Here is a 49,038-nt window from a genome sequence, read left to right as displayed (position 1 = left end):
GGGCTGGCCGGGTGGCCGGCCGCGCTGTCGGCCGTCGGCGGGGCGGCCCCGGTGGTCGCCGGCACCGCCGTCGTGGCCGCCCTGGTGGTGGCGGTCGCCCGCGCCTGGCCCGCGACCGGGTCGGCGCGTGGCGCGTGGCGGGCGGTCGACGCGGTGGTCGTCGCGGGCCTCGCGGTGGCGGGCCTGTCGCTCGCGCGCGGCACGGTCACCGCCGGGGCGCTGTCCGCCCGGGCCGACCCGCTGCTGCTCGCGCTGCCCGTGCTCGCGGTCGTGTGCGGCGGCCTGCTCACCGCCCGCGCGTGGCCGGCACTGCTGGCGCTGGCCGGCCGGTGGGCGCGCGGGGCGTCGCTCGCCGTACGGCTCGGCGTGCTGGCCGCCGGGCGCCGCCCGCTGCGGCCCGTGGCGACGGTCGCGTTCCTCACGGCCGCGATCGGGATCGTCGTCTTCGCCGCGGCGTACCACGCGACGTTGCGCCAGGGCGCCGTCGACCAGGCGGCGCACGCCGTGCCGCTCGACGCCCGGGTCACCGTGGGCACCACCCTGGAGCGCCCGCTCACCGTGGCGAGCCCCCAGCAGTACGCGGATGCCGTGCCGGGCGGCAGCGCGCACCCGGTGCTGCGCGCGGCGGCCGGCATCCGGGTCAGCGCCGCCGAGACCACCACGGCAGAAGTGATCGGCGTCGACCCGGCCGCCCTGCCGCTCGTGCGGTCCTGGGACCACGTGGCCGGGCCGATCTCCGCCCGCGACGCCGCCAGCCGCGTCGGGCCGGGCGGCGCCGGGGCCGGCGCGGCGGCCCGCCGCGACCGGGCCGGCCTCGCGCTGCCCGCCGGCGACCTGCTCGCCCTGCCGGTCTCCGGCGACGTCGCGCTGCTCGACGTGACGGCGTGGCTGCGGCTGGCCGACGGCCGGCAGGCCGGCCTGATCCTGACGGCCGAACCGGGCCGGCTCACCGCGCGCCTGCCCACCGAGGCCGCCACCCTCTACGCGCTCGTGCTCACCGAGCCGCCCGACATCGCCACCCGCCGCCAGCACCACATGGGCGAGGGGGACACCGACCTCGACGCCATCACCGGCACGGTCACGGTCGCTCCGCCCACAGTGGACGGCCGGCCGGCGGGCGACTGGACGGGCTTCGGCGCGGCCACCACCGACGCCGGGTTCGTCAAGGTCACCGGCGGCGCGGCGCTCGTCATCGCGTACCAGATCAATGGCCAACGGGTCGTCGTGCGCGCCGGGGCCGCGGACCCGGTGGCCCCTCTGGCAGTCCTCGCCGATCCGCGGACCGCGGCCCAGGCCAACGGCGGTCTGCTGCGCCTCGCCGTCGGCGGCGCGGCGCCGATCGACGCGCGGGTGGTGGGCGTGCTCGACCGGTTCCCGACCGTGGGTGCGCGGTTCGTCGTGGCCGACGTCAACGCCCTGAGCGCGGCGCTCGACGCCCGCGACCCCGGCACGGGCGTGCCGATCGAGGTGTGGGTCCGCGCCCCCGACAGGGCGGCCGGCGCCCTCGACGCCGCCCTGGCCGGCGCGCCCTACGACCGGCTGGCGGTCGAGTCGCGCGCCGCCCGCGAGCGCCAGCTCGCCACCGACCCGCTGGCCACGTCGGCCGGCGACCTGCTCACCATGAGCGCGCTGCTCGCCATGGCGGTCGCCCTGGCCGCGACCGTGCTGCTCGTGGTGACGGAGCGCCGCGACGCCGCCGCCGAGCTCTACGCCTGGGAGAGCGACGGCGTGCCGGTCAGCACGCTGCGCCGGTCGCTGTTCGTCCGGGCCGCGGCGGTGGTGCTGCCCGCGGTGCCGGCCGGCCTGCTCGTGGGCCTGGTGCTCGCCCGCGCCACGACCGCGCTGGTCGCGGTCACCGCGCTCGGCACGGCGCCGGTCCCACCGCTGGCCGGCGCGGTCGATCCACTGTGGATAGCCGGGCTGCTCGGCGCCGGCCTGGTCGCGGCCCTCGCGGCGGCGGCGCTGCTCACCGCCTTCGAGCTGCGCGAGCGGCTGCCCACCGCCCCCGGGGAGGACGAATGGTAACGGCGGCGGTCAGCGCCCACGACGTCTTCTGCCTGTACCCGACGCCGCGCGGGCACGTGGCCGCCCTGCGCGGGCTCACCCTCGACGTGGCCGCGGGGGAGCGGGTCGTCGTGCACGGCCCGAACGGTTCCGGCAAGACGACGCTGCTGCGGGTGCTCACGGGCGAGCGGGCCCCCAGCGCCGGCGCGGTGCGCGTGTGCGGCGTCGAACTCGCCGGCGCGGACGCCCGCGCGCGCCAGCGCCTGCGCGGCCGCCACCTCGGGCTCGTCGACCAGCATCACGGCCGCACGCTGCGCCCCGAACTCACCGTCCGCGACAACGTCGCCCTCCAGCTGCGCATCTGCGGGGTACGCCCGAGCGCGGCGCGCCGCCGCGCGGGCGACCTGCTCGACCGGCTGGGCCTGGGCGCCCTCGCCGACCGGCGCCCCGCCGGGCTGTCCGGCGGCGAGTCCCAGCGCGTCGCCGTCTGCGCGGCCGTCGCCCACGGACCGGCCCTGATCCTCGCCGACGAGCCGACCGGCGAGCTCGACCGCGCCTCCGCCGAGGCCGTGTACGACCTGCTGGCCACGTGCGCGGCGGACACGGATGCCGCACTGATCATCGTGAGCCACGACGCGGACGCCGCCCGGGTGGCCGACCGGGTGGTCCGCACCCGGGACGGGCGGCTGAGCGAGGAATGGGCGCCGTCCGGAGCGGAGTCCCTCGTCGTCGACGACCGGGGCTGGGTCCGGCTCCCGGAGCCGCTGCGTCACCGCGCGGGCGTGGCGACCCGGGTGGTCGCCTCGGCCGCCCCGGACGGCATCGTGCTGGCCCCGGTCGCCGGGCCGGCCGGGTCGCCGTCCTCCGAGCCGGTCGCGGACGCCGGGCCGCAGCCCGCGTCGGGCGACCTCGCGGCCCGGGTCCGCGGGGTCGACGTGCGGCTCGCCGACCGGGTCATCCTCAGTGGACAGGACCTCGACGTGCCGGCCGGCCGGCTGAGCGTCGTGCGCGGACGCTCGGGGTCGGGCAAGTCGACGCTGCTGCGGGTCCTCGCGGGCCTGGTGCGACCCTCGGCCGGCGAGGTCGTGGTCGCCGGTGTCGACCTGGCCGGCCTGGACCGCGCCGGCCTGGCCGCGCTGCGCCGCGCCAGCCTGGCCTTCGTGGGACAGGGCGCGGCGCTCGTGGAGACCCTGTCGGTGGCCGAGAACCTGTCGTTCGCCCGCTCCGTGCGCGGCGCCCCCGGGCCGGCCGACGACGCGGAGGACTGGCTGGCCGACCTCGGCCTGACGGCGCTGCGGGACCGGCCCGTCGGCGTACTGTCCGGCGGCGAGCGCCAGCGGGTGGCCGTGGCCCGGGCGCTGTGCACCCGCCCGGCCATCGCGGTCCTCGACGAGCCGACGTCCCGGCAGGACGAGGCGAACGCCGAGCGCGTGGTGTCCGCCCTGCGCGCGGCGGCCGCTCTCGGCACGGCGGTCGTGGTGGCCACCCACGACCCGCTCCTCGTCCACGCGGCGCACCAGGCGGTCACGCTCCCCTGACCCTTGCCGCCCGCCCTTGGTGGGAGCGGGCGGAGCGTTCGGAGTTTCGCTCCGGACGCGGAACACGTCCACATGCGACCCCGCTGGCGATCGCTCTGAGCTGGATACCGACCCGGCGCGGCTGTCGAAAGTTTTCGGCGGCGGATCGGCCTAATACTCAGCAGACGGTCAGAAAAGACAGGGTTGACGGCGATGTATGCATGGCCGTAGAGTTCCGAGAGCGTTACCGAAATGTTTCGATGAACTTTCGGACGTCGTCCCCGAACCCGCGGCGCCGTGGCCCGACAAGGAGCCTCAGCACGAAGGCGCCGGAGGGCAGTCGCAGTCGAAAGGGCACTGAATGAAGCTCAGACGGTTCACCGTCGTCGCGGTGACTGCCGCGGCGGTGGCCGCCACGCTGAACGTCGTGCCGGCATCGGCCGGGCACAACTCCAAGCCGGCAGACCAGAGCCTTCGGGCGTTGGCCGCGCGGCACAACCTCTACATCGGCACCGCGGTCGACTCCGCCGCGCTGAACGACCCCGCCGACCCGCAGTACCGCAAGCTGGTCACGCAGGAGTTCAACACGGTCACGGCCGAGAATGTCATGAAGTGGGAGAGCCTGGAGCCCACCCGCGGCCAGTACAACTGGGGCCCCGCCGACGAGCTGATCGAGTTCGCGCGCAAGAACAAGCAGCTGGTGCGCGGTCACGTGCTCGTCTGGAACAACCAGCTGCCGGCGTGGCTGACCGAGGGCGTCGCCGACGGCTCGATCAGCAAGACCGAGCTGCGGGAGATCCTGAAGAACCACATCACCACGGTCGTGAAGCACTTCAAGGGCAAGATCTGGCAGTGGGACGTGGTGAACGAGGCGGCCAGCGACCCGTGGGACAGCCCCTCCACCATCCACTACAAGGGTTTCTGGGCGCAGAACCTCGGCGAGGGCTACGTCGCCGACGCGTTCCGGTGGGCCCGCGCGGCCGACCCGAAGGCCCTGCTGTTCTACAACGACTACAACCTTGAGGCCTTCGGTGACCGTGGGCCGTCCGACAAGGTGCAGTTCGTCTACAACATGGTCAAGAGCCTGAAGGCCGCCGGCGTGCCGATCGACGGCGTCGGCAGCCAGGGTCACCTGGGCACGCAGTACGGCAACTACGACGTGTTCCAGGTGTCGGACACGCTCAAGGCGTTCACCGACCTGGGCCTGGCGACCGCGTTCACCGAGGTCGACGTGCGCAGCCACACGGCGAACATCGCCGACTCGAACGAGTTGAACCCCCGACTGCAGGCCTCCGCGTACAACCACGGTGTGCTGCTGCAGGCGTGCCTGTCCAACCCCAAGTGCCTGTCGTTCACGCTGTGGGGCGTCTCGGACCACCACTCGTGGGTGCCCACGTGGTTCGATGACCCGCCGGAGGGCCTCGCCACGGTCTACGACGAGAACTACCAGCCCAAGAAGGCGTACTTCGAGCTCAAGGGCGACCTGCTCTTCTCGGGTCCGCCGTACGTCCTGCCGCGCGTGACGCAGAAGCCGAACAAGGGCAGGTAGTAAGACCCCGTAACGGGTGGGTCGCCGGGCCAGCGCGACCCACCCGTTACGGCTGTCCGGAGCGCAGCGTCAGCAGCGTGATCTCGCTGGGCGCGAAGACGCGGAACGGCGGACCCCAGAACCCGGTGCCCCGGCTCGTGTAGAGCTGCGTGCGCGCGCCGTGCCGCGACAGGCCCTGCAGCACGGGCTGATCGGTGCGCACCAGGAAGTGGAACGGCCAGATCTGCCCGCCGTGGGTGTGCCCGGACAGTTGCAGGTCCACGCCGTGCGACACCGCGCCGGGGATCTGGCGCGGCTGGTGGGCGAGCAGCAGCACCGGCAGGTCCGGGTCGGCCCCGGCGAGCGCGGCCGCGTGGTCGCTGCCGTGCCCCGGCACCCCGGAGCCCGCCGCCGTCCGGTCGTCCACACCCGCGACGACGAGGCGCGAACCGCCGCGCTCGACGACGATGTGCCGGTTGTGCAACTCGGTCCAGCCCAGTTCACGCATGCGGTCGAGCCAGCCCTGCGCCTGGCTGAAGTACTCGTGGTTGCCGGTCACGTAGGCGCGCCCCAGCCGGGCGCGCACCGAACCCAGCGGCTCGGACTGGGCGTGGCGCTCCTGCGGGGTACCGTCGGCGATGTCGCCCGTGTGGCACACCAGGTCGGCGTCCAGCCCGTTGACCACCTCGACCACCCGTGCCGACCAGCGGGCCCGGTCGATCGGCCCGTAGTGGGTGTCCGTGAGCAGCACGACCGTCGTGCCGTCGAGGCCCGCGCCGAGCCGCTCCAGCCACACGTCCACGCGGCGCACCCGCGGTACCCGCATCGCCTCCGCGTACCCCCACCCGAGCAGCACCAGCGCGACCAGGGTGACCACCGCGGCGACGAGGCGCGAGCGCGTGGGGTCGGGCACGCCCGCGACGAGCAGCCCGAGGCCGGCCACGTTGCCGAGGATCGACCACGCGAACAGCACCCAGACGACGCCCAGGAGCGTGTCGCCGGCGACCGCGGCCGCGTCGGACCGGCGGGGCCCGTGCCCGCGCACCATGAGCAGGGGAAGCGCGGCGAGGGCGGCCACGAACGCGATCGTGCCGACGACGACCGCGGTGGTCGGCCACCGCGCCGGGCCGCCGACGAGGGTCCACCACGGCACCCCGAACAACAGCAGGAGTACGGCGATGAGCGTCGCGAGGAACCGCGCCCGCCCGCCGGAGCGCCTGCGGGGCGCGGGCTCCGCGGCGCCCTCCACCACGGCGGCGGGCTCGGCCGCCGCGTCATCCACCGTCGTCACGCGTTCCCCCCAGGGTCGTCGTCCCTGAAGCATGACACGGTCGGGCGCGCCGAAAACACAACGGAAGGGACGCCGACGCGCTCCCTTCCACTTCTAACCTATAGCGCATCGGGGGGCTTGCGGCAAGGCCCGGGTGATGCCGCAAAATCGCTGGTCGCCGACGGTGCCAGATCGGAGCCCTGCCGTGAATCTCGCGACCAGCAACGTGTTCGACCTACCCGACCGCCTGTCAGCCAAGGCCGACCCGGCGTTGATCGCCGACGACGAGCGGCACTTCGCGGCCGTCGCCGAGAGCCTGGAACGCACGGTCGCCGACCTGTCCGACCGCCTCGACGCCGCGCGCAAGGCGGCCGGCGGCATCGGCCAGGCGGCGCTGGACCGCGACCAGGAGATCTACCGGCTGACCGCCCGCCTGCGGGCCCTGCGCCGCTTCGGCCTCGACCTGTGCCTGGGCCGCATGGTCGGCGCGGACGGAGCCGAGCCCGTCTACCTCGGGCGGTTCGGTCTCACGGACGCCACGGGCCGGCGCCTGCTGCTCGACTGGCGCTCGCCGGCCGCCGAGCCGTTCTTCGCCGCGACCCACGCCAACCCGATGGGCCTGACCAGCCGCCGCCGGTACCGGTGGACCCGGGGGCGGATCAGTGACTACTGGGACGAGGTGTTCACGGCCGAGGGGTTGGAGCACAACGCGGCGCTGGACGACCAGTCCGCGTTCATCGCCAGCCTGGGTGGCAGCCGGTCGGGCCGGATGCGCGACGTGCTCAGCACCATCCAGGCCGACCAGGACGCCATCATCCGCGCGGGATCGCGGGGCGCGCTCGTCGTCGACGGCGGCCCCGGTACGGGCAAGACGGTCGTGGCGCTGCACCGCGCCGCGTACCTGCTCTACGCGGACCCGCGCCTGGAACACCGCCGGGGCGGCGTGCTGTTCGTCGGCCCGCACCAGCCCTACCTTGCGTACGTGGCCGACGTCCTGCCCAGCCTCGGCGAGGAGGGCGTGCAGATCTGCACGCTGCGCGACCTGGTCGCCGAGGGGCGCGCCGCGAGGGACGAGGGTGACCCGGAGGTGGCCCGGCTCAAGTCGTCGGCCGCCATGGTGGGGGCGGTCGAGGCGGCCGTCCGGTTCTACGAGGAGCCGCCGACCCGCCCGCTGACGGTGTCGACCCCGTGGGCGGAGGTCCAGCTCACCGCCGCCGACTGGGCGGACGCGTTCGACGCGGTGGAGCCCGGCACCCCGCACAACGAGGCCCGCGACGACATCCTGGCGGCGCTGTCCGCGATCCTGGCCGGCCGGCACGACGACGACGTACCGGCCGATCAGCTGCGCGCGGCGCTGCTGCGCGACCGGGACCTGCACGCGGCCCTCAACCGCGCGTGGCCGCTGCTCGAGGCGACCGACATCGTGGCGGACCTGTGGTCCGTGCCCGCGTACCTGCGCCGGTGCGCCCCGTGGCTCAGCGCGGACGACGTGGCGCGGCTGCGGCGAACGGACGCGCACGCGTGGACGGTGTCCGACCTGCCGCTGCTGGACGCGGCGCGGCTGCGGCTCGGCGACCGTACGGCGTCGACGCGCCGGCGCCGCAACGAGGCGAGCGTCGCGGCTGAGCGGGTGCGCGTGAACCGGGTCGTGGACGACCTGATCGAGGCCGCCGACGACGAGTACGGCACCGGTCTGGTGACGATGCTGCGCGGCGAGGACTTCCACCACGCGCTCGTGGACGAGTCCGGCCTGGCGGGCGCCGACATTGACCGGCTCGCCGGCCCGTTCGCGCACATCATCGTGGACGAGGCCCAGGAGCTGACGGACGCGGAGTGGCAGATGCTGCTGCTGCGCTGCCCGTCGCGCAGCTTCACCATCGTCGGCGACCGCGCACAGGCCCGGCACGGGTTCACGGAGTCGTGGCGGGAGCGGCTGGAGCGGGTGGGTCTCGACCGGATCGACCACGCCCGCCTGACGGTCAACTACCGCACGCCGGCGGAGGTCATGGCCGAGGCGGAGCCGGTCATCCGGGCCGTGCTGCCGGACGCGAACGTGCCGACCTCCATCCGCAGCGGCGGCGTCCCGGTCGTCCACGGCGCCGCCGCGGATCTGGGCCCGATCCTCGCGGCGTGGCTCGCCGGGCATGCCGAAGGGGTCGCCTGCGTCATCGGCGATCCGACCTTCGAGGCGACGCCGCGCGTGCGGTCGCTGACCCCGGAGCTGTCGAAGGGACTCGAGTTCGACCTGGTCGTCCTCGTGAACCCGGAGGCGTTCGGCGACGGCGTCGAGGGCGGGGTCGACCGCTACGTCGCGATGACCCGGGCCACCCAGCAGCTGGTGATCCTCACCGGGAGCCACCGGTGAGCAGGACGAGCAGCGGGTGCAGCGCGGCCTGGATGAGCGCCGCGCACGCCTGCATCTCCTCGGGGCCACCGCCGACCGGGTCGGGCACGTCGTCCTCGTCGGGCGGTACGGGCTGCGCGTGGGCGCGCGCCTCGTGGACGCCGCCGACGATGGCGGCCACCCGCCGGGCCGGCCCGGCGGTGCGCACCTGGTCCGCGTCGACCGCCGCGGCCAGCCGGGCGAACTGGCGCAGCGTGAACGTGCGCCCCAGGACGGCGGGCGCGAGCGTCACGCACGTCGCCCGCTGGGCCCGCGCGGCGGTGAGCACCAGGTCTGCCTCGCACAGCAGGCCGGCGTGCACCGGCTGGCTCGCGAAGCCGTCCGGGTCGGCGCCGAACTCGCGTAGCACGTCCGCGGCGAGCGGATGCATGTCGTGGCGGGGGCGGGCGTGCGTGCCGGCGCTCGCGGCCGTGACGCCGGCGTCCGCGAGGCCGGGCCGGGTGTCGACGGCGAGGCGCAGCAACCGTTCCGCCATGGGGGAGCGGCACAGGTTCGCGTGGCAGACGAACAGCACCCGCATCGCGACCGTCAGGGCCCGATCGCCTCGTCGCGGTCGGCCCCGGCGACCAGCGCCGCGGGCCGCCGCTCACACAGGCGGGCCAGGTGGGCGACGATGTCCATGGGTGAGCCGGCCAGGTCGATCACCCGCACCTCCGCCGGGTCCAGCGGCGGCACCGTCACATGGGAGATGAGCGGGTGCCGGGGGCGGATGTCGCACTCGTCCGGGCCGAACAGCTCCTCGTGCATCTTCTCGCCCGGGCGCAGGCCCGTGAACACGATCTCGACCGGTGACGGCGCGCGGCGCGCGAGCTGACGGGCCACGTCGACGATGCGTACGGGCTTGCCCATCTCCAGGACGAGCGCCTCGCCGTCCCCGCCGATCACGCCGGCGTGGATGACGAGCTGCACCGCCTCCTGCACGGTCATGAAGTAGCGGGTGACGTCGGGATGCGTCACGGTGATGGGCCCGCCGGCGGCGACCTGGGCGCGGAACGCGGTCAGCGCCGAGCCGCGGCTGCCGAGCACGTTGCCGAACCGGACGCTGAGAAAGGTGCCGTCGTACGCGGCGGCGGCGTGGGCGGTCAGCCGCTCGGTGATGCGCTTGGAGTACCCCAGCACGCTGCTCGGCTGCGCCGCCTTGTCGGTGGAGAGGTTGACGAACCGTTCCACGTCGCGGGCGGCCTCGAGCACGGTCAGGGTGCCCCACACGTTGGTCTTGATGGCCTCCGCGGGATGGCGCTCCAGCAGGGTCAGGTGTTTGAGGGCGGCCGCGTGGAAGATGACGTCCGGCCGGCGCCGGCGCACGACGCGCGCGATCTCGTCGGCGTCGCGCAGGTCGGCGAGGATGAGTTCCGGGCTGTCGAGCAGGGCCCGGCCGTGCAGCGAGAACTGCACCGCGTGCAGGCCGGTCTCGTCACGGTCGAGCATCATCAGCTCGGCGGGGTGATGGCGGCTGATCTGGCGGCACAGTTCCGACCCGATGGACCCGCCGGCGCCCGTGACGAGGACCCGCTTGCCATCGAGATAGCCGGCCATGGCGTCGAGCCCGGTGTCGACCTGGCCGCGGCCGAGCAGCTCCCACAGGTGCGCGTCGCCGATCGGCGCGAGCGGCCGGTCGAGCAGGTCGACGGAGTTCAATGCGTACGCGGTGCGGGGGGCAGGGGCCCGGCGGCCGCCGCGCAGGCGATCGAGGAACCGGACGCGCCCGGCCGGAGGCTGTGCCGCTTCGCGCGGTTGCGTCCTGTTCTGATGCAGAAAATGCATGTTCGTAACGATAAGTGATACAGAGGCAAGTATAGTCCGCTTACTGCGTATTGTTGGTCGGAGACTTGGAACCATATGGGCTTGTCGGAATATGTTCGTGCGATTCGCAGACACTGGTGGTTCCTGCTCGTCACGTGCCTCGCCACTGTGATAGGGGCCGCTCTCGTCACGATCCAGACGGCGCCCCGGTACGCCACCACTGTCACCTTCTTCGCCAACACCCCCACCCGGGGCGGCGTCGGCGAGGCGTTCCAGGGCAACCTGCTGTCGCAGCAGCGCGTCAAGTCGTACGCGGACCTGCTGGCCGGCGACCGGCTGGCCAAGATGATCGACCGGCGCTACGAGCTGGGCCTGAGCGTGCCGGAGATCCAGGCGCGCATCCAGGCGCGGCCGGTGCCCAACACGGTGCTGCTGCGCGTCACCGTGACCGATGGCCTGCCCGCCCGGTCGGCACAGCTCGCGAGCGCGGTCGTCACGGAGTTCGTCGCGCTCGTCGAGGCGCTGGAGCGCGTCGGTCAGGCCGACGGGCCGGCCGTGGCGGTGTCGGTGGTGGACGGACCGACGCTGAACCCCGTACCCGTGTCGCCGCGGCCGTTGCGCAACCTCGGGCTCGGTCTGCTGCTCGGTCTGCTCGCCGGCTGCGCCGCGGCCCTGCTGCGGGAAACCCTGGACACGACCGTGAAGTCCGCCGAGGTGCTGACGAAGGTGGCGGGCGTCCCGGTGCTCGGGGTCATCCCGCTCGACGCCAGCGCCCGCAAGGCCCCGCTCATCGTGGCCGGCAAGGCCAACTCCGCGCGGGCCGAGGCGTTCCGCCAGATCCGCACCAACCTCACGTTCGTCGACGTGGACCGCCCCGTGCGGTCCATCGTGGTCACCAGCGCCCACCGCGACGAGGGCAAGTCGACGACCTCGTGCAACCTGGCCATCGCGCTCGCCACGGCGGGCGAGAAGGTGCTGCTCATCGAGGCTGACCTGCGCCGGCCGCGGCTCGGGCACTACCTGGGCCTGGAGGGCGCCCTCGGGCTGAGCAACGCGCTCGCCGGGCAGGTCGACGTCGACCAGGTCATCCAGCCGTGGGGGCACGGCCTGTGGGTGCTGCTGTCCGGCTCGCTGCCGCCCAACCCCAGCGAACTGCTCGGCTCCGACGCGATGCGCGATCTGCTCGACGAGCTCACGGCGCGCTACGACCGGGTGGTCCTGGACACGCCGCCGCTGCTGCCGGTGACCGACGGCGCCGTCGTCGCGGCCCGGGCCGACGGGGTCATCCTCGTGGCCCGCAGCGCGCGCACGACCCAGGAGCAGGTGCGCAAGGCCGCGCAGTCGCTGAATGCCGTGGGCGCCTCCGTCATCGGCTCCGTCCTGTCGATGCAGCGTCCCCGCCCGGGCGAGGTCGGCTACTACCCGTACTACGGTCCCGAGCAGAACCGCACCCGGTCGCACCGTGGCCTGCCGCCCACGGTGGCGCACGCGCCGAAGCGGTCCGGCGAGGAGCATCCCGCGCCCCACGAGGTGGCCGCGTCGTCCGGTCCGGTGGCGCCGTGACCCGTCCGATCCTGCTCTCCGGCGCCGACCTCGGACCTTTGGAGGCCGAGTACGTGCTGGCAGCGCTGCGTTCGGGCTGGGCCGCGCCGGCCGGGCCCGACGTTGAGGCGTTCGAGCGCGACCTCGCCGCCCTCGCCGGCGTCGAGCACGCGCTCGCGGTCTCCTCCGGCACGGCCGCCCTGCACCTGGCCCTGCTGGCACTGGGCGTCGACGCGCGCCACACCGTGCTCGTACCGACGCTCACGTTCGCGGCCACGGCCAACGCGGTGGCCTACACGGGCGCGCAGCCGTACTTCGTGGACTGCGAGCCGGGCACCGGCAACGTCGACGTGGACCTCGTGGCCGAGGCGCTGCGCCAGCTCGCGGCCGAGCGCCGGCCGGTCGGCGCGGTGCTGCCCGTGGACCTGTTCGGGCGGTGCGCCGACTACACCCGGCTGCTGCCGCTCTGCGCGCGGTACGGGGTACCGGTCGTGGCGGACGCCGCCGAGGCCGTCGGGGCCGCGCACCGTGGGCGTCCGGCCGGCGGGCTCGGCGCGGCCGGGGTGTTCTCCTTCAACGGCAACAAGATAATGACGACCACGGGCGGCGGCGCGCTGCTGTCCAATGACGTGCGGCTCATCGCGCGGTGCCGGTACCTGGCGACGCAGGCGCGCCAGCCGGTCGCCCACTACGAGCACACCGACGTGGGCTACAACTACCGCCTCAGCAACCTCCTGGCCGCGCTGGGCCGCGCCCAGGTGCTCCGGCTGCCCGACATGATCGCGCGCCGGCGGGAGCTGCGTGAGCGCTACGTGAAGGTGTTCGCGCCGGTCGACGGCGCGGACGTGCTGGGCGCGGACGGCTCGCCGGACGACGCCGCCGCCAACGCCTGGCTGTCCGTGCTCGTGGTCGATCCCGACCGGGCCGGCTGGCGGGTGAACGACCTCGCGGCGCACCTGGCCGCCCACGGCATCGAGAGCCGTCCGGTGTGGAAGCCGATGCACCTGCAGCCGGTCTTCGCCGGCTCGCGCGGGCTCATCACGGGGGCCGCCGGGCGGCTGTTCCGCGACGGCCTCGTGCTGCCCGGCGGCTCGGCGCTCGACGAGGCCGACACGGCGCGCATCTTCGCCGCCATCGACGACTTCCTGGGGGTGCGGCGATGAGCGGGGACCGGGGCAAGCGGGCCGTGGACGTTGTCGGGGCGGCCGTCGTCCTCGTCGCGATGCTGCCGGTGCTGGCGCTCGTGGCCACCACCGTGGCGCTCACGATGGGGCGGCCCGTGCTGTTCCGGCAGCCGCGCGTCGGGCGGTCGGGGCGCGTGTTCACGATCGTCAAGTTCCGCACGATGCTGCCCGGTGGCGGGGCGGACGCCGACCGGCTCACCCGGGTCGGCGAGTTCCTGCGGCGCACCAGCCTGGACGAGCTGCCGACGTTCTGGAACGTGCTGCGCGGACACATGAGCCTCGTCGGCCCGCGGCCGCTGCTCATCCAGTACGTGGACCGCTACACCCCCCGCCAGGCCCGCCGGCACGAGGTGCGGCCCGGCATCACCGGCCCGGCGCAGGTGGCCGGGCGCAACCTGTTGGCCTGGGAGGAGAAGCTCGACCTGGACGTGCGGTACGTGGAGCACCGCAGCCTCGGGCTCGACCTGCGGATCCTGGCCCGGACGGTGGGAGTGGTGCTGCGCCGGCACGGCGTCAGCGCACCCGGCGAGGCCACCGCGCCCGAGTTCGTCGGATCGGCGGCGCACCGGTGACCGCGAAGCGCCGCGTCACGATCCTGCTCTCCTCGGCCGGCCGTCGGGTGAGCCTGCTGCGCTCGCTGCGCGAGGCGGCCGCGGCCGCCGGGTATGACGCCCGCGTGATCGCGTGCGACGCCGACCCCACCGCGCCGGCCCTGCACGTGGCCGACGCGGCGTTCCTCGCGCCGCCGTGCGCGGGCGCCGACTTCGACGACTTCGCGGTCGACCTCGCCGCGCGCGAGCGGGTGGACCTCGTCGTCCCCACCATCGATCCGGAACTCCCCGTCTGGTCACGGCTGCGCGAACGCCTGGCGGCCGTGGGCACCACGGTCGCTGTCAGCGGTCCGCAGACGGTCGAGATCGCCGCCGACAAGCGCCGCACGCACGAGCACTGCGTACGCAACGGCATCCCGTGCCCCCGCCAGGCCACGCCGTCCGCCGTGCTCGCCGGCCGGGCCCGCTGGCGCCTGCCGCTGATCGTCAAGCCCGCCCGCGGTTCGGGCAGCGACGGCGTCCTGCGGGTGTCGGACTGGTCGCAGTTGCGGCACGTGGCCGGCGTTGGCGGGCTCGTCGTCGAGGAGCTCGTGCCCGGCGTCGAGCACACCGTCGACGTGTACCTGGATCGTCGTGGCGTGGCGCACTGCCCCGTGGTGCGCCGCCGGCTCGCCGTCCGCGCGGGCGAGGTGAGCAAGGCCCAGGTGGTCCGCGATGCGCGCCTGGAGTCGGTGGCCGTGAAGACCGTCGAATCGCTGCCGGACGCCTTCGGGGTGCTCAACGTCCAGGTCTTCGCCGACGGCCCGGACGTGTCCGTCATCGAGATCAACGCGCGCTTCGGCGGCGGGTACCCGTTGACGTGGCGCGCCGGCGGCCGGTACGGCCAGTGGCTGATCCAGGAGGTGCTCGACGGCACGCCGCCGCCGGCCGCCCCGCCCGTCGAGGACGGTCTGCTCATGCTGCGCTGGGACGAGGAGGTGTTCGTTGCCGGCCACGCGTCCTGACCACCCCAGCGGGCTGGTCGTCGTCTTCGACGTGGACGACACGCTCTACCTGGAGCGCGACTACGTCCGCAGCGGCCTGGACAGCCTCGACCGGCTGGTGAGCGCTCACTGGGGCCGGCGCGGCTTCGGTCGTGCCGCGTGGCGGTGCTTTCTCGCGGGCCACCGGGGCGACCTGATCGACCGCGGCCTGGCCGCGCTGGGGATCCGGCCGGGGCCGGGTGAGGTGGCGCGACTGGTGACGGCGTACCGCGAGCACCGGCCGCGCATCGCCCTGGCGCCCGACGCCGCGCGCGCACTGCGGCGGTTGTCCGCCGCCGGGGCGACCCTCGCGGTGGTGACCGACGGGCCGGCCGCCAGCCAGGAGGCCAAGGTGCGGGCGCTGGGCCTGGACCGGGCATGTGCCACGGTCATCGTCACCGACCGGTACGGGCCCGGCTTCGCCAAGCCGCACCATCGCGCGTTCGACGAGGTCATGCATCGGCACGAGGAACGGCGGTGGTGCTACGTGGCCGACAACCCGGCGAAGGACTTCGCGGCCCCCCGGGCGTTGGGCTGGCGGACCGTCCGGGTGCGCCGGCCCGGCGGCCTGCACGCGCACGTGCCCGACCAGGGTGACGTGGACGTGACCGTGGCGGACCTGGCCATGCTGGACGCCGTCCTCGGCGACCCGGTGGGCGGCCGCCGGTGAGGCCGGCGGGCGGGATCAGGGTCGGCCTGCGGCGTGCCGCGCTGGCGGCCTTCGCCCGGGTCAACCCGGGCGACGTGCGCATCCGCCACCACTACACGGGCCAGCCGTTCGTGCTGCACTCCTTCCGGCACAAGGGGTACTGGTTCCACGGGCGCCGCCGCGAGCAGGACGAGATGGCCGCGTTCGCGCGGTTGGTCCGCCCCGGCGCCCGGGTGCTGGAGGTGGGTGGCCACATCGGCTACACCAGCCTGTACCTGGCCTCGCTCGTGGGTGAGCGCGGTGCGGTGCACGTCTTCGAGCCCGGCGCCAACAACCTGCCGTACCTGCTGCGCAACACGTCGGCGTGCGCGCAGGTGCGGGTGCTCGCCGCGGCGGCCGGCCGCCACGACGGAACCGCCTGCCTGTATCTGGAGGACCTGACCGGGCAGAACAACTCGCTCGTGGCCGACTTCGCCGGCCTGGCCGCGAACGCGCGGCTCGCGGTGCGGGCCCGGGTGACCACGCAGGAGGTCACGCTCACCTCACTCGACTCGTACTGCGCACACGCGGGATTCGCCCCCGACTTCATCAAGATTGACGTCGAGGGATGGGAGTTCGACGTGCTGTGCGGGGCCCGTACGGTGCTTCGTGAGCACCGGCCGGCGCTCATGGTGGAAGTGCAGGACCACCGGGCCGAGATCGCCGCGCTGCTCGCGTCCGAGGGCTACCGGCTCCTCACGGCGCGGGGCGAACCCCTCGCCGCGCTGCCGGACGGGACGGTCAATGTCTTCTGCCTGCCGTGGTGACCGCTGAGCCACCGGCGACGGTGGTCAGGGCGCTGGGTTCACCTCGAAGATGCGCACGGGCCCGTCGGTGTGGCGCAGCACGGCGTAGCGGCTGAGGTCGGCCGAGACCGGGCCCGCGCCGCTGTGCGCGAACAGCCAGCTCACGTGGTGGCGCGCCCGCAGCAGGTCGATGTCGGCCGCGGTGGGCGCGGTGAACACGCGGTCGTTGAGTTCGAGCAGGTCCGGGTCCGGTGCGGGCTGGTGCGTGTACCGCAACCCGCCGCGACCGTTGTTGGCGAACGCCGCGTCGGAGTAGCCCCAGCCCTCCAGGAGCACCCGGCGTCCGGACAGGCCGGACACCCACGACGCCCGGGCCGGGCAGCCCGCCACGGTGGGTGCCGGCACGCAGTGCACGTTCGTCGCCAGCACGTCGCCGGCGTCGGCGTGCGCGCCGAGCCACAGGGCGGCCCGCGCCTCGGCCACGGACAGCGTGCTCAACTCGAGTCCGATGGCGTTCCTGATCGGCACCTGGTGAAGCAGCCGGGCGGGCAGCGCGCCGGCGAACCCCGCGCCGAGCGTGGCGGCCACCGCCAACGGCAGTCCCACGCGACGGACCAGCGACGGCCGCTGCCGCCGCACGACCAGCAGCAGGCCGATCGCGGTGGCGCCCGCGGTGACCAGGGGGAGCGCCAACTCGGCCGCCCAGGCGCCGGGCGTCGGGGCCGGCTGGCGCACCGGGACCGCGATGGCGACCGTCCAGCAGACGACGAAGGCGGCCAGGCCACCAGCGACGAGCACGGTCCAGCGCACGCCCTCCGCGCGCGCGTCCGCCAGCAGCCACACGGCCAGGACGACGGCGAGCGGCGCGACCGACCGGAAGAAGTACGCCGGAACCGCCATGTCCGGATGGTTGAGCAACCACATGCCGCCAAGGCCGGCGACGACCGCTCCGGCCAGCAGCCACGCCGCCGGGTCGCGGCGGATCCGCTCCCGCCGCAGCGCCAGCAGACCGATCAACCGGGGCGCCTGCAGCAGCAGCCACCAGCAGACCATCCCGATGGCGAACACCCAGGCCGCCGCACCCCCGGCGGCGATCCGGGCCAGCACGCTCACCCCGGCCGCGTACGCGGACGACGAGTAGGCGAGGGCATCCCGGAACGCGACCATGTCCCGCAACGGCTCGAACAGCGAGATGGTGATCAGCGAGAACTGTGCGCTGACTCCGGCGAACAGGCTCCGGCCGAGCATCGCGGCGCCGCCGAGGGTGACGATGCCCGCGACGCAGGCCCACGGCGGACGCCGACGCAGGACGGTCGCGGCGAGCGCGGCGCACGCGAGACCGGCGATGAGCACCGGCAGGCCGTTGGGTTTGATCCCGGCGCACATGACGCCGAACGCGGCCAGCACCAGCCATCCGGTGCCGAGCCGGCGACCACGCGCGAGGTCGACGCAGACCGCTGTGGTCGCCAGCAGGAACGGCAGCAGGTACGTCAGCGACGGGTTGCCGAACGAGAGCAGGTAGCGCGGCAGTACGGGCACCGCGCCGGACAGCGGGATCCACTGCGCGATGAGCGTGCCCGCCGCCGCGAGCGGGCCGGCCCACCACATCCCCGACAGCTGCCGGGCGAGGGCGGCGAGGATGAGCACGCCGGCGGCCAGCACCGGCCCGGCCCACAGGTGCAGCAGGACGGCGGCCGGCTCGATGCCGGTGACGAGGGAGGCGCTCGCCATGTGCGCGAACGTCAGGTAGTGGTACTCCAAGGGCGTACCGGCCAGCTGTGGCGTCTCGAACGGCATGGCCCGCCGCAGCTCATGCACGATGGACAGGAAATAGAAGAGATCATTGTCGTACGACGCGCCGGCCGGCGGCAGCGGCCGGACCGCCATCTCCCTGACGGTCGCCAGGATGGCGCCGGCCATGACGGTGGCGACCGCCCAGGACCAGCGCAGCGGCAGCGGCGCCGGTGCGGCGATCCGCCAGTGCCGGCGCAGGCGCGGGATCAGGGCGAAGGCGGCGACCACGGGAACCGGCCAGACCCACAACCAGTGCTGCGCGCCCGTGTACGTGCCGACGGCCCACGCGCCGGCCTCGAGCGTCAGCCCGGTCACCGCCCCGAAGCCGATGTCCTCGGCGAGGCTTCCCGTCGTGCCGCGCAGCGCCCGGTAGACCAGGACCCCGGGCAGGACCAGTCCGGCCGCCCAGTAGGCGGCGAACGCGGCCACCTGCGGGGCGGGGGTCCCCGTCGCCACGAGCGCCGCGGCGAGCAGCCCCGCCGGGCACAGCCACGGCAGCGCCCGCCACGCCAGTCGCCTGCCGGCCCCGGGCGGCTCCTCGGATCCGGTGCCATGCGACCGCGCGCGGGGGGCCGCGCCCGCGACCTCTGAAGAAGCTGTCGTCACCGCGTCACCGCTTCCTTGATGATCACTTGGGATAACGGCGCGTGATCGAGGTGGTTATGGCGCAAACGTTGATATAACGGATGCGCACAGATGAGGAGCTTACGTGGCGTCACGGCATGGTCCGGGTGGCCGGCTGGGCGGGGCGGTCTGCCCCTTGCTCGTCGTCGCCGCGTTCGGGCCGTACCTGCCGTTGCCCGGGGTACGCACGGAGCAGGTCGTCGTGTACCTGGCCTTCCTGGTCACCCTGTTGTCCGGGCACTGGACACGCGTGCCGGTCGGCGGTACGGCGGTGGTGCTCGGGCTGCTGACCACGATCCTGCTCATCGCGGTGATGGGCACCTTCGGTCCCGTGCCGCTCATGACGTCGTGGCCCGCCGGCAGCGTCACCGCCGGTCTCGACAATCTCCTGTTGCCGATCGCCGTGGTGCTGACGGTGGGCGCGACGGTCCACCTGGGTGTCGACCGCCGCCGGACGCTGACGGTCGTCTGCCGCCTGCTGGTCGCCGGCATGTGCGCCAACGCGATCCTGGCGTACGCCTCCACGCTGACGGACCTGTCGCCGGTGCTCGCCCGCTGGTGGAACAACGGGCCCGTCGACGACCTCATGACGGACACCGTGGCGGGTCGCGCGAGCGGCCTCGGCCGCTTCAGCGGCATCTTCAACCAGCCGGCCGAGGCCGGCATCGCGTACGCGCTGGCGCTGTTCGCGGCTCTCTATCTGGCCCGCGAGGCGGCCGCGCTGTACGGGGTCGCGGCCGTCGTCATCGCGGTGGGCGGTGTGCTCAGCGTCAGCAAGGTCTTCCTCCTGATAGGCCTGCCGATCGCGCTGTGGCAGGCGATCCGGCACACGAGCGGGCGCCGGCTCGCGCCGATCGTGGCGGCCATGGCCGTCGTGGTCATGGCCTATCAGGTATCCGGTGCCGACTGGGCCGGCGCCGGCTACCTCACCCGGCTCTTCGGCGCCGGCGACGACGTGCTCGGGTGGTACACCGCCGGACGGATCGGCGACGAGTCGACGCTGTACCCGCTGGTCCTGGCCGTCCTACGGGAGTCGCCCTGGTTCGGGTTCGGCGCCGGTGGGCTCGCCGCCCCGTACGACAACGGTTGGGTGGAGGCACTGTGCGTCGCCGGCCTGGCCGGCGTCGTGATCTACACGGCGGTGCTGGGCGTCCTGGTGGCGCTCTGGCTGCGCAAGCCGACCGACCTCGAGCCGGCGACGGCCCGCTTCGCCGGGGGCGTCGTCCTCGTGCTGACCCTCGGCTCGGTGGGCGTGCCGGCCCTGACCGCCAACCGGGTCGCCACGCTCGCCTGGGTGTTGCTCACGCTGCTGCTGCTCGCCCGGCCCGACGCCGTGCGGGAGCCGAACCCGCCGGTGCGGATCCCCGCGCGGATCGCGACCCGTCACGCGTGCGGGCGGGCCCCCGTCGGCCAGGGGGGATGATGATCCGACCATGGAAACCGCGCGGGAGCGCGGTGCTGTCGCCCACGGCGGGGCGATCCGGTCCGGCGGCCGACGTGACCGCACCGATGCGCCGGGTGCTCATGACCTGCGGGGTGTTCGAGCCCGGACACCGGGGCGGCGGCCTGGTGCCCGCCGTCGCGGGCATCATCGACACGGTCCCGGACGACGTGGAGGTCCACTTCGTCACGCTCGACCGCGACCTCGGCGATTCCCGCCCGTACCCGGGGTTGGCCGGGCGGTGGTCGCGGCGCGGGCGGGCCCGGGTGTTCTACCTGACGGCGGCCAGCCCGTCGCAGTGGTGGCGGCTGCTCGTCGAGCTGCGCCGCCGCCCGTACGACGTGGTCCACGTCAACAGCGTGCTGGCGCCGCTGTCCGTAGCGTTCCTGCTCGCCACCCGACTGCGGCTGATCCGGGGTCGCACGATCCTGATCTCCCCGCACGGCGAGCTGGCACCCGGCGCGCTCGCGCTCAAGGCCACGAAGAAGCGGGTGTACCTGCGCTGCCTGCCGGCCCTGCTGGGCGGCGCTGACGTGACGTGGCACGCGACCACCGTCCACGAGGCCGCGCAGGTTCGGGCGGCCGTCCCCGCAGCCCGCGTCGTCGTGTGCGAGAACCGCGTACGCCTGTCGACGCGTGCCCGGCCGCCGGCCGCCGACCCGTGCGCCGTGGCGCGGCTGGTGTTCGTCAGCCGCATCGCGCCGGTGAAGGACCTCGGCCTCGCGCTGCGTGCGCTGGCGGCGGCGACCGTCCCGGTGGGTCTGGATGTGTACGGTCCGATCGAGGACCCCGCCTACTGGGCGCAGTGCGAGGCGCTCATCGCCCGGCTGCCCCCGCACGTGACCGCCCGCTACGGCGGGGAGGTGCCACCTGGCGGGGCGGTCGACGTCTTCGGCGGGTACGACGCGTTCGTCTTCCCCACCCACGGGGAGAACTTCGGCTACGTCATCGCGGAGAGCCTGGCCGCGTCGTGCCCCGTCGTCTGCTCGGCGGCCACGCCGTGGACGCCCGTGCTGGAGGCCGGCGGCGGGGTGGTCGTGGCCGAGCGGTCACCGCGCGCGTGGGCGGCGGCGCTGAACGCGGTCGCCGCGTCATCGCCGGCCGAGCGGGCGGCCGCGCGGGCTCGGGCGGGCGCCGCGTACGAGGCGTGGCGGGCGGGCCGCGGCGAGGAGTCGCTCTACGCCCGTCGCCCGGCCGGGCGCGTCGCCGTCGGCTCCGGTGGACGAGGGGATCACACGTGAGTGCGCCACGGAGAATCGCGATAGTCACGCATGACTGTGCTGTCCCCGGGGGCGTTGAGTCCATCGCGCTCTGGCTGCGCGACGGCCTGTCCGCCACCGGCGGCTACGTCGCCGACGTGCACTACCTGGCGACGTCCTCGCGGGACGGCCGCAGCCGCCGCGTTGTCGCGCCGTCGTCGTGGCTGCGCCGGTCCCTGACCGAAGGCGGCCATGCCGGACGCGGTGAGTCCCGATGGGGGGCGAACGCGGTCGAGCTTGAACCCATGCGTTACCGGCCGCGTCGTGAGCTGACGAGCGCACTGGCCGGGTACGACGTCATCCAGTTGGTCGTCGGCAGCCCGGTGTGGGGCCTGACGACCGCGGGCGCCGGCGTTCCGGTGGTCATGCAGGTGGCCACCCGGATCGGGTGGGAACGGCCGGTGCAGCTGATCGGGCAACCGGTGCTCCCGCGAACCTGGCGGCGCGCGATGACCGCCCTGGTGGGCAGGTTCGAGGCGTCGGGACTGCTGGCGGTCGACACGGTGCTGGTGGAGAACGAGGCGATGCTCAGCTGGGCCGCCTCGGTCGGCCACCCCTCGGCACGCAAGGCGATGCCGGGCGTGGACACCGTGCGGTTCTCGCCCGGACCGCTCGGGCACCGCCCCGATGGCCATCTCCTGTCGGTGTGCCGCCTCAATGACCCGCGCAAGGGGCTGCGACGGCTGGTCGACGCGTACGCGCAGCTGGCGCGACGCCGACCGTCCGTGCCCCCGCTCGTCATCGCCGGTAGCGGCGCGCCCTCTCCCGACCTGCGCGGCCGTATCAGCGAACTCGGCCTCGACGCCGCCGTTATGATCTTGAGTGATGTCGCCCCGGATGACCTCGTCGAGCTCTACCGGGGTGCCTCGGTGTTCCTGCAGTCCTCGTGGGAGGAGGGCCTCGGCATGTCGGTGATCGAGGCCATGGCGTGCGGGCTGCCCATCGTGGCCACGGAGACCGCCGGCAGCAGGGAGACCGTGGCCCACGGGGAGAACGGCTGGCTGGTTCCCCAGGACCCCGAGTCCGAGGTGCCGGTCGCCCTTGCCGACCGGACGCTGCGGGTCCTGTCGACCGGGTACGACGCGTTCTGCGCGCACAGCCGGGCCCGCTGCCAACGGCTCTTCTCGTCGGAGGCGGCTTTGCGGCATTTCACCGACGCCTACGACGAACTGCTGGCCCCCGACCGGGCTCAGCCGGTCAGGGCGCTCAGGTAGGCCCGGGCGTACGCGGTGGGGTCGTGGCGCGCGGACGCGGTGCGGAAGGCCCGCTCGGTGAGCTCGGCCCGCAGCCCGGCGTCCGCGCTGAGCCAGGTGAGGGCGGCCGCCAGGCCGCGCGCGTCACCGGCGGGGTAGACCACCCCGGTCGTCAGGTGCTCGACCAGTTCCGCCGCGCCACCCCGGTCCGGTACGACCGCGACGACGCCGGCCAACTGGGCCTCGACGACCGTGCGGCCCATGGCCTCCTGGGCATTGGCCACGACCAGGATGTCGAGCCCTTCCATCGCCCGGGCCGGGTCCACCCGGCCCTGTATCTCATGGCGGTCCGGCAACAGCCGGGCGCACAGCTGCTGCACCTCGGCCCGGTACGGCGTGCGGTTGTCCGAGCGGTCGCCCCGGATGACGAGGCGCAGCTGCCGGGGGGCCGCGCTCATGGCCTCGATGACGAGCGGGTGGTTCTTGTCCGGGTCGACGCGGCCCACGATGCCGACGACCCGTCCCGCGTTCGCCCGGCGGGTCCGCTGCCTCGGCGCCCGCACGGGTCGGTAGATCGTCGCGGACTCGACGGCGAGATCGGCGAGGCTCTCGGCGACGTAGTCGCTGACCGAGATCACGGCGTCCATGCGGGGGGCGAACCAGCGCAGGATCCGGGAGGCCCGCGGTGTGGAGATCTTGTCGTGGAGGTCGAGAACCATGCGTTGCCCGCGTCGCTGGGCCAGCTTGACGAGGCTGCCCGGGATCACCAGGTGGAAGTTCTCCAGGACCACCACGTCGTGCGACAGCAGCAGCCGGAGGTTGCGCAGCAGCCAGAGCATGTCCTGTAGCCGGGGGGCCCGCTGGACGCGGCGGTTGTCGCGGGCCAGCACGACGGACGGTCCCACCTCGGCCACCCATCGGGCGGCGAGTGGTTCGCTGCGGCACAGCAGGGTCTGCCGGACGCGCCCGCGGGCCGCGCAGGCGAGCGTGAGGACGCTCTCCTCGGCTCCCCACCAGTCGCGCGACGCGGTGACGAAGATGACGGACGTCGGCCGGGCCGCGGTTGCTCCGCGGGCCGCGTCAGACAACGTCGCGCCGGGCGATGAAGTGGACGTTGGGCAGGCGGCGCAGCGAGTGCTCGTACACGCCGGCCAGCTTGTGGTAACCGCACTCCACGAGCACGGTGGGCTTGCCCAGCAGCGCCGCCGGCATCGCGATGTGCAGCCGGTCGGTGATCACCGCTCGGGCGGTCGCGATCGACCGGGCATAGTGGTCGTACGTGCCGTAGTGCGGGGAGCTGATGTCGAAGCTGTCCGACCGGATGTGGGTCAGCAGGTCCTCGGGGACCTGCCCGGCGACGCGGCTCAGCAACGCGTCGTTCGCGCTCCGTTGACGGTCGCGGGCCCGGTGACGCACCATCGTGCGCCGCAGGCGCTCCGGTAGGCGCCGCAGGGCGGCCTGCACCAGTTGCTGGCGGGCCGACGGGCAGTGGAAGGAACGCAGCCCGGGTTCGGGCATGTCTCCTGCCTCCTGGTCCATCCGCGCCGCGAGCAGCGTGCCGTCGGCGGCGTGCGCGGTCGTCCCGAGCGCGGCGGCGAGGTGGCGGTGGCCACTCATCACGACATCGTGGTCGAGGGCGAGGGACACGCCGACGTCCGCGAGCGCCCGGCCCCACTCGTCGCGCAGGTGGGCGAAGGAGCGCGGCTCGCGCAGAATCAGCAGCGCCGGCGCCGAGCGGCCCGCGAAGACCAGCGCCGGGCTGCGGGTCGTGAACCAGGCCGACGACGGGAACACCACCAGCGGGAGGTCCGGCAGCCGCGAGAGCTTCTCGCGCACGAGCCAGGCCGAGCTGTACCGGTCGAGCAGGGCGCCGGAGGGCGGCAGGATCAGCAGGGACGCCTCGGCCGGCGAGGCCACCCGCCGGATGTCGAAGTCGTCGAGGATCCGCTCGAAGATGCGGCGCATGAGTTCGTCGCCGTGGTTGCCGACCGGCCGGCCCGACAGGTCGATCCAGTCCAGCACGTAGGCGGGGTGCCCCACCCACGCCGACACCAGGCAGCGTAGTCCGTCCAGCGTTGGCACAGCCGCCGCTTCATCAACCACCGGTGTCGGTTGCCCCATCCGTCGCGCCTTCCTCCGGTCGCCGTGCTCGCCTGCCTCTACAACGACGGCCGTCTTGATGCGTTTCGCCTGCTGGGGCGGGTCGTTGGGCCTGACATGAGCGGCCGGGGCACTGTGCTGATATGGAAGAGCGGCCTGCTGCCGTACTCCGAGACGTTCATCCGCCACCAGCTGGACGCGCTACGCCGGTACCGCCCGGTCGTGGTCGGCACGCACCGGGTCGACTCACCGATGGCCCGCGGTACCGATGTGATCGTCTACGGTGACCGGTCGCGCGACCGGCTGGCCCGGCGCCTGTTCGTCATGACCGGACGATCGGCGCGGATCGAGGCCGTGACGCGTGGGGTGCGGCCCGACCTCGTGCACGCCCACTTCGGCAACGAGGGCTGGCTCATCGCCCGCACGGCCGGGCGGTCCGGCTGCCCGCTCGTGGTGAGCCTGCACGGCGCCGACGTGACGGCCGCGCCCACGGCCCCTGGGTCGGCCGGCGCGCGGACGCGCCGGCGGCTGCGCCAGGCCTTCGAGCGCGCCGCCGTGCTCGTCGCGGTGTCCGGTTTCATCCGCGAGCGCGCGATCGAGTGGGGCGCGGACCCGGCGAAGGTCGTGGTCCAGCCGATCGGCATCCCGCTGCCGCAGCCGGTCGCCATCGACGACCCGCAGTGGGACTGCGTGTTCGTCGGCCGGTTCGTGGCCAAGAAGGGGGCGGGCGACCTGGTGGCCGCCCTCGCCCTGATCGACCCCCGGGTCCGGCCGCGGTGCCTGTTCATCGGCGACGGCCCGTTGGAGGCGCAGGTGCGGCAGCGGGCGGCCGACCTCGGCGTGGACGCGACGTTCCTGGGGGCGCAGCCGCCAGCGACCGTCCGCCACCACCTGGCGCGGGCGCGGGTGTTCGTCGCGCCGTCGCGCACCGCGCCCAACGGGGATGCCGAGGGCCTGCCCACCACCGTGCTGGAGGCGTCCGCGCACGCGCTGCCCGTGGTCGCCTACCGGCACAGCGGCATCCCCGAGGCCGTCGAGCATGACCGCACCGGCCTGCTGTGTGCCGAGGGCGACGTCGAGCAGCTCGCGGCACACCTCGCCCGGCTGCTCGACGACGACCAGCTCGCGGGCCGGTTGGGCCGGGCCGGGCGGGAGCGGGTCGAGCGCGACTTCGACATCACCCGGTGCACGGCCGAGCTGGAGCACCTCTACGACAGCGTGCTGGCCCGGTCCACCACGGCCGTGACCAGCGTCCGCTGTGATCGTTGATCACCAGGGGGTTCGGTGGGATTCTGTGCGCTGATAACCGGCGGGACCGGGTCGTTCGGGCGGACCATGGTGAGCCGGTTGCTCGACCTGGGCGCCGTCGAGGTGCGCGTCCTCAGCCGCGACGAGGCCAAGCAGGACGCGATGCGGCGCGAGATCGGCGACGACCGGGTGCGCTACCACGTCGGCGACGTCCGCGACCGCGCCAGCGTCGACCGCGCGATGCGCGGCGTCGACCGCGTCTTCCACGCGGCCGCGCTCAAGCAGGTGCCCTCGTGCGAGTTCTTCCCCATGGAGGCCGTGCGCACCAACGTGCTGGGCAGCGTCAACGTCATCGACTCGGCCGAGGCCGCCGGGGTGCGCTCGGTCGTCATGCTCAGCACCGACAAGGCCGTGGCCCCGGTCAACGCCATGGGCATGACGAAGGCCCTCATGGAGAAGGTCGCCCAGGCCCACGCCCGCGACAACCCGGGCAGCCCCACGACCGTGTCGTGCGTGCGCTACGGCAACGTCATGTGCTCGCGCGGCTCGGTGATCCCGCTGTTCATCGAGCAGATCCGTGCGGGCCAGTCGCCGACCGTCACCGACCCGGCCATGACCCGGTTCCTCATGTCGCTGGGCGAGTCCGTCGCGCTGGTGGAGCACGCCTTCGCGCACGCCCGCCCGGGCGACGTGTTCATCCGCAAGGCGGCGGCCAGCACCGTCGGCGACCTGGCCGCGGCGCTCTGCCAGCTGTTCGGCGCCCCGGACAAGATCGAAATTCTGGGCGTACGCCACGGCGAGAAGCTGCACGAGACCCTCGCCAGCCGCGAGGAGCTGGCCCGCGCGGAGGACTTCGGGGAGTACCTGCGGGTGCCGGTCGACTGCCGCGACCTCAACTACGCGCTCTACGTCTGCGACGGCGACCCCGCCGGGCACCCCGGGTCCGACTTCACCTCCGCGAACGCGCGCCGGCTGCGGGTACCCGAGATCGTGGAGATGCTGCGCGCGCTGCCGCAGGTGCGCGCGGAGCTGTCCGCCCACGAGATGGCGCTGGCGTCGTGAGGCTGGCGGTCACCGGGGCCGGCGGCTTCCTGGGCTGGCACGTGCGCGTGCTGGCCCGGGCGCTGGGCTGGCCCGAACCGGTCGCCGTGCCGCGCGCCGAGCTGGCCGACCCGGCGGCCGTGGCGGCCCGCGTCGACGGCACCGACCGGCTGCTGCACCTGGCCGGTGTGAACCGTTCCGGCGACGGCCGCATCACGCACGACAACGTCGCGCTGGCCCGGGCGGTGGCGCGCGGGCTGCGCCGGTGCGCGGCGCCGCCGAAGACGGTCGTCTACGCCAACTCCGTGCACGCGGGCAACGGGACCCCGTACGGCGACGCGAAGGCCGCGGCCGCCGAGGTGCTGGCCGAGGCGTGCGCCGACGCGGAGCTGGTGGACGTGCGCCTGCCCAACCTGTACGGCGAGCACGGCCGCCCCTTCTACAACTCGGTCGTCGCCACGTTCTGCTACCAGCTGGCCAGCGACGCGCGGCCCCGGGTCGAGCAGGACCGCGAACTGGACCTCGTGCACGTCGGCGACGCCGCCGCGCTGCTGGTCGACGCGCCCCCGGGCGGCGCCTGGGACGCGCGCCTGCCCGCGCTGCGCATCGGGGTCGCCGCGCTGGCCGACAAGCTCGCCGCCATGGCGGCCACGTACGGTACCGGCGAGATCCCGCCGCTGCACGACCGCCACGACGTGCGGCTGTTCAACACGTACCGGTCGCACTGCTTCCCGGGCAGGTACCCGCTCCCGCTCGTGCGCCACACGGACGCGCGTGGCGAGCTGGTCGAGCTGGTGCGCGCGCGCGGCGGGGCCGGGCAGGCGTTCTGCTCCACGAGCCGGCCGGGCGTGACGCGCGGCGACCACTTCCACCTCGCCAAGGTCGAACGGTTCGCCGTGCTGCGCGGCACGGCCGAGATCGCGCTGCGCCGGGTGGGCGGGACCGGTGTCGTCCGCTTCGCGGTGAGCGGGGAGCGGCCCGTCGTGGTGGACATGCCGACCATGTGGGCGCACCGCATCACCAACACCGGCCGCGCGGAGCTGCTGACCGCGTTCTGGGCCAACGAGGTGTACGACCCGGAGCAGCCGGACACGTACCCGGAGCCGGTGGGCGCGTGAGGATCGGGATCGTCTCGCAGTGGTACCCGCCGGAGCCGGCCTTCATCCCGGGCGGCCTGGCCGACGAGCTGGCCGCGCGGGGGCACGAGGTGCGCGTGCTCACCGGGTACCCGAACTACCCGGCCGGGCGCGTCTACCCCGGGTACCGGCAGCGGTGGCGGCACACGGCGACCGCCGGCGGGGTGAGCGTGCGCCGGGTTCCCGCCTACGCCAGCCACGGGCGCTCGGCGGCCGGCCGGGCCGCCGCCTACCTGTCCTTCGCGGCCACGAGCGCACTCGCGGCGCCCCGGTTCCTGCGCGGCGTCGACGCGCTCTACGTCTACCACCCGCCCGCCACCGCGTACGCGGCCGCGCGCCGGCTGGGCGTCCCCACCGTGCTGCACGTGCAGGACATGTGGCCCGAGTCGGTGACCGCCTCGGCGATGACGCCGGACGGCCGGGCGGGCGCCGCGCTGCACCGCGCGCTGGGCGCCGGGATGCGCTCGATCTACCGCGCCGCCGCCCAGGTCGCGGTCATCGCGCCGGCGATGGCCGACCTGGTGGTCGAGCGCGGCGCCGACCCCGCCAAGGTGCGGGTCGTGCTCAACTGGACCGACGAGAGCCTGTTCCGGCCGGTGCCCGCCACGGACGCGGCCCGCGCCGAGCTGGGCCACCGGGGCCGGTGCCTGATCCTGTTCGCCGGCAACATCGGCCCGTTCCAGCGCGTGGAGACGGCCGTGCGGGCGGCGGCCGCGACGCCCGGCGTGGACCTCGTCCTCGTCGGCTCGGGCACGGACGAGGCGCCGGCCCGCGCCCTGGCCGACGCGCTCGGCGCGACGAACGTGCGCTTCCTCGGCCGCCGCGCCGCCACCGAGATGGCCGCCCTGTACGCCGCGGCGGACTTCCAGCTGGTCATCCTGCGCGACCTGCCGGCCCTGCGCGGCACTGTCCCGTCGAAGCTGCAGGCCGCCCTCGCCTGCGGGTCGCCCGTCATCGTCTCGGCGGCGGGCGACTGCGCCACGCTGGTCGCCTCGGCCGGCGCGGGCCTGACCTGCCCGCCCGAGGACTGGGCGGCCCTGGCGGACCGGTTCGCGGTGGTCGCGTGCATGACGCCGCAGGCCCGGGCCGCCATGGGCGCCCGCGCCCGCACCCTCTACGCCGAGCGCATGTCGCTGCGGGTCGGCGCCGACCAGATCGAGGACATGCTGACCAAGGCGGCCGCGTGCCCCGCGTGATGACGGTCGTGGGCACCCGCCCGGAGATCATCCGGCTGTCGCGGGTGCTGGCCCGCCTCGACGCCACGGTCGACCACGTGCTCGTCCACACCGGACAGAACTGGGACCCGGCGCTGTCGGACGTGTTCTTCACGGAGCTGGCCCTGCGCGCGCCCGACCGGCTGTTGCGGGTCGACACGTCGTCGCTGGGCCGGGTGCTCGGCGGGGTGCTCGTGGGCGTGGAGGACGCGATCCGCGAGTCGCGGCCCGACGCCGTGCTCGTGCTCGGCGACACCAACAGCTGCGTCGCGGCGCTGATGGCCCGGCGCATGGGCGTACCGGTGTACCACATGGAGGCCGGCAACCGGTGCTTCGACCTCAACGTGCCGGAGGAGACCAACCGCCGGCTCGTCGACCACGTGTCGGACTTCAACCTCGTCTACACCGAGCACGCCCGGCGCAACCTGCTCGCCGAGGGCCTGCACCCGCGCCGCATCCTGCACACCGGATCGCCGATGCGCGAGGTCCTCGACCACTACCGCGCCGGCATCGAGGCGTCCACCGTCCTGGACCGGCTCGGGCTGGATGCCGGTGGGTACTTCGTGGTGAGCGCCCACCGGGAGGAGAACGTCGATCATCCCGATCGGCTTCGCCGCCTGCTCGACTGCCTGCGTGCCGTCCGCGACCGCTGGGGCCTGCCGCTGCTCGTGTCGACCCACCCGCGCACCCGCAAGCGACTCGAGGCCGGCGCGGGCATCCAGCTCGACGGCGTGGTGTTCCACGAGCCGTTCGGCTTCCTCGACTACGTGCGCCTGCAGACCCGCGCCCGCTGCGTCCTGTCCGACAGCGGCACGGTCAGCGAGGAGGCGGCCATCCTGGGCTTCCCCGCGGTGACGCTGCGCGAGTCCATCGAACGGCCGGAGGCGCTGGACGCCGGCGGCATCATCATGACCGGCCTCGACCCGGCCGGCGTCGTGGAGGCCGTCGAGGTCGTGGTGGCCCAGGTGGCCGCCGACGGCGTACCCTGCCCGGCCGACTACCGGGTGCCGGACACGTCGCGGCGGGTGGTCGACTTCATCCTGTCGACCGTGCGCCGCCACCACGAGTGGGCCGGCATCCGGCACGCGGGGGCCGCCCGATGATCGGGACGCTGCGCCGCGCGGTGGCGCTGCTGGACCGCCGCTCCCGGGCGGGCCTCGCGCTGACCGTGCCGCTGTCGCTCGCGGTGATGCTGCTGGAGCTGGCCGGGTTCGCCGCCCTCGCCGTGACCGTGCAGGTGCTCGTGGCGCCCGGCCTGCTCGCCGGTGACCAGGACAGCGCGCTCGTGGTCGCGGCCCGGTCGGTCGTGGGCCCGGCCTCGCCGGGCCGCTTCGTCGCTGTCGTCGGCGGCGTGGCCATCGGGCTGCTGCTGCTGCGCGGGCTCGCGGCCACGGCGCTGTGCTGGTGGCAGGCCGGCGTGGTCGCCCGGGCGGAGGCGCGACTGGCCACGCGCCTGTTCCGCTCGTTCATGGACGCCGACTTCCGGTTCCACCTGCAGCACCACTCCGCCGACCTGGCGCGCACCCTCAACAACTCCGTCCGCTCGGTCACGACCCGGGTGCTGCAGCCGGGCGTCACGATGGTCACCGAGGCGTCGCTGATCGCCGGCCTGGGCCTGGCGCTGCTGGTCATGGAACCGCTGCCCGCCCTGGCCGCGATCACCGTGCTGAGCGTGTCGATGGGCCTGTACCTGTGGCTCGTGCGCCGCGCGGCGCGCCGCGCGGGCGTCGACGACGAGCGGCACGCGGCGAGCATCCAGCGCATCATCCAGGAGGGCCTCGGCGCGGTGAAGGTGCTCACCGTCCTGGGCCGCCGCGACCGCGTGGCCGGCCGGTTCGCGGACGCCCGCGCCGGGGCCGCCGACACCATCCGCAGCGTGCTGTTCATGGGCAACACCCTGCGGTACTACCTGGAGTCCGCCGTCCTGCTGCTCGCCGCGGCCGTGACCGCCACCGCGATGATGGACGGCTACGCCTCCGGCCTCGCCTCGATCGGCATCCTGCTGGCCGGTTGCATGCGGCTGCTGCCGTCCGTGCAGCGCTTCGCGTACGGGTGGAACACCGTGCGCGTCGGAGCGGGCAGCGTCGACACGCTCACGGCCGCCGTCGCGGCGGCCGGGCCCGCCGGCGGGCCGGCCACGCCGACCACGCCGGGTGAGCCGCTGCCCGCGTTCGGCCAGGCGATCGAGCTGCGCGACGTGACCTTCCGCTACCCGAGCCGGCCCACGGACGCCCTGCGCGCGGTCAGCCTGCGGGTGGGGTTCGGCGAATCGGTCGGCATCGTCGGCCGCTCGGGCTGCGGCAAGACCACGCTCGTCGACGTCCTCATCGGCCTGCTGCGCCCGGACGCCGGCGGCCTGTACGTCGACGGCGTACGCGTCACCGACGCCAACCTCGCGGGCTGGCAGGCCCAGATCGGCTACGTGCCGCAGGAGACCGTCATCGTCGACGACACCGTACGCCACAACGTGGCCCTCGGCCTGGCCGGTGACGAGATCGACGACGATCGCGTGCGGCACGCCCTCGACCAGGCGCAGCTGCTGGACACCGTGCTCGCCCTGCCCGAGGGGCTCGACACCCGCATGGGGGAGCGCGGCGTACGGATGTCGCACGGGCAGCGCCAGCGCGTCGGCATCGCGCGGGCCCTCTACCACCAGCCGCGCGTCCTCGTGCTCGACGAGGCCACCGCGGCGCTGGACGCGGCGACCGAGGCGCAGATCGTGGCCACGCTGGAGCGGCTGCACGGGCAGTTGACCTTCGTCATCATCGCGCACCGACTGTCCACGGTGGAGCGATGCGACACCCTGATCCGGCTCGACCACGGTCGGGTCGCGGCGGTCGGCGGGTTCGACGCGGTCGTCGTGCCCGTACAGGCCGAGGCGACCGCGTGAACGGTTCGAAGCACGCGCGGCGGACCACCGGGGCGCGGCGGTGGTGGCGGCTCGTCCTCGCCGGATGTCTCGCGTTCGCGCTCGCCGTCGGGGTCGCCGGCGTCGGGTGGCTGGCGGTCGACGCGCTCGCGGTCCGCCGCCACCTGCAGGAGAGCGCCCGCCTGCTCGTCGACCTGCGCGAGCGGCTAGATGCGGGCGACCGCGACGGCGGGCGGCAGGCCGTGGCGCGGCTGCGCGCCGAGACGGCGGCCGCCCGGGCCCGCACGGGCGCGCGGCCGTGGCGGGCCGGGACCCATCTGCCCCGGGTGGGGGCCGACCTGGCGGCGCTCGCCACGATCGCCCGCGTGCTCGACGAGCTGTCGCGCCGGGGCCTGCCGGAACTCGCCGACGTGGCGGCCACCCTGGATCCCGCGTCGCTGGCCCCGCGCGGCACGGGGGTCGACCTGAGCCGGCTCAGCCACGCCGAGCCGGCCATCCGGGTGGCCGACGCGGCCGTGCGCCAGGCCCGCGACCAGGTCGCCGCCGTGCCCACGGCGGGGCTCACGGACCAGGTCCGGGACGGGCTGGCCGACCTGCGGGCCGGTCTCGACCAGGCCGCCGCGATGACGGCCACGGGCGTACGGGCGGCGCGCCTGCTGCCCGCGATGCTGGGCGCCGGCGGGCCGCGCACGTTCCTGGTGCTGTTCCAGAACCTGGCCGAGGTGCGCGCGACCGGCGGCATCCCGAGCGCGTTCGCCGTGGTGCGCACCGACCGGGGCGCCGTGTCGTTGGTGCGCACCGGCACGGCGGGTCGCGACCTGGGCGTCTTCAGCTCGCCCGTGTCGCGGCTCAGCGAGGCCGCCCGCCAGCTCTACACCGACCGGCCGGCGATCTTTCCCGCCGATGTGAACGTGAGCCCGGACTTCCCGACGGCCGCCCGACTGTTCCGCGAGATGTACCGGGTGCGCACCGGCGAGACGGTCGACGGCGTGGTCGCCACCGACCCGGTGGCGCTGTCCTACCTGCTGGCCGCGACCGGCCCGGTGGCCGTGCCGGGCGGGCCCGCGCTGACCCGCGCCAACGCCGTCCGGATGCTGTTGTCGGAGGTGTACGCGCGTTTCCGTGGCGCGGCGGCGCAGGACCGGTACTTCGCCGGGGCGACCCGGGCGATGTTCGGCGCGTTGCTGCGGGGGGCGCTGAATCCGGGGCCGGCGATCGCGGCCCTGGCGAAGGCGGCCGGGGAGCGGCGGATCCTGGTGTGGAGCGCCCGGGCCGAGGAGCGGGACCTGCTGGCCGGCACGGTGCTCGCCGGACGGCTGCCGACCGACGACCGGGCGCGGCCCACGGTCGGGGTGTTCCTCAACGACGGCAGCGGCGCGAAGCTGGGCTTCTACCTGACCCAGGCGGCCACGCTGCAGACGGTGACGTGCTGGGCGGACGGGCGGGCGACCCTGCGGCTGCGGCTGCGGCTGCGGTCGACCGCGCCGCGGTCGGGCCTGCCGCGGGCGGTGCTGGGCCTGGGGCTCGCGGGCGACCCGTACACCGTGCGTACCCAGGTGAATGTCTTCAGCCCGGTGGGCGGGTCGGTGGTCGACGCCCGGGAGGGTGGCGCGCAGGTCGCGCTCGGCAGCGGACGCGAGCACGGCCGCGCGGTGGCCTCCTTCATGGTCGACCTCGCCCCCGGCCGGGCGCGCACGCTGGACGTGCGCGTCATGACGGCGCCGGCCGGGGGCTGGTCCGGCCCGGTGCGGCTGGTGACCACGCCGGGCATCACCCCATGGGCGGTGTCGACGGCCGGGGCCACGCCCTGTCCGCCCCAAAAATCCGATTAAGAAATTAGCGACTGTTTTTACCAAATGTGCTCTGACCAGGCATATCATGGTGCTATGCGTAGCTTGCGAGCCACAGTGGCAACTTCTCTCGCGACCCTCGCGGTCGCCCTCGGGCCAACGACGGCCGCCGCCGCGCAGCCGTACCCGGTCATCGGGCCGGAACTCAGCGTCGACAGCGCCACGATCACGGCCGGCACCAGCGTCGTCCTCCAGGGCGTCGGCTACCTGCCCTCCGAAGACGTCCGTATCGGGCTAATGTTCACGCGGGGCGCGGTGTCGGGATCTGCCGCCCGCGTGGGACCGGACGCCAGCGAAGTCGAGGTGGTCACCGCGGACGCGAGCGGCGCCTTCACGACTGACGTCCCGGTCGATCAGGCCGGCACAGCGCTGATCAGCGCCACGGGTGAGACGTCCGACCGGACCACGAGCACGACCGTGCTGGTCCTGCCGGAGGGCACCGTCGTCGAGACCGGCGGCCCCGGCGGCCCCGGCGGCCCCGGTGCCGGGGCTGGCGGCGGAGGCGGCGGACTGCCCGTCACCGGCTCCGATGGTGGCCTACTGGTCCGCCAGGCGCTCCTGGGCGGCGTGACGTTGCTGGCCGGAGTCTTCCTGGTCTGGCTCTCGATGCGCCGCCGACGCCGCGCCACTGCCGGCGACTGAGCCACGCCATCCTGTCACCGGACCCGCGCTCGCGGGTCCGGTGACGCGTGCGCGCGCACCCAGGAATTCGCCGGACGTGGAAACGCACAGCTTGCTTTCAGCCGGTACCGCCTCGAAGGCGCTGGTGAGCGGGGCAAAGTTGGTCGAACGGCCGTCGAAACTGTCGTGCGTGTGACCGGCGACATAGTGTTCGCGACGCGGGAGCCATACGTCGTTGTCAATCGACCAAAGGCTCACTCGTCCACCTAAGGAGCACTATGAAGTACCGGATCCGGACCATCGCCGCGGTCGCGATCCTGGCGACCGCCGGCACGGCCGCGGCGGTCTTCGCCACGTCCTCGGCCTTCGCCGACACGGTGATCTGCGAGCAGTACGGCAGCACGACCGTGGGCAACTACAAGGTCCAGAACAACCGGTGGGGCACCAGCGCCACGCAGTGCATCAACGTGACCAGCAACGGTTTCTCGATCATCCAGCAGGACGGTACGGGCAACCTGTCCGGCGCCCCGGTGTCGTACCCCTCGATCTTCCTCGGCTGCCACTACAACAACTGCAGCCCGGGATTCACCCCCCGGCGCATCAACGAGATCGGTAGCTCCAACACCAGCATCAGCCTGAGCTACCCGGGCGGCGGCACCTGGGACGCGGCGTACGACATCTGGCTCAACGCCGACAGCAACACCAGCGGGGTGCAGGACACCGAGATCATGGTGTGGCTGAACCACCAGGGCAACATCCAGCCGATCGGTTCGCAGACCGGCACGGTCAACATCGCCGGCCGCAACTGGGCCGTGTGGACCGGCAGCAACGGTTCCAACAACGTCGTGTCGTACGTTTCCTCGGGCATCTCCAGCATCAGCTTCAGCGTGCTGGACTTCGTGCGCGACACCTTCACGCGCGGCTCGCACTACGGCAACAACACCTGGTACCTGACCAGCATCCAGGCCGGCTTCGAGCCGTGGATCGGCGGCGTCGGCCTGTCGGTCAACTCGTTCTCGGCCTCCGTCAACGCCGGCACCCCGCCGACGTCGGCGGCCGTCACGACCCGCGCCCCCGTCACCACCCGCGCCCCCGTCACCACCCGGGCGCCCGTCACCACCGGCGGCGGCCAGTCCGGCACCTGCTCGGCGAGCTACCGCACGATCAACTCGTGGAGCGGCGGCTTCCAGGCGGAGGTCACGGTCAGCAACAACGGCTCCGGCACGCTCAACGGCTGGGCCGTCGGCCTCGGCCTGCAGAGCGGTCAGACGATCTCCAGCATCTGGAACGGCGTCAACACCGGCACGAGCGGCAACGTGACCGTGCGCAACGCGCCGTACAACGGAACGCTCGGCGGCGGCGCGTCGACGACGTTCGGTTTCGTCGCCAACGGCAACGGTTCGGCCACCCCGACGGTGAGCTGCTCCAGCCCGTGACGTGACCCGACGACGGCCGGCCCGGGTTCAGTCCGGGCCGGCCGTCCCCGTCGCGCCCCGCGCGCATCGCACGACCAGCACCGGGCACGCCGCGTGGTGCAGGACCGCCTGGCTGACCGAGCCGAGCAACAGCCCCCGGAACCCGCCCCGCCCGCGCGCCCCCACGACCACGAGCTGCGCCTGTTCCGACTCGTCGACGAGCGCCACGGACGCCCGCCCGTGCACGACCGAGGTCTCGACGGCCACGTCCGGGTACCGCTCCCGCCACGGGGCGAGCGCCTGCGCGAGCTCCCCGCCCGCCTCGCCTTCGGCCTCGGCGGACGGACCGCCCCGGCGGGCCGTGGGCCGCCGCCACGCCGACACCGCCCTCAGGGGTACGCCCCGCAGCGTCGCCTCCTCGAACGCGGCACCGAGCGCCAGGTCGGCGTGACCCGCGCCGTCCACCCCCACGACGACCGGCCCGTCCGGGTGGGCCGCGCCGCGCACGACCAGTACCGGGCACGGGGCGTGCGCCGCCAGCCGCACCGCGATCGAGCCGACGAGCAGGCCCGTGAAGCCGCCCAGCCCGCGGTCGCCGAGCACGACCAGGCAGGCGCCCCGCGCGATCTCGACCAGCACCGCGGCCGGCGGGCCGGTGATGACCTGGCCGCTGACCCGCACCCCGGGCTCTGTCGCCCGGGCGCGCGCGAGCGCCTCGGCCACGAACTGCTCCGCCTCGTCGCGCAGCCCGCCCTCGGTGGTGGTCGCGCTGCCCGCGGCGCCGATCCCGCCCGCCGGTATGCCGCCCGTCGGCAGCGGGTCCAGCGCGCTGCCCAGCAGCGGCCATACGTACGCGTGGACGACCCGCAGCGGCCGGCGCCGCCGCATCGCCTGGCGGGCCGCCTCCTCGACCGCGTCGAGGGCGACCGGCGACCCGTCCACGCCCACGATGACGGGGCCGGCCCCGGAGGCCGCACCGGACTCGACCGCCACGCCCGCTCACCTGTCCTTCGTCGGGGTGTCATCCGCCCGAATAAGGTGAGTTTAATGTTCTTCATCAGTATTAGCGCGGCTTGGCGCGTGGTGCGGGCCGCTGGACGCGACACACGGGTCCAACGCCCCTGTTCCCGAGCCGACATTCGTCGAGACTGGAACCGACAGAGGGGAGCGCACATCCGATGACCGACAACCACGACGACGGCGCGGCGGCCCTGGTCCACGCCGCCGCCACGGCCGGCCACGCCCCGTCGATCCACAACACCCAGCCGTGGCGCTGGCACGTCCGCCCCGGCACCCTCGACCTCCACGCCGAGCGCGACCGCCAGCTCGGCGTCACCGACCCGGACGGCCGGCTGCTCACCATCAGCTGCGGCACGGCCCTGCACCACGCGCTCGTCGCGCTCGCCGCCGAGGGCTGGGCCGCCACGGTCGACCGGTTCCCGGACGGCAACCCAGACCACCTGGCCCGCATCACCCTCACCGGGCCCCAACCCGTCACCGCCGAGGCCGTGCGCCACGCCCAGACCATCCAGCTGCGCCACACCGACCGCCGTCCGGTCACGGACACCCCGGTCGAGGCCGCCGCACTGGACGCCATCGCCAAGACCGCCGCCGAGTACGGCGTGAACTGCCACTACCTGCGCCCCGACCAGGTCGTCGAGCTCGCCTCCGTGGCCAGCCGCGCCCAGGCCGCCGAGGGCCTCGACGACGACTGGCGCGCGGAGCTGGCGATCTGGGCCGGCGCGGCGCTCGGCGCCGGAATCCCCGACGTGGGCGCCGCCGGTCGGCCCGCCGGCACCGGAGTGCCCGCCGACGTGGTCCCCGAAACCGCCCCGCAGACCACGGTGCCCGGCCGCGACTTCGGCCAGCCCGGCACCCTGCCCATCGACGCCGGCCACGACCTCGCGGCCAGCTACGCCATCCTGTACGGCCGGGAGGACGGGCCCGACGACTGGCTGCGCGCCGGCGAGGCCCTGTCGGCAGCCTGGCTGACCGCCACCGAACTGGGCGTGTCGGTCGTCCCGATGAGCGCCGCCGTGGAGATCGACGTGACCCGCGCCGAGCTGCGCCGCCTGCTCGCCGGCATCGGGTACCCGTACCTCGCCCTGCGCCTGGGCATCCCCGACCCCGACCACGCCGGCCCGCCGCACACCCCCCGCCTGCCCGCCGAGCAGACGATCACCTTCGACGAGCCCTGACGCGGGGCTCAGCCCGTCAGGGCCGCGACCGCCGCGGCGAAGACATCCGCGTACGCGTCCACATCGGACGAGGTCGTCGCGGGGCAGGTCAGGGCCATGTTGTGGAACGGGGTCAGCAGCACGCCCCGGTTCGCGGCGAACAGGTGCAGGAAGTCGTCCAGCTCGGCGTCCGCGGCCAGGTGCGACGCGGTGCCCGTACGCGGGGCGGGGGCGGTGAAGCGGACCTCGACCCGGGCGCCCAGCTGGACCACCGACCACGGCAGCCCGGCCCCCGCCACGGTGGCGCGCAGCGCCGCCGTGAGCCGGTCGGTCAGGGCGATCATGCGGGCGAACGCGTCGTCCGTGAGCACCTCGCCGAGGGTCGCGCGGGCGGCCGCCATCGACAGCGGGTTGCCGGCCAGGGTGCCGCCGACGCCACCCATGTCGACGAGGTCGAGGTCGGCGCGGCCCAGCGCCCGGTCGGCCAGCTCGGCCGACAGCCCGTACGCGCCGCAGGGGATGCCGCCCGCGATCGCCTTGCCGATCGTCACGACGTCGGGGCGCAGCCCGTCCCGGCCGGTCACCCCGCCCGGCCCGGCCGAGAACGTGTGCGTCTCGTCGTGGATGAGCAGCGTGCCGGTCGCGGCGGTCAGCTCGCGGACCCCCGCCAGGTAGCCCGGTTCGGGCAGCACGATGCCGATATTGGTCAGCGCGGGCTCGATGAGGACGGCCGCCACGTCGCCGTGCGCGAGTTCGCGGGCCAACCCGTCAAGGTCGTTGATCTCGACCACCCGGCTGGTGGCCAGCACGTCCGTCGGCGCGCCCACGTTGCCCTCCCGAGACGCGGGCCGGCCGGCCGCGTCGAGCACGATCAGGGACTCGTCGACACTGCCGTGGTAGCAGTACGAGTGGAAGAGGATCTTCGAACGGCCGGTGAGCGCGCGAACCAGGCGGATCGCCCACCGGTTCGCGTCCGTCGCCGTGAGGGAGAAGCTCCAGTACGGCACGCCGAACCGCCGCGCCAGCTCCGCCCCCACCCAGGCGGCGTCCTCGGTCGGCATCATCGCGGTCGCCCCGCCCAGCTCGCCGAGCCGCCGCGCCACGGCGTCCACGACCGGGGCGGGGGAGTGCCCCGCCATGGCGCCCGTGTCGCCCAGGCACAGGTCGACAAGGTCGTGACCGTCGAGGTCGGTGACGTGCGCGCCGCGCGCGGCCGCCAGGTACAGCGGGGTGGTCTTGTTCATCCATGTCATGGGGACGCGGCCGAAGAGGTGGTCAGCGGCCGCGTACGCGGACCGGGAGCGGGGGTTGCGTTCGTCGAACAGCCGCCGCTCGGCGGCGACCAGTCCGGCGAGGCGGGCGCGGTCGATCATCGCAACATCATGCCGACAATGGGCTGGTCACGCCATGGGTCAGGTGTCCGCCATCGCGGCCGTGATGGCCGTGCGGGTCGCCCGCCGCGCCGGCAGGAAGCCCGCCGCCATGGCCGCGCCGGTCGCCAACGCCACGTAGCCGACCAGCTGCAGGACGGGCACCTCCGGGCTGCCGTGCCCGTACGTGCCGATGAGGCTCGCCGCGGTCACCCAACCGGCGCCGACGCCGAAGCCGACGCCCAGCAGCGCCGCGACCAGACCCATGAACAGCGCCTCGAGCAGGAACACGCGCCGCAGCTGCCCCGCGCCCAGGCCCAGCGCCCGCAGCGTCGCCGACTCGCGCGTACGTTCCAGAATGGACAGCGCCAGTGTGCTCATGATGCCCAGCACCGCGATGATCGTGGAGATGCTGAGCAGGCCCGCGAACTGCGACAGCCGCTTGTCGAGCTCCTTGTCGAGCGCGGCCTTGCGCTCGGCCCGCGACTCCACACTGACCAGGGGATAGGTGTCGAGGACCGCGTCGAGGGCCGCGTGCGCCGCGTCCACCGACGTCGAGGTCGCCTTCCGGACGAGCACCTCGTCGCCCGCCACCTTGCCGAACTGCCTGTTGAGGTCGGCCCACGTGACGAGCGCATCGCCCCGGGTGGGCGAGTCGTCATACAGCGCCACGATCCGCCGGGCCGGCCCGGGCGCGTCCCAACTGCTCAGGTCCACGTCGTCGCCCACTCCGAGCCCCACCTCGTACGCGAGGCCCCGCCGGATCGCCACCGTGCCCGGGCCGAGGTCGGCGAGGCTGCCCGCCATCACCTCGATCGAGCCGGCGATCGACGCGTCGCCCGGGTCGATCGCCGACACGGTCGTCTGGTACCCGTTCGCCCAGGCCGGCGCCGTGCGCGTCAGCGCGACCAGGCCGATCTCCGGTCGCGCCGACAGGTCGGCGACCATCTTCCCGGGCAACTGCCTACTTCCCGAGTACGGGATGGGATCGACGACGAAGTCGATGGGGAAGTTCTCGTCGAGTTCCCGTTCGCCCTGCACCCGGGCCGTGTCCAGGACGACCGTGAACATCGTCAGCAACGCGATGCCGATCATGAGGGCGGTGGTGTTGGCGGCGGCCCGGCCGGGATTGCGGGCGGCCGACGAGCCGGCCAGGCGCGCGGTGATGCCGAACAGCCGGGCCGGTAGCCAGCCGACCAGGGCGGTCAACCGGCCGATCACCAGCGGCAGCGCCACGACGATGCCGACGAAGCACGCCATGGCGCCCGCCAGGATGATCGGCGTGCCGCTGAACCCCATGCCCGGCCGCCGACCGACCGCCATGACGGCGAGGCCGAGGACGCCCAACCCGACCGCGCCGACGCTCCGCGCGGCCACCACCAGCCGGCGCCGCGTCGCCGCCCGCGGCTCCGGACCGTCGCGCAGCGCGGCCAGTGGGGAGATCCGGCTCGCGGCCAGCGCCGGCAGCACGCCCGCCGCGATCGCGGTGAGGACCCCCACGACCAGCCCCGCCGCGACCGTCACCGGCCGCACGACCAGGGAATGATCGGGTACGGCGTCGCCGAACAGGTCCCGGCCGAGGATCAACAGACGGCCAACCCCGGCACTGGCCGCCAGCCCGGCCGCCGACGCGACCAGGCCCACCACGGTCGACTCGGCCACCACGAGCCCGAAGACCTGCGTCCGGGACGCCCCGACGCAGCGCAGCAGCGCCAGCTGCCGGGTGCGCTGCGCGACCAGGATCGTGAACGTGTTCCGGACGACCAGGCACGACACGACCAGCGCCACCAGCGCCGCGGCGAGCAGCGTGTTCAGCAGCCCTTCGGCGTACTTGGCGCTGGCCCGGGCGAGCTGCCAGCGCAGGTCGTCGCCCGCGAGGACCCGGTACTCCCCGGAGCCGACCGCGTCGCGCACCCGCCGGGTCAGCTCCTCGGCGCTCACCCCCGGCTCGGCGGTCGCCACGACCTCCGCGTACCCACGGGGTTTGACCAGCGCGGTCAGGTCCGCGTCGCCGACGGCGACCACCGTGAACCAGGCGAACGGGATGCTCGCGCCGTAGTCGACGACGGCGCTCAGCCGCAACTGTCGGCGTTTGCCGGCACGGTCGATGACCGTGAACGACTCGCCCGGCTGGATGCCGAGGCGCCGCACGGTCGGCTCGTCGAGCGCCGCCTCCCCGCGCGCGTCCGGCAGGGTCCCGGACACCAGGCGGAACATCGCCAGCTCCGGCACGCTCGGCAGGGAGACCGCCATGCCGACGTAACCCTCGCTCGTGATCACCCGGCCGTTGCGGTCCAGCACGCCCAGCTCGCCCGTGCGGCGGGCGTCCACGGCGGCCACCCCCGGCACGGCCCGCACCACGTCGGGGACGGACTCGTCCACCCGGCGCTCGAACCCGTACCCGGCGCCCCCGCGCGGCTCGACCGCCACGTCCACGTTCGCGGCCGGGCGGGCGAGGTCGACGAAGAAGGCGGCCTCGGCCGTGTCGCGGTAGATCAAGGTGCCCGCGAGGAAGCTCACGCCGAGCGCGATGGCCACGCTGGTGAGGAGGGTCCGAAGCTTGTGGTGGCGCAGCCCGGCCAGTGCGACGCGGATCATCACCCGCCAGCATGCCCGCGTCCCCGCCCGGCGGGCGCGCACTGTCCGCCTGCCGACAGGCCGCTACCCGCCTCCGCAGTCAAGGGCGGTGACGGGCAGCGGGTCTGGGTGGATCTCTGTGTGTGTGATGTGCCCGCCGTCCTGGGCGGGCTGACCGTCACCGGCCCGCGAGCAGGCGGACCAGGGCGGCGTCGATGTCGAGGTGCTCGGTCTCGTGGCCCCGGGGGACTACCACGTAGGTGCGCCTCAGGAAGCGCACGAGCACGCTGCGGGGAACCTCGAAGAGGGCGTTGCCGTCGGGGGACGAGAGAGCGAGCGCGACATAGTCGCCGCGTGGGGTGGCCCACGGCCACACGCGCACGTCGCCGATGCCGGCCGGCTCGTCGAGCCCGGTGACGAGCAGCTCCCGCGCGAAGGACCAGCTGACGGTCTCGCCACTGGAGGACTCGGCGTGGAACAGCACGTGCACCGCGTAGGGGTCGGCCGGGTCGTAGCGTAGGCTGGCCCGAACCGGCATCGCTGTGGCGTCAGGTGCGACAAGCCGTAGCGATGTCTCGACCTCGACGGTCGTTGGACGAATAGCACTCATGGACGTACTCCCCCCGGCACCGCTGCGTGGCGGCTTGCGTCCCACGCAATTCCCATACTCAGGTGATACCCCTCAACACGCTCCGTCATCAGCCGATCTCACCTAGTAGTGGGAAGAAGATTCGAAAGATCATGCTGGTCTGTGCCTATATTGGACTGACTGTCCGGTTTAGAGAGGCCGTCGGGGGCCGACCGTTGATGCCGGGCGGTCCTGTGTCGTCTCACTCCGCTAACGTCGATGCGGTGGCAGGAGTGACGGACGATGCGAAACGATGCTGACGGGAACACGACCCGTGACGACACGTCTCCGAGTGCGGTCTCGGTCGTTGATCCCGAGCCCTTCCCGGAGGACCAATCCGTGATCGACAAAGTGCACCGCATCACGAAGAAGATCGTCATCGCGATCGCGGGCGGTGTCATCGTGGCCGGCGGCCTGGCCCTCGTCCCCCTGCCCGGCCCCGGCTGGCTCATCGTCCTCGCCGGCCTCGGCGTCTGGGCCATCGAATTCCACTGGGCCCGCCGCCTGCTCACCTTCACCCGCGCGCAACTGCACCGCTGGTGGCACTGGATCGGCCGCCAGCGTTGGTGGGTCAAGACCCTCGTCGGCCTCGCCACCACGATCTTCGTAGCGGCCGTGGTCGCTGCCTCCCTATGGGTCGGCCTCGGCCGCGACGGCATCACCCACCTCTGGGACGTCCTGCGGCAATAGGGGAGTACGGCTCGCCGGCAGGTACCGAGTCGCGCCGGTGCGGGGCGGTCAGGTACAGTCTTGGCGTCCCGGGCGATTAGCTCAGCGGGAGAGCGCTTCGTTCACACCGAAGAGGTCACTGGTTCGATCCCAGTATCGCCCACTCGTGTAATCCCAGGTCAGGGCCGGTGCTCCATCGATGGAGACCGGTCCTTTTTCGTGCCCGGACCCGGTCTCGGGAGAATCCTGGGAGACGATCTTTGTCGTCACTGGCTCAGCTCCGTCCGGCGAGCGGCGAGCAGGCGGTCGAGCGTCGCCACGGGGGAGCGGGCCGCGAACTGCATCCGTGCGTCCAGCGCCTCGCGCCACACGCGAGTGAGGCCAGTGACGAGCTGGTCGCGCATCGCCGCCGTGACGTGCGAGTACCGGGCCTGCACCGAGCCGTCCTCATGACCCATCTGCTCGTCCATGAACTTGTGCGACGTGCCCAGCTCCTCCATCAGCGTCTTGTACGTGTGCCGCAACCCGTGCGGCGTGAGACCCAGTGCGACCGGCGTCCAGCAGGAGTCGGCCCGGACGGCTGCCCCGCGTCCCCGCACGGGCACACCCGGCCATGGGCTACCGAGGATCGGCACCACCGTGTCCACGCGCCGGCCCCGGGTCGGGTACCGCCCGGTCACGGCCGGCTGGAACAAGCGACCGGCGAAGTTGTTGCGACGCCAGTGCGCGGCCGGCGGCCCGGAGGCCGCGCCGCGCACGTACCCGAGATCAGCGATCGCGCGGTCGATCCTCGCCCGGGTGTCGTCCGCTACCGAGTCCGGCCAGTTGAGGCAGGTCGACACCGTGCCGGTCGACACGCCCGCCCGCCGGGCCACGTCGGCAAGCTTCGCCCCGGTGCCAGTCGCGCCACGTGCCGCACCGTAGCCCCGGAAGACGTAGGCGAGCCCGTGACACGAGCACGCACGCGGCGACGTGCGCGCGATGTGCTCCGACACCATCGCGGTCAACCAGGCCGGCGCCACGATCGTGCGACGGGAGTCATCCTTGGGTGGGCAGCGCAGCAGCTCACCGGAGTCCAGCTCATAGAGCTGCCACTCGACCCGGACGCCGGCCGGACGGACGTACGCCGGTTCGAGCCCGACGACCTCACCCCAGCGCATCCCCGTGAAGCCCATCAGCGTGATCGCGACGAACTCGTCATCGCGACCCGACAGCAGCGCGGCCCGCTCGGCGATGAGCAGGACGCCGAGCGCCGTTGTGACAGCCTTCTCCGGGCTGCGCTTGTGCGAGCGGCCGGCACGCTTGCCCCGACCTCGGCGGCGGGCCGCCGGGTTGGACTCGCGAAGCCCCGCTTCCACCGCGTCGGCAAGCACGAGGTGCAGCGTTGAGCGCCAGGTCCTGATGCTCGACTCGGCGTAGCCAGCGGCCCGTTCCGCCTTCTCCCACGCCGCCACGTCGAGATCGGTGATATCGGCGATCGCGATGGGTTCGAAGGTCGGCAGTAGGTGTTCCTCGATGTGATGGCGGTAGTTCTGCATCGACGACGCAGCGAGGTCCAGCGTCGCGAACCACCGGCCGACGAACGCCCCGAACGTGATTCGACCGGCCGCCGGGTCACGGTACTTCTCGGCGCGGACCTTAGCTTCCGCGTCATCGGCGGCCTTCTCAGCGTCGCGGCGACTGCGGAAGCGGATGGTGTTGCCGTGGTCGTCCTTGACAGTGCCGTACTTGCCGGGGCCGATTTTGTACCGTCCGCGCCAGTAGCCGTTGCGCTTTTCGGCGTAGCCCATTGTGTTGATGTCCTTTCGTGATACGGGGTTCAGGCCGCGTTCGTGTCACCGTTGACTCGGGCGCGGCGGGGGATGCGGGCGCGAAGCTGCACCACCGGCGCCGTTTCTCCGGTGTCATAGGTACGGCGACGCGGCGAGGGGATCGTGGCCGCCGGCTCGACGGGTTGCACTTCGAAGCGGCGCACGATTTCGGTGACGTGTTCGGGGGTGAACAGGTAGCTTCCGCCGATCCAGGTGTAGGGGATGCGGCGGTTGCGTGCTTGTTCTTTGATCCACCACTGGGAGCAGCGCAGCATCTGGGCCACGTCTGCGGCCCGGTAGTACGCCGGGGGTGCCGGTGTCGGATCGGTCATGGTGGTGTTCGTCTCCCCGTCTGGTGTCAAGGTGTGCTTGACGGTGTTCTCGCTAGTTGGTCAGGGCCGCGTAGAGCTGTCGGGCGGCGTCCTGGTGCTCGCGGGCGAGGGCGGCGGAGGTGTTGGCGAGCATGGCGTCTGCGGTGGTGTGCCAGCCGGCGCCGACGAACTGCAGGAAGTTCACGACGAGGGTCGTGGCCTGTTCGGTGGTGGCGTCGGCGCGGCTCGCAGCAGTGGATTCGGTGCGGCGGAAGACGATGCGGCGTTGGCGCAGGATGGTGAAGGTCACCGAGTAGGTGCGGGACTTGGTGAAGAAGTGGCCGCCGAAGCCGAACATGTGCGCCCATCGGCGTAGCCGCCGCCACTCGGCCGGGCGGCCGAGGATCCAGCACGCTTCGATGAGTCGTTCGGTGTGGGTGCCGTCCGGGTCGGCGTGCAGCCCGATCGTGTCGTCGCTGATCCGCCCCGTCGTGTGGCCGGTGACCTCGGTGGCCTTCGTGGCGTACTTCGCGAGGTAGGCGGCGACCATCCCGTCTGTGACCTCGCCGGAGGCGGCGACGGTGATGATGCGGGTGCGTACCTGGTCACCCCAGCCGATCGGCCAGCCGGCCGGGTTGGCGGGGTGCGCGTCGGTGCGGAAGTGCACGGTTGCGGCGGCGTGGTCGACGGCGTCGGCCAGGTCCTGGGCGTCGATGCCGGGTGGTGGGGGCAGGATGACGCCGGGCTGTGCGGGGTCGGCGCCGTCGAGTCGGGCGATGGCGTGGAAGTGGATGACGGCCCGGCGTTGCATCTCGGCGGCCTTGCCGAACGACAGGCGGACGCGCGTGGGGTCGATGCCCCGGGCGCGGGCGAGGCGGCGTAGGTAGCGGGTCATGGCGATGGTGGTTCGTCGCCACAGTTCACCGGCCTGGACGTTCCACACGACCTGGGCGTCATGGTCGTAGCAGTCCAGGCACAACGGGGTGCCCAACACGCGGTCGGATTCGTCGTGGCGGGCGAAGCACGCCAGGGGGCGCCCGTGGGGGCAGCGGGGGTTGTCGCGGCGGGCGTGGCACGGGTCGGGCCGGCAGTCGCAGCGGCGCCGGTCACCGCAGGTGTGCCGGGCGATGTAGCGGGTGTGGACCTCACCGAACGACGGTGCGGTGAACGTCGGGAACACCGCCGGGTGTGCGGCGACGTGTTCGGGTACGCCGTTGCCGCCGACGAGGCCGGAGCGTACGACCTGGTAGGCGTCGCGTTTGTAGACCTGTGAGCAGGACGGGCACACGGTTTCGCGCCGGTTGCCGCACGGCTTGTAGATGACACCGTCGGGCATGGTGGTGGTGTCGACGGATGAGAGCAGCCGCCCGGTGGTGGCCTCGATGGTCATGGTGGTGCCGAGCAGCCGGATCGGGCGGGTGCAGGAGGCGGCGTTGCGGACGTGGTGAAGCCAGTCGGGGAAGTCGTCGCGGATCGCTCGGGCGATGGCCTGGCGGCGCAGGTCTGACGAGCGGGCGAGTAGGGACAGTCCGAGGGGGCCTGGCTCGGCGGCCGGGGCCGTACCCGAAGCGTTGGCTTCGGGTACGACGGTCAGCGTCGAGACAGTCACCGGGTGCTCGCCTCGATGCGAGTGCCGTTGACCGGGCGGGTCGAAGAGGTCGGGTCAGCGTTGGCGACGGCGGCCAGGAGCTGGGCGGCGTACTCGGTGCCCACCTGCATCCGTACGGCGAGGCGGCCGGTCGTGATCGGCGTGCCGTGCTCAACCTGGTACTGATCCGCGATGCGGCGCGCTCGGGCGATGTCCTCGGCCGAGACGATCGGCAGTGCGGGTTGGGCAGCGTCCGGGCCGGTGACAGAGAAGTCGGTGGCGGAGGGTGCCAACGTTGCGGGCGTCGTCGTGGTCGAGGTCTGCCGGGTGCGCTGGTTGCGGGCAGCCTGGTCGGGCGCGGGCGCCGGCCGGGGGCCGGAAGCCGGGCGGGGTGCGGTGATCCGGGTCGCCAGCTCGGCCGGCGTCGGAACCGGTTGCGGTTGCGGCACCACGACCGGGGTCGGCTCCACGACGGGGGCCGGCACGGTAGTCGGTGCCGGGGTCGAATCCACAGACGTCGTTGGCTGCGGAGCGGCGGAAACGGTTGCGGTTACAGGGTCTTGGGCGTTGGTGGTGCGGTGGCTGGTCGCGAGGATCGCGGCCGTAGCCATGATCATGAGGCCGTCGACGGCCAGCGGGCCGAGTACGGTCACGATCGGTTCCTCGCCGTAGTGGGCGAGTAGTCCGGACAGGTGCCGGTAGGACACGAACGCGGCCACCAGGGCGACCGGGAGCAGCCCGACCCACCGGGTTGCGGTCCACCCGAACTGGCGCGGCCACGGGGTCCGAACGAGGATTTCGATAGCGATGAACAGGAACACCGGCCACACGATCGAGATGACGACCGCGCCCGGCTCGGGAGCCCACGGGCCGACGTGACCGGCGGGCGGGATGAACGAGTGAGCGACGTTGGCCGCGACCGAGACCAGCGCACCGAGGGCGGCACCGGTCTTGGCCCAGCCACGCCCACGCGTGGGGTTGGTGTTGGTCATGGCGTGGAGTCCTTCCCGTCGATGAGGTCGAGCAGGTTTTGTGGACGGTCAGCACTCGTCGCCGGTCGGGACGCCTGCTTGAGCGCACCGGGCTTGCGGGTGCGTTTGGTGTCGAGCAGGTCATCGAGCTGAATACGGGTCAGCGCCGCGATCGCGGGTTTGCTTTCGTTGCGTCGGCGCAGCAGCAGCGGACGCACCACCTGGTTGGTCGGGCAGTCGTCCATCCCGTCCGGGTAGCGGTAGCCGCATCCGGGGCACACCAGCGAAGCTGGTAGGCCGGGGTGGTGGTCGGCGAAGACCGCCGCCAACGTGGCCACCGATACGCCGATGCCGGCGTCGATGAGCCGTTGGTCGAGGCGGCCACGCTCGGCCGTGTCGCCGTAGCGCATCTGCACCGCCTGGCGGGTCACGCCGAGCCGGGCGGCGATCTCACCCCACGAGTACGTGTGAGGCTTGGCACGCAGGCCGGCAACGGCCAACCGCACCGTCGCGTCGATCTCAGCCGACAGGCTGGTCAGCGACCGCAGGGCTTCGATGTCGCCGGCGGCGACCCGACGCCCGTAGGCGGCGATGATCCGGCGGGCGAACCCGTCGAACGCTTCGTTCTCCACAGCCCGCGTGCTGCGCTTCTTGCGCGTCAAGCCGGGCTTGCCGGTGTTCTTGCCGGTGGTGTCGCTCATGCGGCACCGCCCTTGATGCGCTCCCACTCCTGCGCCGCGCCGCGCAGAGCGACGATGACATCGGAGGCCTGCCGGTCGGGGTCGTCGTTCCAGGCGGCCACGATCGCCTCGTCCTCGCACATGCCGTCCTCGATGACAGCCGGGGACAGGTCGTCGTGCGTGAACAGGAAGCCGGAGAAGTAGCGCACCGTCTCGGTGAACTCGACCGTCACGTCCAGGGAGGACATGCGG

At 73.7% G+C, this 49,038-nt stretch carries 39 protein-coding genes, 1 tRNA gene and 1 pseudogene; 25 read left to right on the top strand and 16 right to left on the bottom strand.

The features are described 5' to 3' along the window. The 3 genes from ABD191_RS25585 to ABD191_RS25575 form a co-directional block, all read left to right on the top strand. A partial coding sequence (locus ABD191_RS25585; protein ID WP_344087331.1) for a hypothetical protein occupies window positions 1–2,025 on the top strand: 2,025 nt, incomplete at its 5' end. After that, a complete protein-coding gene (locus tag ABD191_RS25580) occupies window positions 2,019–3,542 on the top strand; it encodes an ABC transporter ATP-binding protein (RefSeq protein ID WP_344087328.1) in 1,524 nt (507 codons plus the stop codon). The genes ABD191_RS25585 and ABD191_RS25580, both read left to right, overlap by 7 nt. Before the next feature lie 340 nt (window positions 3,543–3,882). Then, entirely contained in the window at window positions 3,883–5,070 is a 1,188-nt protein-coding gene (locus tag ABD191_RS25575) for an endo-1,4-beta-xylanase (RefSeq protein ID WP_344087325.1), read from the top strand. A 46-nt stretch (window positions 5,071–5,116) separates the two neighbouring features. On the opposite strand, the gene ABD191_RS25570 is transcribed toward ABD191_RS25575, so the two are convergent. Continuing rightward, window positions 5,117–6,340: a metallophosphoesterase gene (locus ABD191_RS25570; protein ID WP_425560861.1), complete on the bottom strand. Its 1,224-nt coding sequence runs from the start codon at window positions 6,338–6,340 to the stop codon at window positions 5,117–5,119. A 184-nt stretch (window positions 6,341–6,524) separates the two neighbouring features. Here ABD191_RS25570 and helR point away from each other — a divergent pair, with 184 nt between their 5' ends. Continuing rightward, window positions 6,525–8,684: an RNA polymerase recycling motor ATPase HelR gene (gene helR / locus ABD191_RS25565; protein ID WP_344087322.1), complete on the top strand. Its 2,160-nt coding sequence runs from the start codon at window positions 6,525–6,527 to the stop codon at window positions 8,682–8,684. On the opposite strand, the gene ABD191_RS25560 is transcribed toward helR, so the two are convergent. Then, on the bottom strand, window positions 8,665–9,243 hold the full coding sequence (locus ABD191_RS25560) for an arsenate reductase/protein-tyrosine-phosphatase family protein (RefSeq protein WP_344087319.1): 579 nt from the start codon (window positions 9,241–9,243) through the stop codon (window positions 8,665–8,667). The two genes, helR and ABD191_RS25560, sit on opposite strands and share 20 nt — an antisense overlap. A gap of 8 nt (window positions 9,244–9,251) precedes the next feature. Then, window positions 9,252–10,349 (bottom strand): annotated as a pseudogene (locus ABD191_RS25555) (polysaccharide biosynthesis protein); the annotation flags it as partial. A 285-nt stretch (window positions 10,350–10,634) separates the two neighbouring features. On the opposite strand from ABD191_RS25555, the gene ABD191_RS25550 reads away from it, so the two are divergent. From ABD191_RS25550 to ABD191_RS25525, 6 genes are read left to right on the top strand one after another with little or no spacing between them, the layout of a single operon-like run. After that, window positions 10,635–12,029 carry a tyrosine-protein kinase domain-containing protein gene (locus ABD191_RS25550; RefSeq protein ID WP_344087316.1) on the top strand — a complete coding sequence of 465 codons (1,395 nt, stop codon included), beginning with the start codon at window positions 10,635–10,637 and terminating at the stop codon, window positions 12,027–12,029. Beyond that, complete coding sequence (locus ABD191_RS25545; protein WP_344087313.1) at window positions 12,026–13,171, top strand: DegT/DnrJ/EryC1/StrS family aminotransferase; 1,146 nt, start codon at window positions 12,026–12,028, stop codon at window positions 13,169–13,171. The genes ABD191_RS25550 and ABD191_RS25545 overlap by 4 nt, the downstream gene beginning before the upstream one ends. Next, window positions 13,168–13,764: a sugar transferase gene (locus tag ABD191_RS25540; protein WP_344087310.1), complete on the top strand. Its 597-nt coding sequence runs from the start codon at window positions 13,168–13,170 to the stop codon at window positions 13,762–13,764. The genes ABD191_RS25545 and ABD191_RS25540 overlap by 4 nt, the downstream gene beginning before the upstream one ends. Next, window positions 13,761–14,747, top strand: a complete 987-nt coding sequence (locus ABD191_RS25535; RefSeq protein ID WP_344087307.1) for an ATP-grasp domain-containing protein — start codon at window positions 13,761–13,763, stop codon at window positions 14,745–14,747. The genes ABD191_RS25540 and ABD191_RS25535 overlap by 4 nt, the downstream gene beginning before the upstream one ends. After that, window positions 14,728–15,435 (top strand): HAD family hydrolase, encoded by a 708-nt coding sequence (locus ABD191_RS25530; RefSeq protein ID WP_344087304.1) that lies wholly within the window; start codon window positions 14,728–14,730, stop codon window positions 15,433–15,435. Before ABD191_RS25535 ends, ABD191_RS25530 begins: the two co-directional genes overlap by 20 nt. Then, window positions 15,432–16,220 carry an FkbM family methyltransferase gene (locus ABD191_RS25525; protein WP_344087301.1) on the top strand — a complete coding sequence of 263 codons (789 nt, stop codon included), beginning with the start codon at window positions 15,432–15,434 and terminating at the stop codon, window positions 16,218–16,220. The genes ABD191_RS25530 and ABD191_RS25525 overlap by 4 nt, the downstream gene beginning before the upstream one ends. Before the next feature lie 24 nt (window positions 16,221–16,244). Here ABD191_RS25525 and ABD191_RS25520 read toward each other — a convergent pair whose 3' ends face one another. Beyond that, window positions 16,245–18,599 carry a hypothetical protein gene (locus ABD191_RS25520; protein WP_344087298.1) on the bottom strand — a complete coding sequence of 785 codons (2,355 nt, stop codon included), beginning with the start codon at window positions 18,597–18,599 and terminating at the stop codon, window positions 16,245–16,247. A 103-nt stretch (window positions 18,600–18,702) separates the two neighbouring features. On the opposite strand from ABD191_RS25520, the gene ABD191_RS25515 reads away from it, so the two are divergent. The 3 genes from ABD191_RS25515 to ABD191_RS25505 all read left to right on the top strand — a co-directional run bounded on the left by ABD191_RS25515 (window position 18,703) and on the right by ABD191_RS25505 (window position 22,531). Beyond that, window positions 18,703–20,040, top strand: a complete 1,338-nt coding sequence (locus tag ABD191_RS25515; protein WP_344087295.1) for a hypothetical protein — start codon at window positions 18,703–18,705, stop codon at window positions 20,038–20,040. A 74-nt stretch (window positions 20,041–20,114) separates the two neighbouring features. Beyond that, window positions 20,115–21,299, top strand: a complete 1,185-nt coding sequence (locus ABD191_RS25510; protein ID WP_344087292.1) for a glycosyltransferase — start codon at window positions 20,115–20,117, stop codon at window positions 21,297–21,299. Continuing rightward, on the top strand, window positions 21,296–22,531 hold the full coding sequence (locus tag ABD191_RS25505; protein WP_344087289.1) for a glycosyltransferase family 4 protein: 1,236 nt from the start codon (window positions 21,296–21,298) through the stop codon (window positions 22,529–22,531). The genes ABD191_RS25510 and ABD191_RS25505 overlap by 4 nt, the downstream gene beginning before the upstream one ends. Here the strand turns inward: ABD191_RS25505 and ABD191_RS25500 are convergent. Both ABD191_RS25500 and ABD191_RS25495 read right to left on the bottom strand, forming a co-directional pair. Continuing rightward, on the bottom strand, window positions 22,507–23,598 hold the full coding sequence (locus tag ABD191_RS25500; protein WP_344087286.1) for a glycosyltransferase family 4 protein: 1,092 nt from the start codon (window positions 23,596–23,598) through the stop codon (window positions 22,507–22,509). The genes ABD191_RS25505 and ABD191_RS25500 overlap by 25 nt on opposite strands. Beyond that, window positions 23,591–24,562: a hypothetical protein gene (locus ABD191_RS25495; RefSeq protein ID WP_344087283.1), complete on the bottom strand. Its 972-nt coding sequence runs from the start codon at window positions 24,560–24,562 to the stop codon at window positions 23,591–23,593. Before ABD191_RS25495 ends, ABD191_RS25500 begins: the two co-directional genes overlap by 8 nt. Before the next feature lie 183 nt (window positions 24,563–24,745). Between ABD191_RS25495 and ABD191_RS25490 the strand changes: the two genes are divergently transcribed. The 9 genes from ABD191_RS25490 (at window position 24,746) to ABD191_RS25450 (ending at window position 36,025) form a co-directional block, all read left to right on the top strand. Further along, window positions 24,746–25,879, top strand: coding sequence for a glycosyltransferase (locus tag ABD191_RS25490; protein WP_344087280.1), 1,134 nt, complete (start codon window positions 24,746–24,748; stop codon window positions 25,877–25,879). A 15-nt stretch (window positions 25,880–25,894) separates the two neighbouring features. Continuing rightward, complete coding sequence (locus tag ABD191_RS25485) at window positions 25,895–26,920, top strand: SDR family NAD(P)-dependent oxidoreductase (protein ID WP_344087277.1); 1,026 nt, start codon at window positions 25,895–25,897, stop codon at window positions 26,918–26,920. Then, the gene (locus ABD191_RS25480; RefSeq protein ID WP_344087274.1) at window positions 26,917–28,017 is read left to right on the top strand and encodes a polysaccharide biosynthesis C-terminal domain-containing protein; all 1,101 of its coding nucleotides are present in this window, start codon (window positions 26,917–26,919) and stop codon (window positions 28,015–28,017) included. Before ABD191_RS25485 ends, ABD191_RS25480 begins: the two co-directional genes overlap by 4 nt. Continuing rightward, the gene (locus ABD191_RS25475; protein ID WP_344087271.1) at window positions 28,014–29,231 is read left to right on the top strand and encodes a glycosyltransferase family 4 protein; all 1,218 of its coding nucleotides are present in this window, start codon (window positions 28,014–28,016) and stop codon (window positions 29,229–29,231) included. The genes ABD191_RS25480 and ABD191_RS25475 overlap by 4 nt, the downstream gene beginning before the upstream one ends. After that, window positions 29,219–30,352 carry a non-hydrolyzing UDP-N-acetylglucosamine 2-epimerase gene (gene wecB, locus ABD191_RS25470; protein ID WP_344087268.1) on the top strand — a complete coding sequence of 378 codons (1,134 nt, stop codon included), beginning with the start codon at window positions 29,219–29,221 and terminating at the stop codon, window positions 30,350–30,352. Before ABD191_RS25475 ends, wecB begins: the two co-directional genes overlap by 13 nt. Continuing rightward, window positions 30,349–32,139, top strand: coding sequence for an ABC transporter ATP-binding protein (locus tag ABD191_RS25465; protein WP_344087265.1), 1,791 nt, complete (start codon window positions 30,349–30,351; stop codon window positions 32,137–32,139). The genes wecB and ABD191_RS25465 overlap by 4 nt, the downstream gene beginning before the upstream one ends. Continuing rightward, window positions 32,136–33,950 (top strand): DUF4012 domain-containing protein, encoded by a 1,815-nt coding sequence (locus ABD191_RS25460; protein WP_344087262.1) that lies wholly within the window; start codon window positions 32,136–32,138, stop codon window positions 33,948–33,950. The genes ABD191_RS25465 and ABD191_RS25460 overlap by 4 nt, the downstream gene beginning before the upstream one ends. Window positions 33,951–34,004: 54 nt before the next feature. After that, window positions 34,005–34,610 (top strand): hypothetical protein, encoded by a 606-nt coding sequence (locus tag ABD191_RS25455; protein WP_344087259.1) that lies wholly within the window; start codon window positions 34,005–34,007, stop codon window positions 34,608–34,610. 257 nt (window positions 34,611–34,867) lie between these two features. Continuing rightward, the gene (locus tag ABD191_RS25450) at window positions 34,868–36,025 is read left to right on the top strand and encodes a GH12 family glycosyl hydrolase domain-containing protein (protein WP_344087256.1); all 1,158 of its coding nucleotides are present in this window, start codon (window positions 34,868–34,870) and stop codon (window positions 36,023–36,025) included. 27 nt (window positions 36,026–36,052) lie between these two features. On the opposite strand, the gene ABD191_RS25445 is transcribed toward ABD191_RS25450, so the two are convergent. After that, the gene (locus ABD191_RS25445; RefSeq protein ID WP_344087253.1) at window positions 36,053–36,997 is read right to left on the bottom strand and encodes a universal stress protein; all 945 of its coding nucleotides are present in this window, start codon (window positions 36,995–36,997) and stop codon (window positions 36,053–36,055) included. A 185-nt stretch (window positions 36,998–37,182) separates the two neighbouring features. Between ABD191_RS25445 and ABD191_RS25440 the strand changes: the two genes are divergently transcribed. Further along, window positions 37,183–38,202, top strand: a complete 1,020-nt coding sequence (locus ABD191_RS25440; RefSeq protein ID WP_344087250.1) for an Acg family FMN-binding oxidoreductase — start codon at window positions 37,183–37,185, stop codon at window positions 38,200–38,202. A gap of 8 nt (window positions 38,203–38,210) precedes the next feature. On the opposite strand, the gene ABD191_RS25435 is transcribed toward ABD191_RS25440, so the two are convergent. The 3 genes from ABD191_RS25435 to ABD191_RS25425 form a co-directional block, all read right to left on the bottom strand. Beyond that, window positions 38,211–39,554 (bottom strand): transaminase, encoded by a 1,344-nt coding sequence (locus ABD191_RS25435; protein ID WP_344087247.1) that lies wholly within the window; start codon window positions 39,552–39,554, stop codon window positions 38,211–38,213. Between the two features lie 39 nt (window positions 39,555–39,593). Beyond that, window positions 39,594–42,149 carry an ABC transporter permease gene (locus ABD191_RS25430; protein WP_344087244.1) on the bottom strand — a complete coding sequence of 852 codons (2,556 nt, stop codon included), beginning with the start codon at window positions 42,147–42,149 and terminating at the stop codon, window positions 39,594–39,596. 157 nt (window positions 42,150–42,306) lie between these two features. Further along, window positions 42,307–42,738, bottom strand: coding sequence for an SsgA family sporulation/cell division regulator (locus ABD191_RS25425; RefSeq protein ID WP_344087241.1), 432 nt, complete (start codon window positions 42,736–42,738; stop codon window positions 42,307–42,309). A gap of 357 nt (window positions 42,739–43,095) precedes the next feature. On the opposite strand from ABD191_RS25425, the gene ABD191_RS25420 reads away from it, so the two are divergent. Next, entirely contained in the window at window positions 43,096–43,446 is a 351-nt protein-coding gene (locus tag ABD191_RS25420) for a PGPGW domain-containing protein (RefSeq protein WP_344087238.1), read from the top strand. Between the two features lie 70 nt (window positions 43,447–43,516). Beyond that, window positions 43,517–43,588, top strand: a tRNA-Val gene (locus ABD191_RS25415). Between the two features lie 103 nt (window positions 43,589–43,691). On the opposite strand, the gene ABD191_RS25410 is transcribed toward ABD191_RS25415, so the two are convergent. The 6 genes from ABD191_RS25410 to ABD191_RS25385 form a co-directional block, all read right to left on the bottom strand. Beyond that, the gene (locus tag ABD191_RS25410) at window positions 43,692–45,215 is read right to left on the bottom strand and encodes a LacI family DNA-binding transcriptional regulator (RefSeq protein ID WP_344087235.1); all 1,524 of its coding nucleotides are present in this window, start codon (window positions 45,213–45,215) and stop codon (window positions 43,692–43,694) included. Window positions 45,216–45,244: 29 nt separating this feature from the next. Next, a complete protein-coding gene (locus ABD191_RS25405; protein ID WP_344087232.1) occupies window positions 45,245–45,568 on the bottom strand; it encodes a helix-turn-helix domain-containing protein in 324 nt (107 codons plus the stop codon). Window positions 45,569–45,620: 52 nt separating this feature from the next. Further along, entirely contained in the window at window positions 45,621–47,156 is a 1,536-nt protein-coding gene (locus ABD191_RS25400) for a replication initiator (protein WP_425560859.1), read from the bottom strand. Further along, window positions 47,153–48,127 (bottom strand): DUF2637 domain-containing protein, encoded by a 975-nt coding sequence (locus ABD191_RS25395; RefSeq protein ID WP_344087229.1) that lies wholly within the window; start codon window positions 48,125–48,127, stop codon window positions 47,153–47,155. The genes ABD191_RS25400 and ABD191_RS25395 overlap by 4 nt, the downstream gene beginning before the upstream one ends. Then, window positions 48,124–48,807 (bottom strand): hypothetical protein, encoded by a 684-nt coding sequence (locus ABD191_RS25390; protein WP_344087226.1) that lies wholly within the window; start codon window positions 48,805–48,807, stop codon window positions 48,124–48,126. Before ABD191_RS25390 ends, ABD191_RS25395 begins: the two co-directional genes overlap by 4 nt. Next, the coding region (locus ABD191_RS25385) for a DUF6197 family protein (protein WP_425560858.1) at window positions 48,804–49,038 on the bottom strand (235 nt) is incomplete at its 5' end. The genes ABD191_RS25385 and ABD191_RS25390, both read right to left, overlap by 4 nt.

The organism is Luedemannella helvata (assembly GCF_039528415.1).
In the GTDB taxonomy this organism is placed as follows: domain Bacteria; phylum Actinomycetota; class Actinomycetes; order Mycobacteriales; family Micromonosporaceae; genus Luedemannella; species Luedemannella helvata.
Note: the sequence above shows the minus strand (reverse complement) of the source record. Positions and strands in the feature narration are given on the sequence as shown.

Bases quoted from the DNA above. Each gene is read 5' to 3' on its own strand.
- ABD191_RS25425 (WP_344087241.1), bottom strand. From the start codon at position 42,738: ATGAGTGCTATTCGTCCAACGACCGTCGAGGTCGAGACATCGCTACGG.
- ABD191_RS25465 (WP_344087265.1), top strand. From the start codon at position 30,349: ATGATCGGGACGCTGCGCCGCGCGGTGGCGCTGCTGGACCGCCGCTCC.
- ABD191_RS25430 (WP_344087244.1), bottom strand. From the start codon at position 42,149: ATGATCCGCGTCGCACTGGCCGGGCTGCGCCACCACAAGCTTCGGACC.
- ABD191_RS25410 (WP_344087235.1), bottom strand. From the start codon at position 45,215: ATGGGCTACGCCGAAAAGCGCAACGGCTACTGGCGCGGACGGTACAAA.
- ABD191_RS25560 (WP_344087319.1), bottom strand. From the start codon at position 9,243: ATGCGGGTGCTGTTCGTCTGCCACGCGAACCTGTGCCGCTCCCCCATG.
- ABD191_RS25390 (WP_344087226.1), bottom strand. From the start codon at position 48,807: ATGAGCGACACCACCGGCAAGAACACCGGCAAGCCCGGCTTGACGCGC.
- ABD191_RS25435 (WP_344087247.1), bottom strand. From the start codon at position 39,554: ATGATCGACCGCGCCCGCCTCGCCGGACTGGTCGCCGCCGAGCGGCGG.
- ABD191_RS25575 (WP_344087325.1), top strand. From the start codon at position 3,883: ATGAAGCTCAGACGGTTCACCGTCGTCGCGGTGACTGCCGCGGCGGTG.
- ABD191_RS25440 (WP_344087250.1), top strand. From the start codon at position 37,183: ATGACCGACAACCACGACGACGGCGCGGCGGCCCTGGTCCACGCCGCC.
- ABD191_RS25540 (WP_344087310.1), top strand. From the start codon at position 13,168: ATGAGCGGGGACCGGGGCAAGCGGGCCGTGGACGTTGTCGGGGCGGCC.
- ABD191_RS25580 (WP_344087328.1), top strand. From the start codon at position 2,019: ATGGTAACGGCGGCGGTCAGCGCCCACGACGTCTTCTGCCTGTACCCG.
- ABD191_RS25395 (WP_344087229.1), bottom strand. From the start codon at position 48,127: ATGACCAACACCAACCCCACGCGTGGGCGTGGCTGGGCCAAGACCGGT.
- ABD191_RS25455 (WP_344087259.1), top strand. From the start codon at position 34,005: ATGCGTAGCTTGCGAGCCACAGTGGCAACTTCTCTCGCGACCCTCGCG.
- ABD191_RS25405 (WP_344087232.1), bottom strand. From the start codon at position 45,568: ATGACCGATCCGACACCGGCACCCCCGGCGTACTACCGGGCCGCAGAC.
- ABD191_RS25450 (WP_344087256.1), top strand. From the start codon at position 34,868: ATGAAGTACCGGATCCGGACCATCGCCGCGGTCGCGATCCTGGCGACC.